This is a genomic window from Thalassospira xianhensis MCCC 1A02616 (assembly GCF_003326475.1).
Taxonomy (GTDB): Bacteria; Pseudomonadota; Alphaproteobacteria; order Rhodospirillales; family Thalassospiraceae; genus Thalassospira; species Thalassospira xianhensis.
The window spans coordinates 1-53294 of the sequence record NZ_JPWA01000034.1; the positions used below are offsets into that span (position 1 = coordinate 1).

A 53294-nucleotide genomic window follows, 5' to 3' on the forward strand; every position below is an offset into this window, starting at 1 on the left:
GGTCACCGCCGGGCCTTCCAAACACAGCAAGCATATTCCCTAACCACACAAAACATCCAACGCCGCCTCACATCATGATGCGGCGTTATCTATTTAACCCACCGGTTAAAATACACCCTGACGCGGGGTGGAGCAGCCCGGTAGCTCGTCAGGCTCATAACCTGAAGGTCGTAGGTTCAAATCCTGCCCCCGCAACCAACTTTAAAAAAGCTCGCCCTCGTGGCGGGCTTTTTTAATGTTCGTTTGCCGGGGGCTTATGGATTGGAACCCGCAACAGGCCAAGCCTGTTGCCAGGTTCTTTGCGCAGGCCAAAGGCCGGAGCTGAGCGAACGTAGGGAGCGCTAATCCTGCCCAAGTAACCACTTCTGCTATAAATGTCGGCGCCGTTTATCTTGATGGCACAATAGATTGGGCAGCTTCAACAACAAGCGGGGCAATTTCCGCTTCTGCGCGTTCGATGGTCCAGCGGATCGATGGCAGAGAACAGTGGATGGCGCCAACCGGTATTCCGTCAATGCTGCAGATCGGGGCGGCAACGTTGACTTCATCGGGTAAAACCTGCCCCTGAGTGGTGCAATATCCCTTTTCGCGTGCCATCAGGATATTGTCGAGTATGGCGCCACGATCCATCGTTGTTCTTTGAGTGTATTGCCGGGTCGGCCAATTGCTTACCGCGTCACGGATGGCCTGATCGGACTGGCGGCTCAGAATGACGCGCCCGGACGAGGCAACCAGTGCCGGCACCCGTCTGCCAATCGCCGAAGCCCCGAAATTGGTGCGGTGGTTGGGCATGCGCACGACATAAATAATATCGGTTCCGATTGGCTCGGCCATGTTGATGGTTTGTGATGTCTGGCGGCTCAGGTCGATCAGGCGCGGCATTGCCAACTGTGCCAGATAATCGGCCCATAGATAACTGTACGCCATTTCCAGATATTTGACGGCTGGCCGAAACCGGCGGGTTTCAGGATTTTTTTCCAGATAGCCAAGCTCGTATAGCGTGTTGGCGTATCGTTGGGCTGCACTCTTTTCAAGACCGGTAACCTTTACAAGGTCGGCCAGGCCAAGTTCTGTTTTATCTTCGGAAAAAGCTTCAAGTATCCGCATGCCCTTTTCAAGGGATGTGACAAAAAGGGTGTCCTGCTGCCGGGCTTTGGCATCCGTCATGGTTACATTTCCTCGTTTTTTTTAATGGCAAACGTGCTGGTTGACATGCTGCTTCCAGTTGCCTTATCGTAGTTATATACAGTACGCTGTATTACAATATAATACAAGGTGTTTTAAATACATCTAATGTGTCTTGCCGCAAATATTGCGAAGCGGGGCATTCATATCAGGAGGCTATAATGAAACAGATCCTTAAGGGGGCTGGAATCTTTGCCCTCGCCATGGCCGCTGCTGGAACAGCCGCTGCCAACAAAGCTGACGATACCCTCAATGTTGCGTTCTCCAAAGAACTTGAGAATGTCGACAGTTATTTCAACTCTGCGCGTGAAGGCGTCATCCTGCAACGCTCGATCTGGGATGGACTGGTTTACCGCGATCCTTATACCGGCGAGTATCAGGGCAATCTGGCGACAGACTGGAAATGGGTTGATGACAAAACCCTTGAATTCAATCTTCGCCAGGGCATTACCTTCCACAATGGCGAGCCTTTTGATGCTGACGATGTGGTCGCGACCGTGAACTGGGTTGCGGATGAAAAGAACGGGGTGAAAACCCAGCGCAACGTCAACTGGATGGAAAGTGCTGAAAAGCTTGACCAGTTCAAGGTCCGCATTCATCTGAAAGCACCATTCCCCGCAGCAATCGAATATCTTGCCGGGCCGGTATCGATTTACCCCAACGAATATTACGCCGAAGCCGGTCCGACCGGCATGGGACTTAATCCGGTAGGGACCGGTCCTTACAAGGTTGTTTCGGTCGAGCCGGGCAAGCGTTTCGTGCTGGAGAAGTACGAAAATTATCACAAGGACAGCCCGAAGGGGCAGGCCAATATCGGTCGTCTGGATATCCGCACCATTCCCGATTTCAACACGCAGGCGGCCGAACTGTTCAGTGGCGGTCTGGACTGGATCTGGCAGGTGCCGCCAGATCAGGCCGAAAGCCTTGGCGCGATGGGTGAATTTACCGTCGCTAACGAAAGCACCATGCGCATCGGTTATCTGCAATTTGATGCCGCTGGACGCAGTGGTGAAGATAATCCGTTCACCAACAAGCTTATCCGTCAGGCAATTTCGCATGCCATTGACCGCGAAGCCATTGTTGCATCGATGCTTAAGGGTAAATCGCGCGTCGTCAATTCGGCCTGCTTCCCGTCGCAGTTTGGCTGCGCACAGGACGTCGCTGTCTATGACTATGATCCTGAAAAAGCCAAACAGCTTCTTGCCGAAGCCGGTTATCCGGATGGACTTGAAATTGACTTCTATGCCTATCGTGATCGCGAATATGCCGAAGCGATGCTTGGCTATCTCGAAGCGGTCGGCATCAAAAGCAATTTCAAGCTTTTGCAATATTCGGCACTGCGTGAACTGAGCATGAAGGGCGAGGTGCCGATGTCATTCCAGACATGGGGTTCCTATTCGATCAACGATGCGTCGGCGATCGTCAGCCAGTATTTCAAGCTTGGCAGTCTTGATAGTGCGCAAGACGAGCAGGTCAAGGAATGGCTGGATGTTGCCGACAGTTCCGTGGATTCCGACGAGCGCAAGGAATACTACGCCAAAGCCCTGAAGCGTATTGCGGAAGAAGCCTATTGGTTGCCGTTGTTCTCCTATAACTCGAACTACGTGTTCACCAAGGATCTGGAATATGCACCGACCACGGATGCTATTCCGCGCTTCTTCCAGATGAACTGGAAATAATCCTCCGGATCAGGGGTTCAGAACGGTGTTGGTATATACGTTAAAAAGGCTTGGCCTGGCCTTGCTGGTGACGCTTGCCGTCTCCATGCTTAGCTTCGCGCTTCTCTATCTTTCGGGGGATCCTGCGGCGGCTATTGCTGGTGAAACGGCAAATGCCGAGGATATCGAAGCTGTAAGGGTTTATTACGGTTTTGATCGACCATGGGTCGTTCAGTATGGCGAATGGATGTTCAATGCGATCAGGGGGGATTTCGGCACAAGCTATTACTTCAAGCTGCCGGTATCGCAATTGGTTGCCGAACGTCTGTCCGTCACGATGTTGCTTGGCGTCTGCGGAATCTCCTTTGCGCTTCTGACGGCTGTGCCTTTGGGTGTTGCCGCCGCCGTTCGCCCCAACAGCATTATTGACCGGATTGCCCTGTTCCTTTCGGTCATGGGGCAGGCCATGCCTAGTTTCTGGTTTGGCCTGGTCCTGATTGTCCTGTTCAGTATCAAGCTTCGCCTTCTGCCGCCTTCCGGTTCGGACAGCTGGCAAAACTTTGTGATGCCGACCATTGTTCTGGGCTATTACGCGATGCCGGCCATCATGCGCCTGACCCGGGCCGGGATGCTTGACGTGCTCGGTGCGGATTATGTCCGCACCGCACGCGCCAAGGGGGCGGGTGAATTCAGGGTCATGTTCAAGCATGCCCTTCGCAATGCCATCATCCCGGTTGTCAGTCTGGCCGCCGTTCAGATGGGCTTCATGCTGGGTGGATCGATTGTCGTTGAATCGATCTTTGCCCTGCATGGCGCGGGCTATCTGGCATGGGAATCCATTGGTCGTAACGATCTGCCAACCGTGCAGGCCCTGATTCTGGTGTTTTCGATGTTCTATATCGTCTTCACCTTCCTGTCGGATTTGTTGAATGCGTGGCTTGATCCGCGCATGAGGGTAGGCTGACATGACCAACACGACCGAAACCATCAACACAGTGGCGCCCAAGGTTGAAGCTGAAGTCCTGAGCGGCCCGACACCACGCCAGATTTTGCTGACCAAAATCCTTGGTCACAAGGGGCTGATGTTTGGGGCCATCGTGCTTCTGACCATTTTCCTGATGGCGCTCTTTGCACCACTTCTGGCGCCTTATGATCCGTATCAGCAGGATTTGATGCATCGGATGATCCCGCCCGTCTGGGATGCCAAGGGCAGTTGGGAAAACATTCTTGGCACCGATCATCTGGGGCGGGATTATCTTTCACGGTTGCTTTATGGCGCACGCATTTCATTGGCCATCGGGGCGATTGCGGCCCTGATTTCCGGCATTATCGGCACCAGCATGGGGGTTGCGGCCGGTTATTTCGGTGGCCGTGTCGATGCCTGTGTCACCTTTCTGATCAATGTGCGTCTTGCCATGCCTGTGGTTCTTGTGGCGCTGGCGGTGGTGGCGCTGTTTGGCGGATCACTTCAGGTGGTGATCACGGTTCTTGGCCTTTTGCTTTGGGATCGGTTCGCGGTCGTGATGCGATCTGCCACGCTGCAATTGCGATCGATGGAATATGTTACGGCAGCCAAGGCCATCGGCTGTTCGACCAAACGCATCCTGTTTAGCGAAATCATGCCCAATATCGCCAACAGCCTGATCGTGATTGTGACGCTTGAAATGGCGCATGCCATTTTGCTTGAGGCCGCCCTATCGTTCCTCGGCCTCGGGGTGCAGCCGCCAACACCGTCCTGGGGCTTGATGGTGTCGGAAGGCAAACAGATGCTTCTGTTCCAGCCATGGATGATTGCCATCCCCGGTGTCGCGCTTTTCATCCTTGTTCTGGCGATCAATTTGCTGGGCGACGGTCTTCGTGACGTTTCCGCACCTGAAAACCGCAACTAGGGGCATCAGCATGGAAAACATTCTTTCTGTTCGCGGCCTCACGGTCGATATCCCGCTGGCGGCCGGAACGCTGCATGCCGTGCGCGGCATTGATTTTGATGTGAAGCGGGGGGAAACCCTTTGTGTGGTGGGCGAGTCCGGTAGTGGAAAATCCCTGACATCGCTTGCGATCATGGGGCTTCTGCCCAAGCAGGCGCAACGTTCGGCGCAGGTTCTGGATTTTGAAGGTGTCGATCTGCAAACCGCGTCCAATCGGGATATGCGCAAACTGCGCGGCAACCGGATTTCGATGATCTTTCAGGAGCCGATGACCTCGCTTAATCCGGCATACACGATTGGCGATCAACTGACGGAAGCCCTTTTGCTTCATCGCAAGGTCCCCAAGCCGGTTGCACGTGATCGTGCCATCGAACTTCTGGAAAAGGTCGGGATCACGGCGGCGGCAAACCGCATGAAACAATATCCCCATCAGCTTTCCGGTGGTTTGCGTCAACGCGTGATGATTGCCATGGCCCTGATGGGCGAACCCGATCTGATCATTGCGGATGAACCGACAACCGCCCTTGATGTCACCATCCAGGCCCAGATATTGCGTCTGCTGAAGGATCTTCAGCGTGAACTGAACATGGCGATGATCCTGATTACCCACGATCTGGGCGTGGTGGCCCGCATCGCGGACAAGGTTGCCATCATGTATGCCGGTGAAATGGTCGAAGCAGGGAGTGCCGCCGAAGTCTTTACCGCGCCAAAGCATCCTTATACCCGCGGGTTGCTTAATTGCATTCCGGTGCCGGGCAAAACCGCGGTTGGTGAACATCTGGGCTCGATCCCCGGTATTGTGCCGTCTCTTATCGGTGATGTGGCCGGCTGTGCTTTCCGAAGCCGCTGTGACGAGGCAACCGCGCAATGTGCGACCGATATACCGGCCCGGATTTCACCCGCCGGGCATCTTTATCGCTGTGTTCACGATTATGACATGAACCAGCCGAAATCGGGGGAAGCATGATGTCCGTTCCGGTTCTTGAACTTGAGAATGTTTCCAAGATTTTTTCGATCAAGCAGGGCATCTTTGGCAAACGCAAGGATCTTCGCGCGGTTGATGAACTGACGCTGAAACTGCAAAAGGGTGAGGTCCTTGGCCTTGTCGGGGAATCCGGCTGTGGTAAAAGTACCCTTGCGCGTATTTTGCTGGGACTGGAAACGCCGACACAGGGCCGGGTTCTGGTCGATGGCGAAGACATTACCACCCATGACAGATCCTATCTGGCGCGGCGTATCCAGCCGATTTTCCAGGACCCTTATTCATCGCTGAACCCGCGCAAGACCATCGGCGATATCATCTCGTTACCTTTGCGTGTGCACAAGGTCGGCGATCCGCGTGACTGGGACAAACAGACCGCCGATATTCTTGATGTTGTCGGTTTGCCCAAACGGGTTTTGCGCAGTTATCCAAGCCAGCTTTCAGGAGGCCAACGTCAACGTGTGGCGATTGCGCGCGCCCTGATCATGCGACCGGAAATCGTGATCTGCGATGAACCGACTTCGGCCCTTGATGTGTCGGTACAGTCGCAAATCCTTAATCTGCTGTCGGATTTGCGCAATGAATTCGGGCTGACCTATCTGTTCATCAGTCATAACCTCGCGGTGGTCGAACATCTCGCAACAAGGGTGGCGGTCATGTATCTGGGCCGCATCGTCGAGGAAGCAGACGCGTCTTCGCTGTTTGCCGGTCCGGATCATCCTTATACCAATGCGTTGCTGGAATCCGTTCTGACGCCGGACCCGTCCCTTGGTGTTCCCGATACGCAATTGGGGGCCGTATTCCCCAATCCGATCAACCCGCCCAGTGGATGTCATTTCCATCCGCGCTGCCCGCGCGCGATTGATATCTGTTCGACCAAGGCCCCGGTCGCGACCCTTCGTCAGGGCAAGCGGGTTGAATGTCATCTGGTCGAAGGGGCGGTTCAATGATCCGCGACAATTTTTCCAACATGCAGTCGATCCGTAAAAACGTCGTCACCGTCGAAAATGGTGGGGTGGTCGCAGCCCAGCATAAGCTAGGCGCCCAGGTCGGGGCTGACATTCTTGCCGCCGGTGGCGATGCCATCGATGCCGCGATTGCCACATCCTTTGCCATGGGGGTTGTCGAACCCTGGATGAGTGGCCCGGCCGGTGGCGGTGCCATGATGATCTATCGCGCCGATGAAGACCGGACCTATTGCATTACCTTCGGGATGCGTTCCCCCGCCGGGCTTGATGTTGCGGATTATCCGTTATCGGGCGAAGGCGTTGCAGGCGACCTGTTCCCATGGGCGCGGGTCGTCGGGGATTGTAACCAGATTGGCGCAACCGCGATTGCAGTACCCGGGACCGTTGCCGGTATGGGTCTTGCCTTTGACCGTTTTGGCACGATGCCGTGGGGAGATCTTGTATCGCCTGCGGCAAAGCTTGCATCCGATGGGTTATCGGTTGATTGGTATGCCGCTCTCATCATCGCGGCCAGTACCCGCGAACTTGCCAAAAACCCCACCGCGGCAGAGACCTTTCTGGAAGACGGGCAGTGGCCGACTATTGCCGGATGGACGGCCCTTTCGGACAAGCGGATCAATCTTGACCGGATGGCGGCCACCCTGCAACGCATTGCCGATAAAGGTGCACGTGAGTTTTACGAAGGTGATCTTGCGGCGGGGATCGTTGCCGATGTCAGGGCTGCCGGGGGATGTTTGTCGCTTGATGACATGAAGTCCTATCAGGCTGTTTTGTCCGATCCGCTGACAACATCCTATCGCGGGGGAATGGTCTATACGCCGCCTGCGATGACGGCGGGTGAAAACCTTGCGGAATGTCTGGAAATCCTGTCGCATCAGAATTTTGAGGGGACGTCGCCGGGGGCGGATGCCTATGGGGCGTATGTCGATGCGCTTAAGGCGACTTATAAACGCCGCTTGCGCGATATGGGGGACGTTGATGACAGTCGCGCCCCTGCCTGCACCACGCATTTCAGTGTGACGGACCGACATGGCAACATGGTCGCGGTGACCCAGACATTGCTGTCCATTTTCGGATCCAAGGTCGTGCTGCCCGGAAGCGGGCTTTTGATGAATAACGGGATCCTGTGGTTCGACCCCGAACCGGGACGGCCAAACTCGTTAGCACCCAACAAACGGTGTTTGATGAATGTCTGCCCGGCAATCGGGCGGCACAAGGACCGGCGTTTTGCCATCGGGGCATCGGGCGGGCGCAAGATTTTGCCAGCCATTCTGCAACTGACATCCTGCCTGATGGATTTCGATATGACCCTCGAAGATGCCTTTCATCAGGCGCGGGTTGATTTCAGCGGCGGCGATACGGTGATTATCGATCAAAGCCTTTCGCCCGACATCATTGCGGCTCTGGGCGAAGGGCATCGTTGCGTGACCACGCGCCGCACTGCTTTCCCCTATGCCTTTGCCTGCCCGGCGGGGGTTCTTCGGCAGGGAAACATCAATCAGGGCATGACCGAAATCATGTCGCCCTGGGGCGATGCGGTGGCGGAAAACCGGGATGTTTCGTGAAACACAAAATGCTCCGTCGTTCCTTTGGGAATTGGATGGCTTATCGGAAAGAACAAGGATCAATCAATGTCAACGCGTGCTGATGCTATCGAAAATGTAACCCGGTATTTTGAAAATGGGCAGTTTATCGACGAACTGCGTCGAATGGTCGAACAGAAAACCGAAAGCCAGAAGCCCGATAATCTCGAGGCGCTGTATGGCTATCTTACCGATGTGATTGTTCCGATGGTGCGCGATATGGGATTTGAAACCCGCATCATTGATAATCCCAAACCCGGTTTCGGACCGTTCCTGTTTGCCGAACGCCGCGAAGGCGACGATTTGCCGACCGTCCTGACATATGGGCATGGCGATGTGATCCTCGCACAGGAAGGCGAATGGCGCGAAGGCCTTGAGCCTTTCAAGCTGGTGATTGAAGGTGATCGGGTTTACGGGCGCGGTACGGCGGATAACAAAGTGCAGCATTGCATCAATCTGGCGGCCCTGCGGTCGGTCATTCAGACACGTGGTGCATTGGGCTTTAACTGCAAGGTCATTATTGAGATGGGCGAAGAGGCGGGGTCGCCCGGCCTTGCCGAACTGTTTACCAATTATCGCGATCTTTTTGCCGCCGATGTCCTGATTGCATCGGATGGCCCGCGCCTGAGTGCAGACCGCCCGACGATGTTCATGGGGTCACGCGGGGCGATTAATTTTGCCCTGTCGCTTAAATATCGCGAAGGCGGGCATCATTCCGGGAACTGGGGCGGTTTGCTGAAAGACCCGATGATTGTTCTTTCGCATGCGATTGCATCCATCGTTGATCGTCGCGGACAAATACAGGTACCGGAATGGCGTCCTGACAGCCTGAGTGACGAAGTCCGGGAAGCCCTAAAGGATTGCGCAATCACCCAACCCGAAACCGGGCCGACAATCAACCCTGACTGGGGCGAGGAAAGCCTGTCACTGGCGGAAAAGGTTTATGGCTGGAACAGCTTTGCGGTCCTTGCGGCAAAGGCCGGAAACCCGGAAAAACCGGTCAATGCCATCGCGCCTGAAGCCATTGCGCATTGCCAGTTGCGTTATGTGGTCGGAACGGATGCGGATGACATTCTGCCGGCTTTGCGCCGCCACCTTGACAAACATGGCTTTACGGATGTTGAAATCATTCCCTCGGCGAAGGGGTTCTTCCGGGCAACCCGGCTTGACCCGTCCCATCCGTGGGTTACGCGTGTACGTGATTCAATCGTCAAGACCACCGGAACCAAACCGGCAATCCTGCCCAATCTTGGCGGGTCGCTGCCCAATGATACATTTGCCTATATCCTTGATTTACCGACAGTCTGGGTGCCGCACTCCTATGCGTCATGCTCTCAGCACGCTCCCAACGAACATATCCTGCAAAGCCTCAGTCGGCAGGCCCTGCAAATGATGGCCGGAGTGTTCTGGGATATCGGCGACAGGGCTTGAACCCGATCATGATGGGGGCAAGAGAAATGTCCACCGCAACCCGCAGGCCTGATCCAACGGAATGGGCGCTTGAGCGCGGCTGCTGGGAATTGCCAGTAGTTTAATGAGGGAGTCGAAACCTCCCGTCGGCTCCTGAATGATGAAAGCCGGAATAGCAGAATTGCTGTTCCGGCTTTCTTACGCCGGTGTGATTTTTGGGTGCAAAATTAAAATGAGAAAGATTATCATTATGATTTGCAATGATCGGGAGGGTTGTGTACGTTTCGGCGGTTTCTAAATTTCATTGCAGAGGGGGCTCTTGTGATTAAACCCGGTTTAACTTCGCTTTTTGCGATCAGTTGTTCTTTTTTGTTCGCGCATCAGGCTTTTGCGCAGACACAAACCGAGCAACAAAAAGTCGAAAGTGAAGAGTCGATTGAAGAGCAACAATCGGCAGATGAAACAACGACCGCACCGCTTGTCATTTCTTCCAGTCGAACCAATTCCGATGTGAAATCATCACCACAGAAGATCACGGTCATCACCAAAGAGGAAATTGAACAGCAGCTTGCAATTACGACGGATTCTTCCAAAGCGCTTGCCAATTTGCTTCCTGCCTACACGCCTGCACGCGAGAAACTGACCGGAAGTGGCGAAACCTTTCGCGGTCGTACGCCGCTTTTCATGATTGACGGGGTACCTCAATCCAACCCGCTTCGTCCGACAGGGCGGTCAGCACATACAATTGATCTGGCGATGGTTGAGCGAATTGAGGTCATTCATGGTGCCAATGCCATCCATGGTCTGGGAGCCACAGGCGGCATCATCAACTATGTGACCAAGCGTCCAGAAGCCGGTAGCTTCAATCAGCATATGAATGTCCAGACGACATTGCCGACGACCGGCATCAGTAACGAAACGGATAACTACAAGCTTGGTTATGGTTTCAATGGCGGCTTTGAGGATTTTGATTACCTTGTTTCCACCACTATTGAAGATCAGGGGCTGTATCTTGACGCGAATGGCGATCCGGTCGGGGTGGATAACACGCAGGGGGATCTTATGGATTCCCGCACTTACGATTTCCTGAGCAAAGGAACCTACTGGATCGATGATGACCAGTCGATTGGCGCGGAATTCAACTATTTCCGTTCAGAAGGCAAACAGAACTATGTCAGTGTGACGGGGGATCGCGACAACGGTATTCCGACGACTTCTGAAAAAGGGACGCCGGTTGGCAAGGCACCGAGAAACCAAGTCTATACGACTAGCCTGGACTATGAGAATAAAGACTTTCTGGATATGGACCTGAAAGTCCAAGCTTATTATCAGGATTTTGAAGGGCGGTTCGGCGCAACAACATCCAATAGTTTCAGAGACCCAGCGCTTGCACCTACCGGACTTGATCAGTCCCAGGCAGATTCGACCAAAGTGGGCAGCAAGGTAACTTTGGTTAAAGATGGCCTGCTTGATGATCGCCTGAAATTGACAACAGGCTTCGATATTCTGAGCGATACCACCGACCAGAAACTGGTTCTGACGGATCGCAGTTGGGTCCCTGAAACAACCTATTTCAACTATGCGCCCTTCCTTCAGGCCGCGTTTGAGGTTCTCGACGGACTTACTTTCCATTCCGGTGTCCGATATGAAGTTGCGGAACTTGATGTTCCGACCTTCCAGACGGTTGCGGATGCCAATAGCGTAACCGTGGATGGCGGGACGCCGTCATTCGAGGAAACGCTTGTCAACTTTGGGATCACATATAGCCCGGTGGAGAGTGTTTCGCTGTTCGGGAATTATTCCGAAGGGTTTGGGATGCCCGATGTTGGCCGCGTTCTGCGTGGCATTAATGATCCGGGACAGGATGTTGATACATTCCTCAATCTGGAGCCGATTGTAACCGACAATATCGAAGTTGGCGTTCGCTACGATGACACGGTCTGGGATGCAGAATTCAGTGTTTATGAGTCAAACGCCGATCTCGGCTCACGACTTCAACAGGTGGGAGATGATTTCTTTGTCGAGCGGCAGAAAACCAGAATTCGGGGGCTCGAAGCTTCCGCTGGTTACTGGCTGAACAAGGAGAATAAGGTTGGTATCGGCTATGCCTATAGCCAGGGTAAGTATGACAGCGATGAGAACGGAACGCTGGATGCCGAACTGGACGGTCTGAATGTGGCACCGAACCGTTTGATTGCAACATGGGGCAGTACGTGGAGTGATAATTTCTCGACGTTCCTGCAAGTGCAGCACAACTTTTCCAAAAACTTCGACGATCCGGAAAAAGAGTTTTCCGGCTATACGATTACTGACCTTGCAGCCACCTACAAACTGCCCACGGGCAAGGTCAATATGGCTATAGAAAACCTCTTCAATGAAGACTACTTCACCTATTACTCGCAGAGTGCCTTGGTAAATCCAGATCGGTATTTCAAAGGCCGCGGGCGTACTGTCACAGTCGGTTATTCTGTAGATTTCTAGGCTGTCTGATCGAAACAAAAGCGTTTGAAAATTCCCTGTGATTATCTGGTCACAGGGAATTTTCACGGATACAGGTTTCTATTTGCGGCTTGCAGACAGTTTTGCGAGAAGTTCCAGCCGTTTTCGTTCATCCTGTTGCTGCTTCTCCAGAACAGGGTCAATCAGCCTTGCGGACTGATCCGGGGAGAGGATGAAAAGGCCGTCTTCATCGCCGATCACCATATCGCCCGGGTGAATTTCCTGACCGTCTATTACGGCAAGGGTGTTGATTTTTCCGCCCAAGTCACTTTTTTGCGTGGTGACAGAACTCTTGCCTTTGGCAAAAACCGGGAAAGCCATGTCTTGCAGAGCCCGGATATCCGTTACGCAGGCATCCGTTACAATACCGGCGACACCCTTGATCATGGCGGCAATGGTACGCAGTTCCCCCCAGCAGGCATATTCCGCGTGGTCTGGCATCGAGATGACAAGGACGTCGCCGGGGCGACTATTGATTAATGCATGATAGAGGGCGCTGCCGTCTGTCCCGTGCAAGGTTACCGTCACCACATGTCCAAGTAGCCTGCAGCATTGGGTTTGGGCTTTGATATTTCGAATATATCCTTCTGTGGTCAGGTGACCGATGGAGGATGTATCCACAGCGCGATACCGTTCAACAAGATCCTGAGGAATGTTCCGGCAAGACGGATTTAGTTCGAGCATTTGCTTTTCTTTCCGGGAGATAAAAGAAGGGGGCAGGTCGAGCAATACTCTTGCGGCGGGGTGAGATAATAATAGCAGCAGGTTCGGCGATAGCGGATTTCGCGTTCTCCGACGGCTGTCTTATCGAAATAGAAACGTTGGAGAGGATTGTCTTTGCAGCCAAAGAGGCTACCCGCTGCTTCGGTTGTGAGATAGGTGAAGTCTTCCCGAATTTGCCGAGCAGTGTCCATGTCACCGATGGACATAAGGCGACGTTCATAAAGAGAATAAACCCTCACAGCGGTATTTTCCCATAAAATGGAAAGGGTTACGCCGGAGGCTTCATGCAGGGCCTGCCACAGACGGGCGAGATTGGTGGAAAAAAGTCTGCGGCATACATCTTCTCGCCAGGTTTCTCTGGCCCCCGGGGGAGGCGGGGAGGCATCCAGATTGTAAAGATACATCGAAGACTGCCATCGCTTTGAATCGTGGCTGTAATCAATCACACAGTTTTCCAGAGACAAATCCAGCCCGCGATTATAGAGGCTCATGGGATAGAGGGTCGCTGCCGTGGTGAGGAAGGCAATACGTTTGCTGAGCAGTGATGCGGTGATCTTGCGCGACCGGGAGCCAAGCAAACGGCCTGCTTCGTTCAATATGTCGCGGCAGATATCCTTATCGAGTATCTCCGGCCCGGGCACCGAAAGCCCGGGTAGACCCGTGCTTGCCGATTTGAGGCCACATAAGGCGCGTAATTCTTCTGTCCACCGGTCGTCAAGGGCATGCATGGAATTCCTCCGGCCTTGACGTACTGCGTCCGTGGGGAATGCAGATCGGTGTACCATTGAGCGGGTCGAAAATGATCCGGCATTCGAGATCGAACACTGCACGGATCATGTCTTCTGTGACGATATCGCCCGGCTTGCCCTGATCATATATCCGGCCGTCTTTCAAAGTGACAAGATGATCGGCATAACGGCAAGCTAGATACAGATCGTGCAGGACCATAACAATGGTTTTGTTCGCATTCTTGTTCTGTTCGTGCAGCAGTTCCAGAATATCGATCTGATGGGAAAGATCGAGATAGGTCGTGGGTTCATCCAACAGAATGATATCGGTGTCTTGCGCCAGCGTTAGCGCGATCCATGCGCGTTGCTTTTGCCCCCCTGACAGTTTTTGCAACGGCCTGTGGCGCAGATCGGTCAGTTCTGTTGCTTCCAGGGCACGTTCGACCATTTTTTCATCGGTGGCAGACCAGCCTTGGAACCAACTTTGATGCGGGTAACGCCCTTGTCGAACCAATTGATAAACTGTCATTTCTTCGGGGGCATCGGGACCCTGGGGAAGAATGGAAAGACGTTTGGCAATTTCAGAACCGGAAATCTGGGAAATCGTCTCGCCCGCAAGGAATATTTGTCCCGAGACAGGTTTCAAAAGGCGGGCAAGAGCGCGCAGCAGCGTTGATTTTCCGCAACCGTTGCTGCCGATCAGGACCGTGATTTTGCCCGTTGGGATAGCAAGGTCGAGTTCCTTGATGACAATGTTCTTGTCATAACCAAGTGTAAGGGCGCGGCTTTCAAGCGATAACATAAGCGTCTCTCTATCTTTGGCGGTAGAGAAGGTAAATGAAAAATGGCGTGCCGATCGCGGAGACAAATATGCCTGCAGGCAAATCCAGCGAGCCGAACAGTGTGCGTCCTGCGGTATCTGCAATCAGGACCAGAAGGCCGCCGATGCAGGCCGTCGCGGGAATTTGCAAAGTGATGGTGTTCTTCACAAGTCGGCGTGCGATATGCGGGGCCAGCAGGCCGACAAATCCGATGGCACCGGCATATGCCACTGCGGCACTGGCCAGAATAACGCAGGCCCCGAGTGCGATCAGACGAACGATTTGTACCGGTATACCCAGGCTGGTGGCCACATCATGGCCCAAGAGCAGGGTATTCAGTGTTCGCCCCAAAAAGATTAGCGGAGGTAAAGGCAGCAATACCCATGGAAGGATGTGACGGACATCAGTCCAATCCGCACCATAGACGCTGCCTGTCAACCAGATATAGGCAGAAAGGTTCGTCATTTCGGTGCTGAAAACCATTAGCAAAGTGGTCAGGGCACCGAAAGTGGCAGAAATGCCGATGCCGATCAGGATCAGCCTTGCCGGTTCTACGGTTCCGCTCCATGCCAGAAGGAAGATCGTAATGGCCGCAACCGCCGACCCGGCTGAGGCGATCAGCGGCATCCATGTCACACTGATAACGGGTGCCAGCCAACCGAAATAGATGACGACGGCAACCGAAGCACCGCCGGTGATGCCGATAATTTCGGGCGAGGCAAGCGGGTTGCGTACCAGGGTTTGCAGGATAAGACCTGAAACCCCAAGACCCGCCCCGACCAAAAGCGCCATAGCTATCCTGGGCAAACGCAGGCTTTGGATGATGAAGCCATGCGGGCTTTCATTGGCCCCGAACAATTCGTGAATGACGGTCAAGATCGGAATATCTTCCGGACCCGCTGCCGTGGCGACGATGGCGATCAGGGCTGTAAACAGCATGATCAGAACAAGGACCGGCAAGGCGGTACGATCAGGATTGTCGGTCCTGTGTCTGCCAAGCGATGTGAAAACATTATCCATAAGAGAAATTCCGCCGGGCAAGAATGACAAATAGCGGGGCACCAATAATGGCGGTCATTGCCCCGATCGGCAGTTCTTCAGGCATGATAATCTGACGCGCGATAACATCGGAAATCAGCAGCAGGACCGCACCGGCAAGACCGCTTAGCGGGATGAGCCAGCGATGATCACTGCCTGTCGAAAGCCGAACGATGTGTGGGACAATCAAACCCAGAAAGGCGATGTTTCCGACAGCAGAAACTGCACTGCCGGCAAGCACGACGACCAGTACTGCAATCAGGGTTTTCAACAGAAATGTATTCTGTCCCAGACCTTTGGCGATATCTTCTCCGGACATGAGAATGTTGATGTGCTGTCCGATGAGACAACTGACGGCAACAGCAGCCGAGATATAGGGCAGAACAGGCAGGAAGGCATCAAGCGTGCGTCCGGCAAGGGAGCCAGCCAACCAGAACAGAATACGGTCAAGGCCGTCCTGATTGATGACCAGAATGGCCTGAGTGAAAGAGATGAAAAGGGCTGTCAGGGCCGCACCACCCAAAACCAGCCTTGTCGGGGTCAATCCGCCATGCCCAAGACTGCCCAACATATAAACGATGCTTCCGGCCAGGGTTGCGCCGGCCATACCTACCCATATCAGGCCATGTCCGGCGAAAGACGGAAACAGGGTGGAAATCAGAACAATCAGAAAGATCGCACCGCTATTGATGCCCAGAATGCTTGGCGATGCCATGGGGTTTCTGGTTACGGCCTGCATCAGAACGCCAGAAATCCCAAGTGCAGCACCAACAAAACAGGCAATAACAGTACGCGGCAGTCGGCTGCTGATCACGATGACATGTTCGACGGAGTTTTCGTTAAACCGGACGAGCGCCGAAAGGGAATCCCCTAGCGATACCGGATATTGTCCCATGGTCAGACTTACACTGAAAGACAGCACGAACATCAGCGTCAGCAACAAAAGAGCTTTGAATTCCTTACTCATGTCGCGTTTGTTTTCTTGATTGTCATATATTGTCTTCACTCTGTCAGGGGCTGCACATCGTAAATTCTGAAAAGATCATCAAGGATCATGTTTGCGCCAATGATCCCGCCAGAAAGGCTCCAGACGATTTCGTCAACCTTGTAAATCTGGCCTGAGCGACTGGCTTTCAGTGTTTTCCACAAGGGATGATTGCGCCAGTTATCATAATTCTCGTCCACTGCGGGGTTTTCGGAACGCAGGAAAACGAAGAATGTATCGGCATTCACCGTTGGCAGAGCTTCCTTGCTGATAAGTTTTTTGTAAATCCAGCCATTGGTATCGGCAAATGAGGAATGCTCAAATCCAAGTTCACTCAGGATCAAACCGGAGAAGCTGTTGCGAGACAAAAGGCGGAGATGATCCGCCCGGAAATTGAGCAAGGAGACTTCGATCGGCCAGTCCATGTTGTCCCGTGATGACAGGACCTGACGGAAATGTTCTGTTCTGCGGTTCCAGTCAGCAAGAAGATCGTCTGCCGTTTGTTCCTGATTTAAGGCCAGCCCCATCAATTCAAGTGTCTGTTTGAAATCAAAGATTTCTTCCAGAAAAATGACAGGTGCGATGGCTGACAATTGTTGATAGAGCGTTTCGTGGCGGAATTTCGAGGCGATAATCAGGTCGGGTTTGAGCGCGACAAGACGTTCCAGGTTCGGTTGGGTTTCCAGCCCGACAATGTCGGTGTTCTTCAGCGCATCTCGGAGATAAGGATAAACGGGTTTGTTGACCCATGATTCAACGACGCCGACCGGAATAACCCCGAGTGCGACGGCCGTATCGGTTGCGCCCTGAAAAAGGGTGACGATCCTTTGGGGGGTGCCGGTTATCTTTGTTTCCCCCATGGAATGGTGGATGACGCGCGTTGTTTCAACGCTTTCCTGCTGTGCCAGAGCGGGTTGAAAAACAAGACAGCAGAAAACCGCCAAACCCGTCGCGATAAAAAGCGACGGGTTGGAGAAATACGTCTTTATCTTCCGGGGCTGCTTTGGCACTGCAAGACGGTAGATGGCGTTCCAGATGAAAGTAAATCCGGACAATTTGGTCATAACCTCGTCTCTCGTTCTTTCTTAAGGGTCAATATTCTGAAACGGGTTCTGCACCTTGCCTTTGCCCCAGGGCATGCTTCCCGGTCCGCCAGCGCGGGCAATGATTGGCCGAACAAGCTGCTTATAGGGCCAATATGGCGTATCGAACAGTTGTTCTGCAATCATTGTGCGATCTTCCTTGTCGAAACTCGCATTATCGAGCGCGTGGATAATCGCGCCTTTCATCTGTTTCCAGAATTCTGAAGCTTCGATGTCATAGATATTCGCAAGGGTTTCCGCGATGGCCCGCAGATTAACCTGTATGCCAAGCGTTTGCAGATAGAACAGAAGGTCTTCGGCGCGATCATGGTAAAGGGTGTTGGCATAGCCCTTTTTGATACGGTACTCGGGATCTGACAGGCCGTTGCGTTCCAGCCAGGGAACAAAAATGCGCAATGAGTCATGATCACGTAGCAACAATCCGTGCGCCTGACCATCCTTCCAGACCATCACTGCATTTTGCCCGTGAATTTCAGCCAGCATACCAATTTTGAACATACGGAAATTGATATCGAAGAAGGTCTCGCAGACTTCCCGGAAGAGAGTCAGGATGTTGTTTTCTGTCCTCGCCATATCGCGGTAATTCAGCCATTCGTCAAAGAAATGTACCCTGCTTCCGGGCAGCGGAGTTCCCAATGCTGCCATAGGGATCAGACGATACTGATCGTCTTCCAGAATTTCCGGATAGGTACGAACCATGGCAGACAAATGGCGGGGGCGTTCGTCAAACAGGCTTGTGCCTTCGGGGAAGTAAGCCCACCAACTGGTTTCGTCACAGACAAAAACGCGGCTTTCAAGTGCCGGATCAAGCTGCAAACCTTTACGTAGCAGGGCCTCGCTGAGGTTGCCGTTGATCATTTTGACCGCAGGCAGGTATCTGGAAGCTGCCAAAGAGAATATATGCATGGGCAGTTTCAGATAGTTTCGGTTCGGAGAAAGCGGGGCCATGGATCGCAGGGACGATGTGGCTTTTACCCTGTAACCCTGAAAATCCAGGATGTGGCAGGTGCCGTCCTGAAGTTCCTGGTCATAATGCGGCCTGATATAGTGATCAAGCTGCCAGGGATGAACAGGCAGGGCAATGTGGCTTTGAGACAGCCCTTTTTTCTCCATCTCTTTCTGGAGCGCGATGTTGCAATCAGGGGTAAGCAAGGAGTCAGCAATAGATTTGCTGCTGTTTTCAACACCTTCGCCCAGCATCAGGCTATCTGCCTTTATCGCAATCCAAACAAGGGAGATGTCCTTGTCGAATTCGGCCATGAACTCGGCATATTCCTCGTTTGACAATCCCATTTTTGCCTTGGCAACAGGATGATAGGGGCGATCACGCAGGGATGCCCATTGCTCCATGATCTGGAAAAAGTCCTGCGGGGTTTTTGAGAGAAGCCGGTTGGTATCGATCTGATATGATAATGACAGCGCCATCTGTTCTGTGCTGGTTTTTACCATTTCCGTAAAAACAGCGATCCCTTCGCGGCTGTCGGGGCTTTCGTCGATCAGTTTGCGACACACCAGATCAAGGAATGACAAGCATTCCAGATGATAAAATCCGTCTGCCGACTTACCAACCAGACGGCTGTTGCGCATGAGCTGGAAGGGATAAAGGACAGCTTTTTCAACGGCTGCGTAAACGCACAGGCCGTCAGGCGTTGTCCAGCGCCAGAGCATGCCGGAAGCGGGGGCCCTATCCAGACCAAGATATTGCAGAAGTTCGCCGGTTTCTTGTGTCTCTGGCAGATCGGAAAAGGCAATCAGATCGGATTTCTGGTGCTCAAAATATTCTTCTGCATGGAGGCCCTCAAAAAGGTCCTGGCAAATCAATCGATCTGCCTTGGTACGCTTGTCATTTATCGCGTTCATGGTGATTCTCCGCCCCTGCTTTTGTGGTCTGAAGCTTGTTTTGCAATGCGCGAAAGGCGATGCCCCGTTCTTCACCCAGAACGAATGTATGAACGCCTTTACGGATCCATTTTTCGTGTTCGTCGGGTTCGCGCGGTATGGCGCAGTACGGGATCGCAGCCCGGCTGCATTCACGTTGAAGATTATCCAGGCATTCCTGTATTTCCGGGTTTTTGATCTGCCAGGGCATCCCCATGGACTGGCTGAGGTCAGCTGCTCCTTCAAGGATCATGTCGAGCCCGTCGACGGCCAGAATGTCATGGATGTTCTCGAGCCCGGCCCTGCTCTCGATCATGGCAACGACCATGATCTCGCGATTGGCAAAGGTCATGTAATCAGCCAGGCTGCTTTTGCCGAAAGCACCGGGGCGACCGCCATTCAGGCTCCGTTTGCCATCGGGGTGATAGCGGGCCGCGCTAACGGCGGTTTTCACATCTTCTGCGCGTTCAACCATTGGAACCACTATGCCCTTGGCCCCGGCGTCAAGCACACGCAGGATCCCTTTCGGGTCCGTGTCGCCCACCCGTACCAAAACGGTGATCTGCAGGGCATCACCGGCACGGATCATGTTTTCAAGGGTTTCCGGATTGACCAGTACATGTTCGGTATCGATGATCACGAAATCGAAATCCGCCTCGGCTATCATTTCTATGGCAGTGGGCGAGGGGATTGAACAGAACAGGCCATAGGCGGGCTGCCCGGCCCGGATTGCCTTTTTCAATTGGTTTTCGGTCAGCATGGCGATGGCCTGTATGCGTAAAGGGGATTGGCGACATCCATGAAACGTGGTTCGCTGTCCCCAAACAGGCGGCGTTTGGTCAATTCTTCGACCTGAATGGTCGGAGCAAAGACGTCAAAGCATTGATAGCGTTCTGCGTGTTGGGGATTTTGTTCCTGATATTCCCGGATGACACTGGCGGTTGTTTCCCAGAACCATTGTTCTGCCAATCCATAATTGGCATCGAGGAAAATGCCGATCTCGGCGAGGCAGATGAAGAAAAATGCATCACAGGTGAAATCGCGAACGGCATTCAGGTCGTCAGTGATAATGAAGGAGTTCCTGTTCAGTCGCAGATGGCTGGCAGGTGCGGCATGCAGTTTCGGGGCCTTGTCGGGATGGGCAAGTGTATCCGGGCAATAGCGCACGCCATCGTGAAAATCCTTCAGGGCGATACGCACCGGCCAGCCGTCCTTGTGAATCAGAACAATATTCTGCCCATGGGATTCAAGTCCGACACCCTCTGCCAGTAACAAATGGATTATGGGACGAACGGCAACCCGGATTAGCTGGGCGCTCCATTCCTCTCGGCCGTGGGTTTGTATCCAGTCATCAATGATCGGTTTGCCATTGCGTTGTATGTGCGTAAGCCCGTTAAACGGTATGGCTGCCTCACCGGGGCGCAAATATTTCGCTATGCTTTCCCGCCAGACACTGCCTAAACCGCCATAGGCGATGGTGCGTCGGTGTTCGGGCAGGGTTTCGTAATCAAAGCTGACACCAAGGAATTCGCGCAGGATGACAAAATCCATTTCCCTGGCGCTTTTGTCATTGTCGATCAGATCTTGCAGCCAGTCGGTAATGACGGGGCCGTTTCTGACCGTGTGATTGGCCAGAATTCGGGTGCTTGATGTATTGGTAAGGTGCATTGCCACCTTGAGATAGGGGCGATCGGGGGCACTGATATTGGCCAATGTCCGAATGGATTGCTGTGCGTGATAGGCATCACTGCCGCGGCCAAGATAAATCAGAATACCGTCGCGTATTTCCCGGTGGAAGGTGGTGACAAGCTTTTTGTCCCACTGCCACGGATGGACCGGCAAAAGCCGGACATCGTCGAACGTCAGTTGGTTGTCATACAGAACAGTTCCGAAATGTTCAAAATCGGACGGGGCAAGCTGTTGCTGAATAACAGAGGCATATTCGTAACTGCCCGAAAGGCCGATATCGGCATGATCTTTCCGTATCGCTAGCCAGACAAGGTGAATGTCCTGACGGAATTCCGGTCCGTAGGCGGCATTGTCGGCCAGTGAAAAGCCAATCCGCGACTTGTAGCATGCATGATAGGAATGGGCGTCCATGATAAGCCCTTCCAGGGTATTGTAGTCATGCCTGAATGCCGATAAATCAGCCTGAACGGGCTGGCTCAGGGACTGAACATCCTTGATAAGGGTTTGTTCCAGTTCCTCGATAAATTGCGTCAGATTGACGGTGCCGGGAATGTGGCAAAGAACCTCGTCAATAAAGCCCGTCAGGCTGGCATCGGTGGTCTGTTGCGCGTCGGCAGACTGACGTCTGGCAATGCCGGACAATTTGATTTGCCCGAAGCTTTCCCTGCGCTGACCCTCAAACAGGTAGCCGACAGTTGCACCGCTGCGTGTCTGCCCTTCGATCAGAAAGAGGGTGCCGTTATCGGTTTCCTGCGTTTGGACAGGAACGATTTTCTCGAAAATCAGCGTTTGCACCAGTTGTTTGAGAACCCGCTGCTCGACACTGGCAAAGCAGTCCCGATTTTGTCTGCTGATCCAGGAATAGACGGTAGTGTCGCGGGTTTCTCTTTCTTGGGGAAAGGGGAGAGTGTTGACATTCATGGGCTCGTTTCCCGTTTGCAGTATTCATTTAAGGATGATCAGAGGTCAGGCCTGGGGGAGACTGGTGCCTGGACGAGCACCTTTGACGGCAGGCGACATGCCAAAGGTAGAAGACCTGCAATCAGTAGACCCGTTGCCAAAAAAACCTGACTGATGGCCGCCATTTCTTCCCGTGCGGCAGGGGCATGTGTCTGGCGGTGCCATTCAAGATAGGCGGATGCGATGACAATTCCGGCGGAAGACAGGATCCGTCTGGAAATGTTATTCATCGCAGCACCCTGCGTAAGGCGATTTTCCGGGATGGCATTAAGGCCTGCGGTCGTAACCGGCATGTAGGAAAGTCCAAGTCCGATGCCGCGCAGGACCATCAGGGCGAATATCCCCCACAAGGGAGTGTTCGCATCGCTTGCGCCCAGCAAAAATGCCGCAATGCAGGTGATGACAAGGCCGGTTGTGACGGTCAGCCTGGGGCCGTGCCAGTCAAGCCAGCGACCGCCAATATTGACAAAGATGCTGCCGGAAACGGCCGTGCACAGAAGTGCGGCTCCTGTCCATACGGGGCCATATCCCATCACGGTCTGAAGCTGCAACGGGATCAGGATGAGCGTTACGAACATACCGACCGATTGTATGGTCGTGATCACAATGCTGATCCGATAGCAGGGATAGGTGAACAGGCCGAGGTCAAGCAGGGGAGTCGGGCTTTTGCGTTCCGTTCTGATGAAGTAGGCAAATGCAAATACAGCAAGTATTGGCAGACCCCACATAGCCCAAACAGGAAGTATTTCTTCTGACAGAAGGTTCAGCCACATCATCGTCACGGCAATGGCCAGCGTGGCAGACAGAAACCCCCTGGTGTCAAAAGGCTGCCTGTCATTCGCATCCTGTCGGCCTTTCGGTAGGCCAATGAGAGCAACAACAAAGGCGCTTAATCCGAACGGGATGTTCATGATGAACAGGACCTGCCAGCTTGCCAGTTCCAGTGCCACCCCGCCGACAAAGGGCCCGACAGCCGGGGCCAGCATGACGGCAGTGCCCCAGATCCCGGTGATCCTGCCGCGTTTTTCTTTCTCATAGACGGAAAATATCAGGGGCAGCGACAGGGGGATCATCAATCCCCCTGCAATACCCTGAACTATTCGTGCCGCAATCACCCAGTTGATACCGGGGGCAAGCGCGCCAAGAGATGAGCCGCAAATGAACAGGCCAAGTCCGATCAAATACAGGCGCCGTTTGCCGTACCGGTTGCTCAGATAACCGGTAAGCGGCATCGTCAATCCCATCGCCATCATAAAGCCCGCAACGATCCAGCTTGCAAGCAGAGGGCCGGTGTCGAAAGTCTTCATGAATTCCGGCACGGCGGGGTTAAGCGCGCTGTTGTTCAGGCTGACCGTCAGGGTTCCCAGCAGCACCGATACCATCACCACCCGGGGAGGCAGGTTTTCAATCTTATTCTGCAACGTTAAGTGTCCGTTGTGCGCAGTTTTCGGCGATTGCGTCGCTGAAGATGCCGATGACTTCAAGCATTTCGGCAGTGCTGATGATCAGAGGCGGCAGGAACCGCAGAACGGCAGAATGGCGACCTCCGACCTCAAGGATAAGGCCGCGATCAAAGCAGGATTTTTGAACGGACCGGGCCAGCGACGGGTCTGCTTTCGGATAGCCCTGGGTGTCTGATGTGCGATCCTCGATCATCTCCACGCCCAGCATCAGGCCGCGCCCGCGGACATCGCCAATTTGCGGGAAGGCTGTCTGAAGGTTGCGAAGGGCGGTTTCAAGTTGCTGGCCGATACGCGCAGCATGCCCGGCAAGATCGTTTTCGCGAATGAAGCGCAACGTGTTTCTGCCTGCGGCCATGGCAAGCTGATTGCCGCGGAAGGTTCCGATATGTGCGCCGGACTGCCATTTATCGTATTTCTTGTGATAGGCGATGACAGATAATGGCAAACCGCCGCCGACAGCCTTGGACATCACAACGATATCGGGTGTGATGCCGGAATGCTCGAAGGCGAAGAGTTTTCCAGTGCGCCCGAAGCCGGTCTGAACCTCGTCAATGATCAGAAGAACGTCGTGTTCCAATGTGAGCTGGCGCAATTCTTTTAGCCAGTCATCCGGGGCAGGGATGGCACCACCTTCCCCCTGAACAGCTTCCAGAATAATGGCGGCCGGTTTGGTGACGCCGCTTTCCGGGTCGCTCAGGACAGAGCGGATGAAATTGAGACCGGCTTTTTCGCCAGCCTTTCCGCCGAGCCCGAAGGGGCAGCGATAATCATAGGGGTAAGGCATGAAATGGACATTTGGCACCAACCCTTCCAGTGCTCCCTTCTGGTGCAGGTTGCCGCTCAGGCTCATGGTTGCGTGGGTGCTGCCATGATATCCTCCCTGGAAAGACAGGATAGTACTGCGACCCGTCGCAATTTTTGCCAGCTTGATCGCCGCCTCGACACCGTCCGCCCCGGTCGGCCCGCAGAAATGTACGCGCGCATCGCGTGAGAAGTTTGCGGGCAGGCAAACGAGCAGTTCGTCAATGAACGCTTCTTTCGTGGCAGTTGTGATATCCAGGGTATGCAGCGGCACGTTGGCATCGATCATTTCCCGGATGGCATCGGTGACAACGGTATGATTATGCCCGAGTGCCAGCGTTCCTGCGCCGGCAAGACAGTCGATATATTCCTTGCCATCCATATCCGTTACGGTCAGCCCCTTTGCATGCCGGATGGCAAGAGGGAACCTTCGGGGATAGGTGCGTGCACCAGATTCACGGTTTGCCTGCTGCTGCAACAGATCGCTGTTGCGAACTTCTATTGCCGTGTAATCCCTCTGTGAGTTGACGGTTCCTGTCGCCTCTGATTGCGGCTCAGCCGGGATGAAATCGACAAGGGGTTTTGGGTGACACAGAAAATCGACATGCGAAATGTTAAAGCCATAGGCACCGGCCATTGGCAGAACCAGCAGACTGCCGACCTTTACGTTTTCCAGTTCCCGGTCCCGGCTTAGCACGTCCTTGGGCGTGCATAATTGCCCGGCAATGTCGAATATGCCAGACTGAGCAGCCCCATTTCCCGTGCGCGACAAGGCATCGGGGAAGTGAAGAACAGGATGATTATGGTTCTGGGCAGCGGGCAGTCTGAATTGATGGGTTCCGCCGCGGCATACAAGGAAACGACGGGCGTGGCTTTCCTTGATATCGAGAACCTCAATTCCGTAATAGCCGCAAAAGGCGGTGATGAACCGCCCCGGTTCCAGCCGGATTTGGGGCGGGTTTTCGGTTTTGCGCAAGCTGTCTTCAAGATGCCGGCAGAAGCCGGTCCAGTCGAATTGCCGGGCTTCGGTGTAATTGACGCCGATACCGCCACCGACATTGAGATGCGTCAGGGTGCCGGGATCGCGTGCCAGAGATTTCCATTCGGGCCATTTTTCCAGATAGAAATCGATCAGGGTCTGATGACGCCGGCTGTCTGTCTGATGAGACATCGCATGAATGTGGAACCCTTTCAGTCGAAGGTTCGGGCAGTTTTCCGCCAGTGCGATTACTTCGGGCAGTCTGGCTTCTTCGATGCCAAACGGGGTTGCGGTTCCGGCCATTGACAGCTTTGTCTGCATGTTTTCGGGCAAGGCCGGATTGATGCGGATCAGGATGTTCTGGGTTTTGCCGAGTTTGCGGGCGGCAGCATCCAGCAGGCCGAGTTCATGCATGCTTTCGACATGAATGAATTCCACGCCCTTTCTGATCGCGGATTCCATATCCGATATGAGTTTGCCCGGTCCGGAAAAGACGAAAGGCTTTGTCAGGCTGCAATTTGCGATACGGGCAATTTCCCCGCCCGAGGAAATTTCAAACCCGTCGACCAGTGGCGCAACGGTTTCGAGAATTTCCGTTTCGCTGTTGGCTTTGATGGCATAGTAAAGTTCCACCCCTTCGGGCAGTACCGACATGACCTGATTGACTTGGTTTTTCAGTGCCTCCAGGTCATAGACAAAGGCGGCAAGAGGATCGGGTGTATCTTTGGCCAGCGCTTTGAAACGGCTCAGCACGGCATCGCTGACGGTCCCGGACATATCTGTATTATTCATGCTCGCATTCCTCGCTGTGCCACGGTGCTTTCAATGTGACGTAACCGGCATTGCGATCTGCCTGGGCGGCCAGTCGCACTTTGAAGTTGGTTTTGCAGGCCACTTCGCCGCTGGTGATCAACTGATCAATCTCGGGGGTCGGGCCGGGAAGGTCGCGGGAAATCTGCTGAAGTTCGTGACGGACCTGCTGCCACATCATGTTTGCAAGTCCGGGGCTGTTTTCGCTTAGGGCCAGAATGGCCTCGCTCAGATTATTGACAAAAAGGCAGTAGCTGATGCGCCGCCATCCGGCCTGTCGGCTGTATTCCATGGATTGGCGGACAGCGGGGTGAACGGTTGCGTCAATATGCGCGATCCCCTTGTCCGAGGTCAGCTTGACCCCCTCGTAATCACGTAGAAGCAGTCTGGCTACATGTCCATCCTGATGGACGATGACCGTATTTTGCAGATGCGGCTCCATGACGATGCCGTGATTGTAGAACAGGAACAGAACCGGCTTCAGGAGTGCTTTCAGATAGCTTTTGAACCATTCGAGTTTGGCGCGGTCGTTCTGGTCAAGCTTCCAGCGGGCAAAGTAACGGGCGCAATTGGATTGCAGGTCAAGATCGCGGGCAAACAGGGTGGCGGCGATCACGCATTGTTCGGCACCTTCGGTCTTGCAGAAGTTCCGGCGCAGGATTGCCCCGGTCTGTTCCCGAAACCAGATGTCATCTTCGGGATCGGCACCTTTGGGGCTCCAGCTAATGGTGGCGGGTTCTTCGATAAGGTTGAGGTCCCCTGTGGATGACGGGGCGGTGTGGGTCAGTTCGCGAAGAAGACGGTTGATCCTGATCGTGCTTTCGAGTTCGTACCACGCATTTTTGCGAACGCAGTTTGTAATGCGGATATTCAAGGAACCCTTGATGAAATAGTCGTGCCCTTCGATATACATCGTCCGGATCGAGGCGGTGGGGCGGGCATGAAACCCTGTTTCACCAAGATCGCGGATCATGCCTGTCCGTAAAAGGTGCTTGACGCGTGGGTCTCCAAGAAAAAGCCTGGCCTGCACCGGATGCAGGGAAATCCGTGCATATCCCGGCGGGCAGTTGTGCTGATCGGCGATGCCGTCCAGAACGGCCGAAGGGCTGGCTTCATCGGTTCGGATATTCAGCCCTGATGACGGGACCTCAAGCACATGCATCCGTACCTTTGGGGAAAATTCCGGGGAGTAACGGGCAACCGGTGCGTTATCGGGCCAAAGCCGTGCTTTCGGGGCCGGGTGGGACGGATGACCGAACCATAAATTCTGTTCGCTCGCGATATAGTCGCGGAAGGGATCGGGTTTTACGGTTTCGGCATGCAGGGCGATTTCTTCGCTTAGTGTGATGCTGGACTGGATCTGCTTTAACAGCTCGCCATTGACCGGTGTCTCTGGCGCGGCACAGCTTGACAGAAGGCGGGCGGCAAGCAGTTCCGGATCAAGCTGTTTCCATCGCCCGCCGGGCAGTTTGCCGTAGATATGCGACAGATAATACTGACTTCCCATGCCTGATTTCCGGTCAACAAGCACAAAGAACTCGGACTGATCGGGCATGAAAACATGCATCGGAACAATGTGACCGGAAGCATGCGTAATCTCGACCGGAAGACGATCACGATCTTTGGGCCATTGATAGCGGATCAGCCCCTGGGGCAGGGCAAATTCCTTGACCAGACAATTGAAAAGCGCGTGCGCAGGTGCCGATTGTGCCAGCGTTGAGGGTCTTGCGCCGGATTTTGACAGGGGCGGTTGCGGATTTTGTGCTTCTTCTTTTGGGATCGTGTTTCCAGCCATGGTCTATGTCCTTGTTTCTATTTTTTTTAATAGAAATTCGTAGCCTGTTGTCGTTGGCCAGGGGCATGTCCCTGCTTGATCTTCTTCTGCAAGCTGCAGTGACGTCTGATACTTTACGTTGTTCTGATGTTCTGCGGCTCACTCATTGCGGGCACGTTATTAATATTGATAATGATTGTCAATTGCGAAATGAGGGCGGGGAAAATTTTCACAAAACCGATATTTTCGCAGATGAAGAAGCGCCTGCCGGGAAGGGCAGAGGAGGGGAGCTGGCCTGAAACCGGCAGGCCTCTCCGGCGCGGACTGCGTGATGCCGCATCCTCCTTCTTATTCGATTTTTTTGAGAAAGTTCTTGATTTGTTCTTTTGTTTATGGCATAAGAGAAAAATCAACGGGAGAAATGCACCCGGACCAAAACCCGCAAAGCCAGATGCGCTTTGCGGGTTTTTGCGTTTGGGGCCAGACCAGAGAGGTCATCAGGGTGCAGGGACAAAGACACAGACAGGGATGGGGATGCAGACCGGCGGCAAAGAAACAGGCAGGGCGGCGGGGTAATCCGCAGGATATGGGGCGGCGGATGGCGGAGCCATTACGGCGGCAATCTGCACGAGGATTAAGAGGACTAACCCGATCATTTGTCATGACGGGAGAGGTGCGTCTTGTTGAGGAGGGATAAGTTAAATCTGCCGGGAGCGGCAGCGATGGCAGCAGCGGGCAGCAGTGAGCTATGGCCCGACGATGGTGGACCAATGGGACCCGTGCGCCCGAAGTTTGTCCGGGCTTAAGTCGTGGCGGGGAAGTCCGGTTTTGGGTGGGGTAATGGCCATCGGTTTTTCAACCTCCAGGAGCTAGAACGGCAAGTGCGGGCATCAATTGTAATTGTAGCCTCCTCACCTTTTTGCCAGAATATTGTCTGGTTTAATACAACCTCTGGGGTTGTGGTGGGGAAGGTAAATGGTTGACGACATCGAAAAACCCGAGATGCCAAAGGGTGGGGGCAAGAAAGCAAAAGTAGCCAGAGGCGCGTTACAGGCTGTTGGCGGAGCGGTGCCCTTAGTTGGTGGGTTGGTGTCGGCGGTAGCTGGTGCATGGTCAGAACATGAGCAAGAGCAGGTAAATCGCTTCTTTGACCATTGGATTAGGATGCTACATGACGAGTTAAAAGAGAAAGAGGAAACGATCATCGAGATTATGGCTCGGCTTGACATGCAAGACGAGGAGGTAATCAAACGCGTCGAAAGTCCAGAATATCAGTCGCTATTGAAAAAAGCATTCCGAGATTGGGCCGGTGCTGAGAGCAACGATAAAAGAGTTCTCATTCGGAATATTCTGACAAACGCGGCACAAACTTCCATCTCAAGTGATGACGTAATCAAAATGTATTTGGATTGGCTGGAAAAATATTCGTTGATGCATTTTCAAGTGATTTCAGCGATCTATAGTCAGCCTGGTATAACGCGTGGTGGTATGTGGAGAAGCATCGGGAAAGGAGATGTTCGAGAAGACTCTGCGGACGCGGACTTGTTTAAGCTATTAATTCGAGACTTAAGCACGGGCGGTATAATTCGACAGCACCGCGAAACCGACTACTACGGTAATTCTATAGCAAAAAGGCCTCAACGAAGGCCAAAAGGAAATGGCCCCAAGCCCGCAGTTTCTGCGTTTGATGATGTTGAAGAATATGAGCTTACAGACCTCGGCAAACAGTTTGTCCACTACGCGATGACAGAGCAAACAGTTAAGATTGACTTTGATCAAAGTGACTGACGCCAACTGTGTCGATCTTCGTCGCTAACTTGATGCCTGCCATGTGGTGCTCGGATTAGGGTAGGGGAAATTGATCAAAATCGTCAGTCCGGGCTGCGACACCACATCCTCCCTCCATGCGCAATGGTACTCTCCATTCGTCGTATTCGTTCAGTCCATATCCTCCGGGTTTTGCTAGTCTTCGTGATTGCAATCATAGGATGGTTTTTGTCCTCCGTTTTCCGGGCAGGAGCCTGCTGATTGGAATGGAAGGCCGGGAAGTAATTCCGGCGTCATATAATCGGAGGAGGAAGCAGATGAGCAGCAACAGAGGTGTGGTGTATGTCGGGCCCGGCAAGGTCGAGGTCAGGAATATTGCCGATCCGGTGATGGCATCGCCCAATGGCCGGAAGCTTGACCATGCCGTCATTCTGAAAGTGATCAGTACCAACATTTGCGGATCGGACCAGCATATGGTGCGCGGCCGCACGACCGCAGAGCCGGGGTTGGTTCTGGGGCATGAAATTACCGGCGAGATCATCGAGAAGGGCAGCGACGTCGAGCAGCTTGAGATCGGCGATATCGTATCGGTCCCGTTCAATGTTGCCTGCGGGCGGTGCCGGTGCTGCAAGTCGCAGGATACCGGTGTGTGCCTGACGGTGAACCCGGCGCGTGCGGGTGGGGCCTATGGCTATGTCGATATGGGCGGCTGGATCGGCGGGCAGGCGCGTTATGTCATGGTGCCGTATGCCGATTTCAACCTTTTGAAATTCCCCGACCGTGAGCAGGCGATGGATAAAATCCGTGACCTGACGATGCTGTCCGACATTCTGCCGACCGGGTTCCACGGTGCGGTGCAGGCCGGTGTTGGTGTCGGGTCCATCGTTTATGTTGCCGGTGCCGGGCCGGTCGGGATGGCAGCCGCCGCGTCGGCACGTATCCTGGGGGCCGCCGTTGTGATGGTCGGTGATTTCAACAAGGAACGTCTGGCGCATGCATCGAAGATGGGCTTTGAGGCGGTCGATCTGTCGCAAAGTGACCGTCTGGGCGAAATGATTGCCGAAATCACCGGAAACCCGGAAGTAGACAGCGCCATCGATGCGGTCGGGTTTGAAGCCCGCGGGCATACGGGTGGCGAACAGCCGGCGATTGTGTTGAACCAGATGATGGAAATCACGCGCGCGGCCGGTTCCATCGGCATTCCGGGGCTTTATGTGACCGAAGATCCCGGTGCGGTCGATGATGCGGCCAAGCAGGGCAGTCTGTCGCTTCGGTTCGGGCTTGGCTGGGCCAAGGCGCAGTCGTTCCATACCGGGCAGACGCCGGTGATCAAATATAACCGGCAACTGATGCAGGCGATCCTGCATGACCGCCTGAAGATCGCCGATATCGTCAATGCGCAGGTGATCTCGCTTGATGATGCGGCGAAGGGTTATGAAAGCTTTGATCAGGGGGCGGCCAAGAAATTCGTGCTTGATCCGCATGATGTTCTGGCGAAGGCGAGCTAGTCGCGAGGCTTGGACTTAACCCGAGCCAGAAACGAAAAACGGGAGCCAGCAGTGGCTCCCGTTCTTTTTTATCCGCGATGTTGATTGTTAGCTGCGCGGTTTGAGGTTTTCCGGGTCGTAAAGCGGCTTGTAACCGATGCCGACGACTTCGACCGGGTAAATCTCGTCAAAATAGGAGACGGTCAGTTTGCGGCCTTCCTGGCAATAATCCCACGGCAGATAGGCGAGTGCTATGTTTTTGCCGATGCTGGGGCCAAACGCGATGGAGGTCGTGTAGGAGCGACGGCCAAGTTCATCAATCAGGGTTTTGCCGGTGTCCGGGTCCATGACCGGCAGATTGCCGACCGGGTAGCGCGCCACCCCATTGGCATCCTTGTTGTCGGTCATGACAAGGGTGCAGAGCATGGCCGGTTGATGATCGCGTTCGCGATATTCGACATGCTTTGCCTTGCCACGGAAATCGGCCTCTTTGACCTTTGGGCGGGCAAGGGCGGCTTCGATCAGGTTATATTGCGTATGCAGATCGGCGTTTTGCAGGCGCAGTGATTTTTCCAGACGGCGCGAGTTGGCGTAGGTTTCAACACCAACCGCCATCACGCCAATACCGCGCAGCGCATCCCAGACGGCAAGACCGTCTTCGTAGCGCATATGAAGCTCCCACCCCTGTTCGCCGACATAGGAAATGCGAAACGCGGTGACGGTTTTGCCCGCAATGCTGATCTGGCGGATGGCGGCAAACGGGAAGTTTTCGATATCGAGTTCTTCGGGGGCGGCAACAACCTTTTTAAGGTTTTCACGGGCGTTCGGGCCCCAGATACCAATCGTGGTGAATTTTTCGGTGACGTCGGTAATGGTGACGTCCCAGCCCTTGTCCTGTGCCATGCGGCGCATATAGATCAGGTCACGCGGGCCGGCATCCGCCCCATTGACCAGACGGCAGCGGTCGGCCATGCGGAAAACGGTAAAGTCGGCACGCACCATGCCCTCGTCATCAAGCATGTGGGTATAGATACCCTTGCCGATATTGGCATCCCCGCCGATTTTGGCGGCACAGAGCCATTCCATGAGTTCGACATGATCCGGGCCTTCGATATCGGTCATGTGGAAGTGCGACAGGTTGATGATGCCGCAATCGTCACTCATGGCGAGCTGTTCGGCGTTGGAAACGCGCCAGAAATGGCGGGTATCCCATTCATTTTCACGCACCGGCACCCGGTCGGCGTATTTTTCCAGCAGATGTTCGTTGGCGGCGTAACCGTGCGCGCGTTCCCAACCGCCCAGTTCCATGAAATAGCCGCCAAGTTCGACTTCGCGTTCATAGAAGGGGGAGCGGCGGATGCCGCGGGCTTTTGAAAATGGCTCGCGCGGGTGGACGGGCGGGTTATAGATCTTTTTCGCGGTTTCCCAGCAGCGGTCGTAAATGTATTTCTCGTCGAGCTGGAATTCATTGAAGCGGGCGAAATCAATCGCATGGTGATCGACATGGGTGCGGCCATGGGTCATCCAGTCGGCAATCAGTTTGCCCATGCCGGGCCCGTCCTTGATCCAGATGCCGACCGCATACCAAAGGCCGCGCAGCTTCTGGCTTTCGCCCATCGAAGGGCCGCCATCAGCCGAGGTTTGCAAAAGACCGTTGAAGGAATGGCTTTCGTTAAAGCCAAGTTCGGTCAGGATCGGGGTCAGTTCCATGGCACGTTCAAGCGGCTCGATCACGTCTTCGAGTTCAAGATCGCGCTGGGACGGGGACAGGCGGGCCTGATCCTTTTCAAGGATTTCGCGCGGATGGACCAGACGCGGGTTTTCTTCGTAGTAGTAGCCCCATTCGATCTGGCCGCCCTCGGTGCTTTTGGGATCGCCGGTATCGCGCATATAGGCGGAATTCCCCTGATCGCGCAGAAGCGGCATGCCGATTTCAACACCGGTTCCGGCAAATTCGTTATAGGGCCCAAAGAAGGTCAGCGGATGGTCAACCGGCATCACCGGCAGGTCTTCGCCGGCCATTTCGGCAATCAGGCGGCCCCAAAGCCCGGCACAGACGACGACATAATCGGCATGGATCGTGCCGCGTTCGGTTTTGACCCCGATGATGCGGCCATTTTCGGTGATCAGTTCAAGGGCGGAGGTGTTGGCAAAGATTTTGAGCTTGTCACTTGCGACACCCTGATCGATCAGCTTGCCGGCGACGGTTTGCGAGCGCGGGATGACAAGGCCAGCATCCGGGTCCCACATCGCACCCTGAATCTGGTCTTCTTCGAGAAGGGGGAATTTTTCCTTGGCCTCGGACGCGCTGATGATTTTGACATTGGTGCCAAACGCCTTGCCGGAATCAACGCGGCGTTTGAGTTCGGCCATGCGGGCATCATCGCCAACGCGGGCAACCTCGATCCCGCCGATGCGGGCGTAATGGCCCATCTTTTCGTAGAAATCGATGGAATACATCGTTGTCCAGCAGGACAGCAGATCATGGCTTGTCGCAAAGCAGAAATCCGACGCATGCGCGGTCGAGCCGATATCGGTCGGGATGCCGGATTTGTCGATGCCGACAATATCGTCCCAGCCATTTTCGATCAGATGGTGGGATACCGATGCACCCACAATACCGCCGACGCCGACGATAACGACTTTTGCCCTGTTCGGAAATGCGGCCATTTCTCTCTTTCCTTCTTATTGCGATGGTTATCTTGTGTCGGCGGAGGCGGAATTCTGGCGGTATTATTGGGTGAAAACCACGGTACGGTTTTTGTTCAGCATCACGCGGCCTTCGAGGTGATATTTGACGCCACGGGCCAGAACGCGGGCTTCGATATCGCGCCCGGTGGCTACGAAATCATCGGCCGACATGGCGTGGCTGACGCGTTCTGTTTCCTGTTCGATGATCGGGCCTTCGTCGAGGTCTGGCGTGACATAGTGCGCGGTCGCCCCGATCAGTTTCACCCCGCGTTCATAGGCCTGATGATAGGGTTTAGCGCCTTTGAAGGACGGCAGGAACGAGTGGTGAATATTGATGATCATGCCATAAAACTGGCTTGAAAGATCGTTGGTCAGGACCTGCATATAGCGGGCAAGGACGACCAGTTCGGATTTGGTTTCCTTGATCAGATCGGCAAGTTTGGCTTCCTGTTCGATCTTGTTTTCCTTGTTCACCGGCCAGTAATGGAAGGGGATGCCTTCCTGATCGGCGATTTTGCGCGCGTCTTCGTGGTTCGAGACGATGGCGGCGACTTCGGCATCAAGCCAGCCGACCTTGATCTGATACAGCAGATGCAGCATCGCGTGATCGAATTTGGAGACCATGATGATGATCTTGGGACGGCGGGACAGATCATCGATCTTGAGCTTCATATTGAAACGGTCAACCGCCGGGTTCAGCATCAGTTCGATTTCGGCCTTGCTGACATTTTCCGGCGTGCTGGTGGCGATGCGCAAAAAGAACTGGTTGGTCTGACGGTCCCAGAACTGGTTGGATTCAATGATATTCGCCCCGCGCGATGCCAGGGCAGAGGCGACGGTTGCGACAATGCCCGGCTGGTCGTCACAGGCGATACGCAGGGTATAGGAATGTTCGCTCACTGGATGTGCTCCGTTTCAAAGGGGTGTTTGGCGTGTCAGAGCTGACGCTCCAGTTCGGGAAGAATGTCGAACAGATCACCCACAATGCCATAATCCGCGACCTGGAAGATCGGTGCATCTTCGTCGGTATTGATCGCCACGATGATTTTGGAATCCTTCATGCCCGCAAGGTGCTGAATGGCGCCCGAAATGCCACATGCGATGTAAAGATCGGGGGCGACCACCTTGCCGGTCTGTCCGACCTGCAAATCATTTGACGCATAACCGGCATCCACGGCGGCACGGGATGCGCCGATGGCAGCACCAAGTTTATCGGCAACCGGTGTCATGACTTCCTGGAACCTTTCGGCGGAACCAAGGGCACGGCCGCCCGATACGATGATCTTGGCGGAACCGAGTTCCGGGCGATCATTTTTCGACAGGATGTTTTCAAGGAAGGTTGAAAGACCGGTGCCATCCGATCCGGCATCGATGGTTTTGATCGGGGCCGGGGCGTTGTCGCCAGTGGCGGCGGCGAAGCTTGTGGTGCGGATCGTAAGGATCCTTGTCGCATCGGTCGTCTGCACGGTTTCAATCGCATTTCCGGCATAGATCGGGCGTTTGAAGGTATCGGGCGATACGACTTCGATCACGTCGGAAACCTGCATGACATCGAGAAGGGCGGCGACACGGGGCAATACGTTTTTGCCCGTGGTGGTGGCTGGCGCGAGGATGGTGTCGTAATCGCCTGAAAGATTGACGATCAGGGCGGCGGTCGGTTCGGCAAGACGGTGTTCAAGGGTGTCGCCTTCGGCAAGGATCACATTGCGCACGCCCGAGAGTTTTGCCGCCGCATCGGCCACCGAACCGGCATTTTTACCGGCGATCAGAATGTCGATATCGCCACCGATCAGGGATGCGGCGCTGAGCGCTTTGGCGGTCTGATCGGACAGGGATTGATTGTCATGTTCTGCAAAAAGAAGAATGGCCATTTTTATCTCCGCCCGGTTTAGATGACGCCTGCTTCGGCTTTAAGCTTTTCAATCAGATCGGTTACACCCGCGACCTTGATCCCGGCGGTGCGACCGGCGGGTTCTTCGACCCGGATCACGCGCAGACGCGGGGAAACGGTGACGCCGAAATCATCGGGCGTTCTGGTTTCCAGCGGCTTTTTCTTGGCCTTCATGATGTTGGGAAGCGACGCATAGCGCGGCTCGTTCAGGCGAAGATCGGCAGTCACAATGGCGGGCAGGGTGACTTCGATGGCCTGAAGGCCGCCATCAACCTCGCGGGTGACTTTGGCGGTGGTATCGCCAAGATCAAGTTCGGAGGCAAAGGTTGCCTGCGACCAGCCGAGCAGGGCGGAAAGCATCTGCCCGGTCTGATTGGCGTCATCGTCAATCGCCTGTTTGCCAAGGATGACGAGGTTTGGATTTTCGTCCGCGACAACGCCTTTGAGCAGTTTGGCGACAGATAGCGGTTCGATGGGGCCATCGACCGTAATCAGGATGGCGCGATCCGCCCCCATGGCCAATGCCGTGCGCAGGGTTTCCTGCGCCTGTGCCGGGCCGATGGAAACGGCGACGACTTCGTTCGCCTTGCCGGCCTCTTTCAGGCGCACGGCTTCCTCGACGGCAATTTCATCGAACGGGTTCATCGACATTTTGACATTGGCAAGATCAACGCCAGTGCCGTCTGCCTTGACGCGGATTTTGACGTTGTAATCGACAACCCGCTTTACAGGTACGAGAACCTTCATCTTTGTCCTTCCTGATATCATCCCGGTTCCGGGTCTTTGCCCGCTTTATCGGGTGCCGCGAAATCGCATTATTGGTATTGTTAAAAAATAGCTTGGTGAATTTTTGCGCCGGAAAATAGAATGTTTGCGTCAAAGCGGGATTATCGCTACGACAAAGACAGCAACCTTGTCCGTATCGGAGGGTCTAGGGCCATGTATTCCGGATCTCAGAACGCTAATGCGGGGCGTCTTGCGAACGCTTCTGGTGCGGGCAAGTCGGGCCAGGAAAAGCCGCGTCTTTCGGTCGGGTTCATTCTGGCGAAGCGTTTTACGTTGTGTGCCTTTGCCAATTTTGTCGATGTGCTCAGACTGGCGGCTGATGAAGGGGATCGTAGCCGACCGATCCTGTGCAACTGGACGGTTGTTTCCGACACCATGGACCCGGTGCCATCAAGCAGCGGCATTATCGTTCAGCCCAAGGAACGGTTGGGCGACCCACGGCGGTTCAATTATATCGTTGTCGTCGGCGGGCTTATGGAAGAAACGCCCAATCTTGGATCGGCCTATCACAAGTTTTTGCACGAGGCGGCGGAGGCCGGTATTCCGCTTGTCGGGATATGCACGGGCGCGTTCCTGTTGCACCGGGCCGGGTTGCTTGACGGGTATCGCTGTTGCGTTAGCTGGTTCCATCATTCCGATTTCATCGAACAGTTCGAAGGACTTGATCCGGTTGCCGATCAGATTTTTGTCGTCGACCGGGATCGGTTGACCTGTTCGGGCGGGGTCAGTTCGGCGCATCTGGCAGCCCATCTGGTGGACAAGCATGTCGGGCGGGCACAGGCCAGCAAAAGCCTGCATATCATGATCATTGATGATGCGTTGCAGGCGGAAAAGCCGCAGCCGGGTATTCCGCTTGATCTGAAAACGCAGGACCCGATCGTGCAGCGGGCGTTGCTGATCATGCAGCAGAATATCGACACGCCGATTTCGGTTCAGGAAATCGCGCGCCGGATGGGCAACAGCAAGCGCCAGATTGAACGCCATTTCAGGCTTTCGCTTGATACATCGCCACAGGTGGCGTTCCTCAATATCCGGCTTGATATGGCCCATCACCTGATGGAGAAAAGCCAGAAGTCGGTGGCACAGGTGGCGGTGGATTGCGGATTTTGTGATTCTTCGCATCTCAGCCGGATGTTCCGGCGCCGCTATGGCTGCACGCCACAGGAATTGCGCCGCCCGGTAACGGATGCGGTATCTGATCCGGTGCCGGTTCTGGAAGACGCGTAACTCTGCCTTCATGTCGAAGCTAACATGAAAACGCCGCCCGAAGATTATCCCTTCGGGCGGCGTTTTTCAATGGTCAAAGACGGTTATCAGCGCGGTTCGCTGGCAAGTCCGCGCCAGATGGCAACGCACATCACAAGCAGAACCACGGTAAATGGCAGACCCGTTGAAATCACCATCGATTGCAGTGATTTCAGACCACCCGCCGAAAGCAGCAGGACGATTGCGACCAGGCCTTCGAACACGCACCAGAAGACGCGCTGCGGCAGGGGGGCATCGACCTTGCCACCGGCTGCAATCGTATCAATGACCAGCGACCCGGAATCCGAGGACGTGACAAAGAAAACAATCACAAGCACGATCCCGATAAAGGACGTGATCGATGCCAGCGGCAGGGCATCAAGCATGGTGAAGAGCTGCACGGGAAGGTCGGCTTCCTGAACCGCGGTGTAGCCGTCGCGAACGACCTGGCTGATGGCGGAACCGCCAAAGATCGACATCCAGAGCACGCAGACCAGCGACGGGATCAGCAGAACGCTGATGATGAATTCACGCACGGTACGGCCACGGCTGACACGGGCGATGAACATGCCGACAAACGGTGACCAGGAAATCCACCATGCCCAGTAGAACGATGTCCAGCCCTGCATGAAGTTGACATCGTCGCGGCCGACCGGGCTTGAAAGTGCCGGAAGGTATTGAAGATATGCGCCAAGGAAGTCAAAGACATCGGTCACCAGAAGCAGGGTCGGCCCGGCGACAAGCACGAACATGAGCAGCAGGAAGGCAATCCCCATATTGATTTCGGATAACAGCTTGACGCCTGATTCAAGGCCGCGAACGACCGAGAAAAGGGCGATCGAGGTGATGCCGACAATCAGGATAACCTGCCATGTAGTATCAATCGGCATCCCGAACAGCTTGTTAAAGCCGGAGTTTGCCTGAACCGCACCAAGACCAAGCGAGGTGGCAAGACCGAAAAGGGTCGCAAAAACAGCAAGAATATCAATGATGTGCCCCGGCCATCCCCAGACGCGTTCACCGAAGATCGGATAGAAGGCGGAACGGATGGTCAGCGGCAGACCCTTGTTATAGCTAAACAGGGCAAGGCTGAGGGCGACGATGGCATAGATTGCCCACGGGTGAAGGGCCCAGTGGAAAATCGAGGCCGCCATGCCCAGACGAATGGCTTCTTCCTGACTGGCGGCGGCACCAAGCGGTGCCCAGTCGCTGCGGATGCCATCCGCACCGACAGCAGTGCCACCCAGCGATGATGAAAAGTGGCTTAGCGGTTCGGAAACACCATAGAACATAAGCCCGATCCCCATGCCCGCGGCGAACAGCATGGAGAACCAGCTTAGATAGCTGAAATCAGGTGTTGCGTCCTTTCCGCCAAGCCGGACCTTGCCATAGGGGCTAACGACGACGACAAGGCAAAGGATCACGAAAATATCGGCAGCGCCGATGAAGAACCAGTCGAAGCCCTGGGTTACTTCGGAAAACAACAGGCTGAAAACAGAGTTCGCCTGATCTGGCATCAACAGTGTGTAGGCAACGAACGCGATAACGGTCAGGGCCGAGACGGCAAAGACGGGGTTGTGAATGTCGAACCCGATGGGGCCGAGCTTGCCCTCTATATTATCCTGACCGAGATTGTAGTCTGTATCGATTTGGCCTTCTGGCGGCGTTTCTTCCGCCGCTGTTTTTACGTCACTCATGAAGCATTCTCCTGTTATGAACCTGCGAAAAAATTCCGTCAGGAGAGATCCTTTTGCTGGACCCTTCTTGTGATTTTGAATCAAAGGTGCCACGCACGCCAAAAGGCGAGCTCGTTCAGAACAGTCTTAACGTGCGGGGCGTAAGGCAGAGGTCTAGAGTTCGACCTCGATGTCCGACAAAGGTGTCGAACAACAAATCAGGACTTTGCCCTGATCTATTTCGCGCTGGCGGATACCGCCACCGTGCTGCATATCGACTTCACCGGAAATCAGTTTTGACTTGCAGGTGCCGCAGATGCCGCGCTGGCAGGAGGACATTGGCAATATCCCCGCCTCGCGGGCCGCTGACAGAACCGTCATGCCCGGACCACATTCGACAACGTGGCCGGTTTTGGTGAAGCTCACCCGGAAAGTCTGGCCGCTTATTTCCGGGGCTGCGACAGGATCTTCATCAAATGTTCCGGCGGTTTCCGCGCCGAAGTCGAAGCTTTCCTCGTAATATTTCTCCATGTCGAAACCGGTATCGCGCAACATGTTGCGGACACCTTCCATGAAGGGGGCCGGGCCGCAGCAGAACACCTTGCGGTCCTTGAAATCGGGCAGCATCAACGACAGCATCTGAATGTTGAAGCGGCCGGTATAGCCGGTCCAACTGTGATGGGCGGCGGCGGTGCTGCAGGTGAAGGCAATTCGAAGGCCTGGGTTCTGGGCGGCGAGAAGCGAGAGTTCATCGCGGAAAATGATGTCCGCCGGGGTGCGTGCCGCGTGTACGAAACACAGATCGGACGGTTCGGACAGATCACAGGCGGTGCGGGTCATCGACATCATCGGGGTGATGCCGCTGCCAGCCGAGATGAACAGAAGCTTTTCCTCGCCGGTGGCATCGGTGGTGAATTCACCGAACGGGCCGGAGACATTCACTTCCTTGCCCGGCATCATATAGTCATGCAGCCAGTTCGACCCCGGACCGCCGGGCACACGTTTGACCGTGATTTCGATCCGGTAGGGGCGGGCAGCCGACCCCGAAATCGTGTAACTGCGCGTGACCATGCCTTCGACGGGCAGTTCAAACGTCATGTACTGGCCCGGATAGAAGCGGAATGCGCGCGGTTCGCGGGCCGAAAAGACGAATGTTTTTACGTCATGGGTTTCCTGTCGCACCTGCCGGCAGACCAGAACGTCATCCTGTTCCGGGTCCCAAAGCGGGATGCGGGTGGCCTCGGTAAAGTTTTCATCGTCGCCGGACGGGGCGGCTTGGCCGGTGGCCGGTGGATTGGTCTGCGTCATCATTTGGTGGCCGCCCCGGATTTGCCTTTGGCCAGATGCTGTTTCATCCGTGCGATATACCAGTCACAGAAGGCTTCGACATGCGGTTCGGTAAAGCTTGAATAGGGGCCGGGTTCGTAGGATGGCTGTTCACTGCCAAGCTGGGCAAGACGGACCAGATCGGCGTCCTGCTGGTTGGTCATTTTCCAGACCTGGGTCAGGTTATCGAGATTGTAATCTTCGCCTTCGATGGCATCCTTGTGGACAAGCCAGGTTGTGCGCACCAGCGTGCGGTCGGCTGAAAGCGGCAGGACCGAGAAGGTGACGATATGGTCACTCATGAAATGGTGCCATGAATTCGGATGCGTCCAGAAGCTGAGTCCGCCAAGCTTCGGATCGGTGAATTTGCCAAGCAGCTTTTTGGAGGCGACCTTGGTGTCTAGCGTCTGGGATTCTCCTTCCCACATCAGAGGCAGGCGCATAGTGCGGAAGCCGGTGACATCGGAAAGGTGATCTTCTTCTGCGGATGGCAGGCCGCAGGATTCCCAGCGTTTATGGTCGTTTTCAACCGCGTTGGTATATTTCTTGACGTCTTCGGACCGGCGTTCGTCCATTTCATCAGGGGAAAAGCCAAAGCCGAATTCGGAAAGCGGTACGGTCAATTGCGGATGGTTGGCTTCGCAGTGATAGCATTCGCGGTTGTTTTCCATCGTCAGCTTCCAGTTGCCTTCCTCGATCAGGTCGGAGGTGAAGGCAACCTTGCAATTGGCGATGTCGTGCGGCGCGATATAGGGCGTCATCACGCGGGCCATTTCATCGATATCTTTGGGCGCTTCATCGGCAAGGCAGATGAAAATCAGCCCGGCGATGGAACGGATATGGACGGCCTTTAGCCCGTGGCAGCTTTTATCGAAGCCAGCGCCCATATGTTCGGCCAGAATCAGGTCGCCGTCTTCGTTATAGGTCCAGCCGTGATAACGGCACACGATATTGCCGATGGTGGTGGCCCGTTCGTCGATCAGCTTTGCCCCGCGGTGGCGGCACACATTGTGAAAGGCACGGATTTCCATATCGTCGCCGCGCAGAAGCAGGATGGAGGCGCGACCAACCTCGACCGTGATGCAGTCGCCGGGTTCGGGCAGTTCCGGTTCGACCGCGACGAAAATCCAGTGCTGATTGAAGATCGCCTCGACATCAAGCTTGAGGATTTCCGGGGCGTTATAAAATGGCGCTTCGAGGCTTTTGCCTTTTTCGCGGCGCGACACGAGATCTTGTATGTCAGAAGAAAAGCGCATGATCAGATACCTCGGCGTCTAAGCGGTACCACGAAGAGAGGACTTTGTCGGTCCTTGCGGAATTATAGGATGATGGACCTCTGTCGGGTGCAAGGAAACAAGATGCTGCGACTTTCATCGGGCTTCTTGCGCGATTGCCAGCCGGTTTCGGGCTTTGGTCACGGAAGCAGCCAGAGGAAAGAAAATCGCACGGCATTCGGTCCCGTGGGCACATCCCGGCATAACCCGCACTGTCAATTACAGGGGGGGTGATACGGGCAAGACAGGTCCCTGCATGAGGGTTGCCAGTCTCGTGCATGGCACGGGTTATCAATTGCACCCAAAGTCTCCCTCTTTTCATGCGGCAGGTAACCTGCTCTTCATTCGCCCTTGATCGACAACGAGCGATTAAAAAGATTTCAAAATCTATTGCGAATTGGAAGGCAGTTGGCAGGAACCTTGAGGCAATCACACAGTAAAATTGCGACGCAGGACTGTAACATTGGCAAAGAGCTTCGTATGAAGGGCCCAACCGGCCGGGGTAGCATGCCCAAGGGGCCGTGCAGCCCCATCGTCAGAGAAACCCGATCCATCGCCCCGCGAGAAGGGCAGAGGGCCAGATCAGTAGCGATAATGCGGCCATGATACGGGTTGGGCGCGTTATCCTGCCGGTCGTGATGGCATGGCGCCAGCCAGGTGCGACATGCTGTATCACGATGGTGGCGATACCCAGTGCGACAAGCAGCATCTTCCATCGGAAAGCCGTGTTGTCGAGATACTCGACCGCGTTGACCGACCAGAGTGCCGGACCGGTCAGAAGAACAAGCAAAAAACCGCATCCTGCCGCACGTGACAGGAACGGTCCGATCACCCGGATATCGGGCCTGCGAATGATCCCGACAAGTCGCAAATCCAGCGGAACGATTGCACCGATCAGCAATGAAAGCCCGAGAATATGCGCGGCATTGACCAGCATATAAAGCGGCCCCGGGCTACGTAATGTGGTGGCAAGGGTGCTTGCCTCCAGCCAGGTCGCAAGTTCCTGCAAACGTCAGTTTCCCTGAATGCGTTCGGGATACAGATCGTAATTCTGGCCGTCGATGATGATGCGGACGGCTTTCATATGTGCTTCTGCCGGGTCCTTGTTCCGGTTTCCGATCACGGTAATCGCATCACCGGGCTGCGCAGTGTCGCCGGTGAAGCCTGATCGTGCTGTCTGATTGGGGTTTCCCAGATCAACCTGCCAGACTGTGCCTTCGGCGTCGGTGACTGTCAGCGAGGGATGGGGCGGGTTCATCGAAATGCTTTCGATTGTGCCTTCAAGGGTCATCTGGGTGCTTTCGGCCCATGACCAGCCGTGATGGGCGAAGGCGGGCAGGGACGGGGTGATCAGTATGACCGTCACGGCAAGCATGAAAGCCTTGCAGATACGCGTGGGCATGTTTCTGTATCTCCTGTCTGGATTGAGCATATGCCGACCCCTCAAACCCAGAGAGAATGACATAATTTTCTCGCCTTATGATTTCACAAGCGTGTGAGACTTCAATTCCGGCGCAAGAGATGGTGAGATAAGTGCGGTGGATTTCCTGTTACCCCGTCGGCGATTGATCCGGATGACGATTGACCGGGTCCTGTTCAAATTGTATGAGGATATAACGCCGATAACAATAATATGAGGATCAATGTGGCCGTATCTCCGTCTTTGCATTCCCCGTCATCGCAGTCTGCACATCCGGCATGGATTGCGGTGGATTGGGGGACGTCGAACGTTCGCGCATGGGCGATGGATGATGGCAGCAGCATCCTTGATCAGGCTTCAAGCCCGCTTGGCATGAATGCCATTGCCGCCGATGATGCGCTTAGTTTCGAGGGTGTGTTGATTGGCCTGATTGATCGGTGGTTGCCGCGTGACGCAACTGTGCGGGTCCAGGTTGTTATCTGCGGCATGGCCGGGGCAAAGCAGGGGTGGCTTGAAGCGCCTTATTGTTCCGTGCCGGTGCGCCCTGATGAATTGGCATCGGGGGCTGTTCGGCCCGATATTTCCGATCCGCGGATTGACGTTGCGATCTTGCCGGGCCTTAAACAGGTTGATGATCCCGATGTGATGCGCGGCGAGGAAACCCAGCTTGTCGGCTTTATGGCGGCCCACCCGGCATTTGATGGCTGGGTCTGTTTGCCCGGCACCCATTCGAAATGGGCGCGGGTTTCCGGCGGTGCGATCCGCGGATTTAAAACCTATATGACGGGCGAGGTCTTTGCCCTGCTGTCAAAGCAATCGATCCTGCGGCATTCGATGGATGACCGGTGGGATGATGCCGTGTTCGAGCAAGCCGTGCGCGAGGCGGCAAGTGCGCCAACCGGCTTCCTGCACAGGTTATTTACCGTGCGTGCCAGCGGATTGGTCGGCAATGCCGATGCCGCAAGCCAGCCGGGGGCTTCCGTCCTTTCCGGTGCGGTCATCGGATCGGAAATTGCCGATGTGGTTCGTGATCTTGGCAGGGATAGCCAGATTGCCCAGATTGCATTGATCGGCGATGGCAAACTGGCGGGACTATATCGCAAGGCACTGGCAGCCCATGGGTTTGATGCCGACGCGGTGGATGGCGAGGCGATCACGATCGCTGGTCTGGCAAGTGCCTATCGCGTAATAAATATATCGTAACAGTATCTTTTTTCAGGTTTTGCAGGTGTAAAATGGCATATCCGACTTCGGTCAATTCGCAGATCACGGACGCGGCAGCCCCCGTGTCGCATCGCCGGTTGATTGCCATCCTGCGCGGTGTGAAACCCGACGAGGCGGCATCAATGGCGCGTGCCCTTGTCGATGCCGGGATCACGATGATCGAAGTGCCGCTGAATTCGCCAGAACCGCTTGAAAGCATTGGGGCGATGAAGACAGAAGTTGGTGATGCGGCCCTGATTGGTGCCGGTACGGTCTTGACCCAGGATGACGTCGAACGGGTCAAGGCGGCACGGGGCGAGTTCATCGTGTCGCCCAATTGCGATAGCACGGTCATCGCCAAAACCAGGGAACTTGGCATGGGATCATGGCCCGGTGTTCTGACACCGAGCGAATGTTTTGCCGCGATCAGGGCCGGTGCAAGCGGGCTTAAAATCTTTCCGGCCAGCATCATCGGTGCGGAGGGCATCAAGGCAATGCGCGCCGTATTGCCAAAAGACATGCCCGTCTATGCGGTTGGCGGGGTCGGGCCGGATGATTTTGCGACCTATGCCAAGGCGGGGTGTGATGGCTTTGGTCTTGGTTCGGGGATCTATAAGCCCGGCATGACGGCGGATGAAGTTTCGAAAGCGGCCAAAGCGTATGTTGCGGCCCATGATGCGGTTTTTCGCGACTAATGCCTTCCGGATTGTGGAAGCCTGTTTGACCGGGGCGTCATTGCCGGTCTAAATTCCTGCCATTGCAAGAACTCCAGAATGGGAGGATCCATTGGATCTGGGAATCAAGGGCCGCAAGGCGATTGTCTGCGCGTCATCAAAGGGACTTGGGCGTGGTTGCGCAATCAAACTGGCCGAGGCCGGTGTTGATCTGACGCTGAATGCGCGCTCCGAAGGGCCGTTAAACGAAACGGCGGAATATATCCGCGATACGTTTGGTGTGAAAGTCACGACGGTTGCGTGTGACATCACCACCGAAGAGGGCCGCAACAAGGTTCTGGCGGCCGAAGGCATGCCCGATATTCTGGTCAATAATGCCGGTGGTCCGCCGCCCGGTATCTGGTCCGACTGGGGACAGAAGGAATGGGAGGCCGCGGTTCAGTCCAACATGCTGACCCCGATCCTGCTGGCGACCGCGGTTTTGCCGGGCATGATTTCGCGCAAATGGGGCCGGATCGTAAATATCACATCGGGTTCGGTCAAATCGCCGATCCCGCATCTGGGGCTTTCGAATGCCGCACGGGCCGGGTTGACCGGCTTTGTGGCCGGGACCGCACGCCAGGTGGCCAAGGATGGCGTGATCATGAATAACCTGCTGCCGGGGCAGCATGATACTGATCGTATCAATGCATTGATGACCAATCGGGCGAAGAACGAGGATATCAGCCTTGAAGAGGCGCGTGCCAAAACGCAGGCGGGTCTTCCGACCGGGCGTTTTGGTGATCCGATTGATTTTGGGGCGACCTGTGCGTTCATGTGCAGCGAACACGCAAAATTCATGGTCGGTCAAAACATTCTGCTCGACGGTGGGGCCTTCAACTCCACCATGGGCTGATATGTCGTCTTTCGCTACAGGGCGGTCTGCAACGAAATCCAGCATATCACCAAATGCCCGGCGCAAAGGGTGGTGCTAGCATGGCGTCATTTACCTTTGTCTATGTGTTGCGCGAGCGGGAGGTTTCCCGCCCGCGCACTTATGTCGGCTGGTCAACCGATGTCGAGGCCCGGCTTGCCACGCATAACAGCGGCAAGGGAGCCAAGACGACACGCGGGCGGCAATGGGAGCTTGTTTATGTCGAACGGTTTCGCACCTTTGGCGAGGCGATGAGCCGCGAATGGCATTTAAAGCGTGACCGGAAATTGCGCAAAATGCTGGCAGGGGGCGTGTGATAAACAAATCAGGGCTTGAATATTTGCGCGCAGTCGCAGATATCTGGGCCAACAGTTTCAAACCATCAGGACGACATCATGCCGGTAGAACGCAAAAATCCGCTGAAGCTCAATAACCTGCAGCTGCGCACGCTTGTGTTGGCGCAGATTATCGCCAAGGACCCGAATTCGGGTTCGATTGACGAGGCCACCGGTGATGCGACCCTGCTGCGCATTCCGCATGCCCATGGCGATCATGTCCATGTCGGCAAGTTCGTTGTTGCCGCGCGCGATGCAAGCGGCTTTGCCAACCCGGCGGTCTGGGTTGCACTGGCGCGCAAGGGACTGGTGCGTGAAGGTTACCCGGCCAGCATCGTCCTGACCCGCGAGGGCATGGAATACAATACCGGCCTTGCCGAGAATTTTGTCGAAGAGTCAGATCACTGATCTGTCACTCCGGACCAACGAAAAGCCCCGATCCGTCGGGGCTTTTTTTTTATTCCAGAATGAACTGCCCGTTTTTGATTTTCACGAAATAGGCATTGCGTTTTCCGTCGCCGAACTGATCAAACATCAGTTCCTGATGCAGGCCCTGTTGCGGTGGCAGGGTTGCAAGGGCATCGGAAAGCGGTTGATCGGGTGTCCGGGTTTCAAGGGCTGCGACCAAAACGGTCATCGCATCATAGGCCAGGACACTGGTGTAGCCGGGCTGTTCGTTGAACTTATTTCGGTAATCGGCGACAAATTTCTGATAGCGCGGATTGGTGGCATAACGATCATAGGTTTGCAGCAGTTCCATGCCTTCGACAGCGTCCCCGCCAAGGGTGATCAGTTGTTCGGTGCCGGCCCATTCGGCGGTCGAAAGCGGTATATCTTGATCTGTTTTGCGGATTTCCTTTGCCAGTTCGGCACTGTCGACACCGTTGGCAACAAAGATGATCGCATCCGGCTTATCGGCCAGAAGTTGCCGGGCGACATCCGGTTTGGTGGTATCGGCGGTATTGAACCAGACTTTCGAGACAACCCGACCGCCAAGCTTGTCAAAGGTCAGCAGGAATTCACGGTACCAGCTTTCGGTGAAGGCTTCGTTTTCACCGTCCAGGGCAAGGGAAATGCGCATGCGCCCCTTGTCGATATTACGTCTGGCATAGGCATCGGCATTTTCCCGCGTGGTTGAATTCATGCGGAAAAAGTTATCGCGAAGGCCGGTGAATTCTGCGGCGGAGGCGGTCGGTGAAATGGTCACGATATCAAGTTCGTTGACCACCGGCAGCATTGCCATGCCGACCGAGCTTATGATTGGTCCGATAATGGCGGTCACGCCAAGTTCCTTGAATTCGCGAACCGCAGCCTTTGCCGTTTCGGGATTTTTCTGATCGTCGCGTGCGATGATTTCAAGTTTGCGACCGCGAATGCCGCCTTGTTCGTTTACCTGTTCGACGGCAAGCTCAAGCGCATGAAGTGCCGCAATTCCGGTATCGGCACCGTCACCGGAAATACCGGCAATGAAACCGATTTTGATCGGGCCGCTGTTATCGCAGCCAAACAGCATCATGGCCGCAGCGGCGATGGTGCAAAGACGGATGGAAAATCTGGGCCCCTTTACCGGTCTTGATGCGTGATCTTCTTGCTTTTTCATATTTTGCCGAACCGGTTGAGAAGGAGCATTCTGTTGCGTCGTCGCAGGTTTCGATATGGCGCGGACCGATCACGACTTCAAGTTTCCCCAAAGCGGGATAGTTACCTTATCCGAAATCCCGTCGCGCCTGCATCACGCGACCGATTGTGGTCAGGATGCATAACGCGCCAAAAATAGCAGCAATATGATTAAACCATTGCGGGAAAATGCATATTAGCACAAGGACCAAGATGGTTTCGCTGCCTTCTGTGATGCCGGTCAGGTAATAGAAGCTTTTTTTGCCCTGCTTTTCGTGGTTGCGGCCGGTTTTGGCCGCGATGATCGCATAGGCCAGAAAACTTGATCCGGTGCCGACAAAACAGAAAATCAGGAACGCCGCCATCAGGGCATGTTCCGGCCGCCCGATGGCAAAGGCCAGAATGATGCCAGCATAAAACAGGAAATCGGCGACGATATCGTAGTAACCGCCAAGGTCGCTTTCCTGTGATTTTGATCCGGCGTGGCGGGAGCGTGGTTGAGTATGGCGGGCAACAGCACCGTCAAGACCATCCATGATACGGCTTAGCAAAATCAGGCCAAGGGCGATGTGATCGAGCCGGAAGGCGAGTGCAGCGGCGGCCAGGAGACCAAAGACAAAACCAAGGCCGGTCACCATGTTGGGCGTGATGCCGCTTCCCGATAGGCGGCGTGCGACGGCATTGAGCGGTTTGTCGATCAGGGGGCGCAGGCGGGCATCAAACATTTTGGTTTCCGGTTAAATCATTGCAGGCGCATCATAATCCTATCACGGTCTTTGAGGAAATCACGCACACGCGATGATGCCGGTTTGAAATTGTCCGATTGACGGGGCGTTGAAAACGGGATTGGCTGTTGGTTGGAAAAATCTTTGATCCCTTATCGGTGCATGTCATGTCCGTTTCAGATGCCCGGCCTGTTTCCCCCTTTGCCGCAAATGGCATTCGACATGACGTGCGCGATATTGGCGCGTCGCTGATCCGCGAGGTTGCCCATCTTGGCATGGGGCGTGAAAACATCGTGCCGCTATGGTTTGGCGAACCCGATCAGCCAACCCCGGAATTTATCCGCAAGGCGGCGATTGCGGCCCTTGAGGCGGGGGATACTTTTTATCAGCCCAATCGGGGCATCACGCCGCTTCGCGATGCGCTGGCGGTGTATGGCAATCGTCTTTATGGCACGTCACTGGACCGTGAAAACATCACCGTGACAGTATCGGGGTTAAATGCCCTGATGATTGCGATGCAGTCGATCCTTAGGGCGGGCGACAGGATGGTGACCACCGCCCCGATCTGGCCCAATATCGTTGCGATACCACAGGTTCTGGAGGCGGTGGTGACAACCGTACCGTTGCGCGCAGGCGATAACGGCTGGCAGCTTGATATCGATGAATTCATCGCGGCCTGTGGTCCGGGTACGCGCGCGATCCTGATCAATTCGCCGAATAATCCGACCGGCTGGGTGATGCCCGCGGAGGATCAGAAAAAGCTGGTCGAGTTTGCCACGGAACGGGGCATCTGGCTGATCGCAGACGAGGTTTATGCACGTCTGATCTATGACGGATCGGATGTGGCACCGTCGTTCGTTCCCTATGTCAGCGACGATACGCGGATCATGGTGATCAACAGTTTTTCCAAAAGCTGGGCGATGACGGGCTGGCGGCTGGGCTGGATCACAGCCCCCAAGGGGGTTGGGGCTGAGCTTGAAAAGCTGATGGAATTCAACGTGTCGTGCCCGGCAGGGTTTGTTCAGCAGGCGGGCATTGTGGCGCTTGAGCAGGGCGAGGATTTCGTTGCGAGTTCGCGCGCCAGATACAGCCTTGCGCGCGCAGCAATCATCGAACGGTTGCGCGACATGAACCGCATCCAACTTCCCGAAGCAGACGGCGCGTTTTATGCATTTTTCCGGGTTGATGGGGTTGAGGATACGCTTTCCTTTGCCAAGGAGCTTTTGCTGTCCGAGGGTATCGGCCTTGCGCCCGGCGAGGCATTTGGTGCCGAGGGAGCAGGTCATATCCGCGCCTGTTACGCAGTAGCGGAAGACCGCATTCACAAGGCGATGGACGGGCTGACGCGTTTTTTAATGCGTTAGCATTCAATCCTGCCCGAGCGACATATGGCCGATGGAATAGATTGTCGCACTGCCGACTGTTTCCGGGGTGGGCAGATCAAACCACAGGCGAAAATCAACCCGTGTCCAGCATGTCGGATCAAAACCGGTGACAATACCGGCCAGATTGTTTTGCACGGGAGGCGTCGATTTTCCGATGACAGTGCGAAGTGATTCAAGATTGGTGCCGGGCGCGATTGCCGATGTCATGCGGCTGGCGAAGCGGGCATTTTTGAAATCTGCCGCCAGATCGCAATTCCAGACGATCCAGGTTTTGGCCGATGGGCGACCAAAGGATTGGGTGAGACCAGTAAAGCCGGGGCCGCATAGAAAGTTGCTGATGCCTTGCGGATCGTTCCAGACGTAGAACGGCGCATAGAGGTTTTCCTGATTGCCTGTCGCGCTATCTGATTTTCGTGCCGAGAGGTAGGCTTTGAATTTCAGATGCGCGAAGCCGTCCAGCATCGGGCCTTTTTCTGCGATACGGCGATCAATGATGGTCATGTCGTAATCGGCAGGCAGGGTGAAACTATATTGCATGGCGATCATGATGCGTGTTCCTTGAGGGTAACCGGTTCAAACCAGTGGACGGATGCGCCGTCCGCGATTGCCTGAATGCTGAGATAGCTGAAAGCCATGTCATCGGTGGCACCGTGCCAGTGACGTTCATGAGGGGCGAACCAGATGCTGTCGCCGGGATGAAGATCGACGATTTCGCCGCCCTCAGCACAGGCACGCCCCTTTCCCGAGAGCACATAAAGTAGTTGCCCGCGCGGATGGCTGTGCCAGTGGGTAATGATGCCGGGGCCGACAATTGCGCGCATGGCGGTATTTTCGCCGTCAACGGAACTTTGCAAAAGGGGTTCTACCTTAAACGGGCCGGTCGAAATGCCGTCTGGTGCAGTGACGATATCGGTGTTGGCACGTCGAATTGTCATATGTTCGGGCGTGCGATGGTGCTGTTCGCCCAGCGGATTTTCTTTGGGCATTTTGACCTCTGTTCCGTTCGGGATTTCAAACCGTGATGGTCAGGACTGGGCGATATCGGTCGCCATTACGCCATTCCCGAATGACCAGTCCTCGTACGCGGTGGTGGTGATCACGATCATGACGTCGGCGGGGCGTATATCGGCTTTTTCCACCAATAAGTCGGTCAGGCGTTTGTAGAAATTCCGTTTTGTTGCCGTGTCGCGCGGCTTGCCTGCGGTAATGGCAAACAGGATGAAATCGTCGCTGCGCGGGCCGGAAAGGTAATTGTGGTCAAAGTCGAGTTCGGTGGCGTCATGCTGATGAAAAACCTGAAACCGGTCATCTTTGGGGACGAGAAAGGTTTCCGTCAGGGCCTGATGCAGCGCATCGGAAACGGTGCGCAGATAGTCGGCTGATTTGCCTTTGCGAAGCGAGATACGGGTAAAGGGCATGATAGGCCTCTTTCGATCATGGTGTGGAAGGACTTGACGTGTTCCTTATCGCAGCGCAATTTGGTCCTGAAAATCAGATTATTTTGAGCCAATAGTCCCAAAAAACAGGATTGATAGATGCGCCGCGTAAATTTTGATCTTGATGTATTACGCAGTTTCGTGACGGGCATGGACCTTGGCAGTTATGCGCGTGCGGCGGAACGTCTGGGCCGTTCGACATCGGCGGTTAGCGCGCAGATGAAAAAGCTTGAAGAACAGGCGGGCACAGCGATCTTTCGCAAATCCGGACGTAATCTGGCGTTGACGGATGCCGGACAAACCATGCTGTCTTATGCGCGCCGTTTGCTTGATCTGAATGACGAGGCGGCAACCGCCCTGCATGGTGCGGACCTTGAAGGTTGGGTGAGGCTGGGTTTGCAGGAAGATTTTGGTGAAGCGCTTTTGCCCGCCATTTTGGGGCAGTTTGCCCGCGCCCATCCCAAGGTGCGGATCGAGGCACGGGTTGGCCGTAATGCCGATCTGATCGAGCGGATCGAAAAGGGTCAGATTGATCTGGCGCTGACATGGGGGCAGCCGGGGATGGATAGGGCATCCGCACCCTATATTACACGCATTGCCGAAGTCCCGATGTGCTGGATCACGGCAGCGCGGTCAGACAGGGGCGATTTTTTGACCCCGGATGATGTAGGGGCGCGGCAGATGAATTTGGGCGATGATCCGCTGCCACTTGTCGCGTTCGAGCCGCCCTGTCTGTTGCGCGATTGCGCGACAACAGCACTTGATCGGGCCGGGGTGGCGTGGCGGATGGCGTTCGTCAGTCCCAGTCTTGGCGGGCTTTGGGCGGCAACGGCCGCCGGGCTTGGCGTCATGGTGCGGACACCGATTGGTTTGCCGGGCAACCTTCGCGTCTTTGATGGCGGACTTCCGGCCCTGCCGTCGCTTGATCTTAACCTTTTGGGTTCTGAGAGCGAGCCAAGCGATATCGTTCGGCGGCTGGCTGATATCCTGATGGCATCGGTGCGTGATGCGATGCCGGGGTATCTTGAACGGTTACATGCGGCCTAATTGCGATACAGACAGGTGATATTGCTGCCTTGTCGGGCGAAAAAGGCTGCCTGATGTTTCAGGCGTTCGCGGGCGTCGTCATCCATGTTTCCGCCATCGCCGCTATCAAGTTCGATCACGGTGGCGTCGCGGCGGGCAAGGCCCAGAATGTCAGGCGCGATGCCGGGCATATGGAAAATGATGTCGGATGTTTCAATCGCGCGCGCGATACCGTGGGCAAGGTCAAAGGCATTGTCGGCCGCAACATCCGCATGCAGGATCTGGCCACCCGGAACGGTGGCGGAGCTGCCTTGGGGGACGAAGCGGGTCAGGGCGGCGTCAAGGTCCTGCGGGGTGCTTTGCGTCAGGTGGGTATCTTGCAATCCGTTCTGGAAAAAATGTGTCCAGAACCGCTGTCGGGCGACACCGTCCGGCAGGTGGGCGGCAACGCG

The 53294-nt window shown here is 55.0% G+C and carries 46 protein-coding genes, 1 tRNA gene and 1 pseudogene; 20 read left to right on the forward strand and 28 right to left on the reverse strand.

What is annotated here, in order from left to right; translation table 11 throughout:
* Positions 1-121 precede the first annotated feature (121 nt).
* A tRNA-Met gene (locus TH5_RS20375) sits at positions 122-198 on the forward strand.
* Positions 199-387: 189 nt separating this feature from the next.
* Here the strand turns inward: TH5_RS20375 and TH5_RS20380 are convergent.
* Positions 388-1167 (reverse strand): IclR family transcriptional regulator, encoded by a 780-nt coding sequence (locus TH5_RS20380; protein WP_062953457.1) that lies wholly within the window; start codon positions 1165-1167, stop codon positions 388-390.
* Positions 1168-1346: 179 nt separating this feature from the next.
* Between TH5_RS20380 and TH5_RS20385 the strand changes: the two genes are divergently transcribed.
* The 8 genes from TH5_RS20385 to TH5_RS20420 all read left to right on the forward strand — a co-directional run bounded on the left by TH5_RS20385 (position 1347) and on the right by TH5_RS20420 (position 12195).
* Complete coding sequence (locus tag TH5_RS20385) at positions 1347-2864, forward strand: ABC transporter substrate-binding protein (RefSeq protein WP_114123412.1); 1518 nt, start codon at positions 1347-1349, stop codon at positions 2862-2864.
* 25 nt (positions 2865-2889) lie between these two features.
* Positions 2890-3807: an ABC transporter permease gene (locus TH5_RS20390; RefSeq protein WP_114123413.1), complete on the forward strand. Its 918-nt coding sequence runs from the start codon at positions 2890-2892 to the stop codon at positions 3805-3807.
* 1 nt (position 3808) lies between these two features.
* Positions 3809-4732: an ABC transporter permease gene (locus TH5_RS20395; RefSeq protein WP_062953460.1), complete on the forward strand. Its 924-nt coding sequence runs from the start codon at positions 3809-3811 to the stop codon at positions 4730-4732.
* Between the two features lie 10 nt (positions 4733-4742).
* Positions 4743-5738, forward strand: coding sequence for an ABC transporter ATP-binding protein (locus TH5_RS20400; RefSeq protein WP_114123414.1), 996 nt, complete (start codon positions 4743-4745; stop codon positions 5736-5738).
* A complete protein-coding gene (locus TH5_RS20405) occupies positions 5738-6703 on the forward strand; it encodes an ABC transporter ATP-binding protein (protein WP_114123442.1) in 966 nt (321 codons plus the stop codon). Before TH5_RS20400 ends, TH5_RS20405 begins: the two co-directional genes overlap by 1 nt.
* Complete coding sequence (locus TH5_RS20410; protein ID WP_114123415.1) at positions 6700-8286, forward strand: gamma-glutamyltransferase; 1587 nt, start codon at positions 6700-6702, stop codon at positions 8284-8286. The genes TH5_RS20405 and TH5_RS20410 overlap by 4 nt, the downstream gene beginning before the upstream one ends.
* Positions 8287-8352: 66 nt before the next feature.
* The gene (locus tag TH5_RS20415) at positions 8353-9735 is read left to right on the forward strand and encodes a M20 family metallopeptidase (RefSeq protein ID WP_114123416.1); all 1383 of its coding nucleotides are present in this window, start codon (positions 8353-8355) and stop codon (positions 9733-9735) included.
* A gap of 300 nt (positions 9736-10035) precedes the next feature.
* Complete coding sequence (locus tag TH5_RS20420; RefSeq protein WP_208638497.1) at positions 10036-12195, forward strand: TonB-dependent receptor; 2160 nt, start codon at positions 10036-10038, stop codon at positions 12193-12195.
* A gap of 78 nt (positions 12196-12273) precedes the next feature.
* Here the strand turns inward: TH5_RS20420 and TH5_RS20425 are convergent, their stop codons facing one another.
* The 12 genes from TH5_RS20425 to TH5_RS20480 are packed head-to-tail and all read right to left on the reverse strand — an operon-like array spanning position 12274 to position 27986.
* Complete coding sequence (locus TH5_RS20425) at positions 12274-12942, reverse strand: RraA family protein (protein ID WP_147250139.1); 669 nt, start codon at positions 12940-12942, stop codon at positions 12274-12276.
* Positions 12885-13664, reverse strand: coding sequence for an IucA/IucC family C-terminal-domain containing protein (locus TH5_RS20430; protein WP_167443606.1), 780 nt, complete (start codon positions 13662-13664; stop codon positions 12885-12887). Before TH5_RS20430 ends, TH5_RS20425 begins: the two co-directional genes overlap by 58 nt.
* On the reverse strand, positions 13651-14466 hold the full coding sequence (locus tag TH5_RS20435) for an ABC transporter ATP-binding protein (RefSeq protein ID WP_114123418.1): 816 nt from the start codon (positions 14464-14466) through the stop codon (positions 13651-13653). Before TH5_RS20435 ends, TH5_RS20430 begins: the two co-directional genes overlap by 14 nt.
* Before the next feature lie 10 nt (positions 14467-14476).
* On the reverse strand, positions 14477-15505 hold the full coding sequence (locus TH5_RS20440) for a FecCD family ABC transporter permease (protein WP_114123419.1): 1029 nt from the start codon (positions 15503-15505) through the stop codon (positions 14477-14479).
* On the reverse strand, positions 15498-16490 hold the full coding sequence (locus tag TH5_RS20445; RefSeq protein WP_114123445.1) for a FecCD family ABC transporter permease: 993 nt from the start codon (positions 16488-16490) through the stop codon (positions 15498-15500). Before TH5_RS20445 ends, TH5_RS20440 begins: the two co-directional genes overlap by 8 nt.
* Before the next feature lie 35 nt (positions 16491-16525).
* Positions 16526-17572 (reverse strand): ABC transporter substrate-binding protein, encoded by a 1047-nt coding sequence (locus TH5_RS20450; protein WP_208638498.1) that lies wholly within the window; start codon positions 17570-17572, stop codon positions 16526-16528.
* 21 nt (positions 17573-17593) lie between these two features.
* Positions 17594-19471: an IucA/IucC family protein gene (locus tag TH5_RS20455; RefSeq protein ID WP_114123420.1), complete on the reverse strand. Its 1878-nt coding sequence runs from the start codon at positions 19469-19471 to the stop codon at positions 17594-17596.
* On the reverse strand, positions 19455-20249 hold the full coding sequence (locus TH5_RS20460) for an HpcH/HpaI aldolase family protein (RefSeq protein ID WP_114123421.1): 795 nt from the start codon (positions 20247-20249) through the stop codon (positions 19455-19457). Before TH5_RS20460 ends, TH5_RS20455 begins: the two co-directional genes overlap by 17 nt.
* Complete coding sequence (locus TH5_RS20465; protein ID WP_114123422.1) at positions 20243-22099, reverse strand: IucA/IucC family protein; 1857 nt, start codon at positions 22097-22099, stop codon at positions 20243-20245. The genes TH5_RS20460 and TH5_RS20465 overlap by 7 nt, the downstream gene beginning before the upstream one ends.
* A gap of 38 nt (positions 22100-22137) precedes the next feature.
* Complete coding sequence (locus TH5_RS20470) at positions 22138-23559, reverse strand: DHA2 family efflux MFS transporter permease subunit (RefSeq protein WP_208638499.1); 1422 nt, start codon at positions 23557-23559, stop codon at positions 22138-22140.
* On the reverse strand, positions 23549-26173 hold the full coding sequence (locus tag TH5_RS26160) for a diaminobutyrate--2-oxoglutarate transaminase (protein WP_114123423.1): 2625 nt from the start codon (positions 26171-26173) through the stop codon (positions 23549-23551). The genes TH5_RS20470 and TH5_RS26160 overlap by 11 nt, the downstream gene beginning before the upstream one ends.
* Positions 26166-27986 carry an IucA/IucC family protein gene (locus TH5_RS20480; protein ID WP_114123424.1) on the reverse strand — a complete coding sequence of 607 codons (1821 nt, stop codon included), beginning with the start codon at positions 27984-27986 and terminating at the stop codon, positions 26166-26168. The genes TH5_RS26160 and TH5_RS20480 overlap by 8 nt, the downstream gene beginning before the upstream one ends.
* A gap of 65 nt (positions 27987-28051) precedes the next feature.
* On the opposite strand from TH5_RS20480, the gene TH5_RS25370 reads away from it, so the two are divergent.
* The 3 genes from TH5_RS25370 to fdhA all read left to right on the forward strand — a co-directional run bounded on the left by TH5_RS25370 (position 28052) and on the right by fdhA (position 31240).
* The gene (locus TH5_RS25370) at positions 28052-28264 is read left to right on the forward strand and encodes a hypothetical protein (RefSeq protein ID WP_147250140.1); all 213 of its coding nucleotides are present in this window, start codon (positions 28052-28054) and stop codon (positions 28262-28264) included.
* A 676-nt stretch (positions 28265-28940) separates the two neighbouring features.
* Positions 28941-29753, forward strand: coding sequence for a hypothetical protein (locus TH5_RS20490; protein WP_114123426.1), 813 nt, complete (start codon positions 28941-28943; stop codon positions 29751-29753).
* Between the two features lie 296 nt (positions 29754-30049).
* Positions 30050-31240 carry a formaldehyde dehydrogenase, glutathione-independent gene (gene fdhA, locus TH5_RS20495; protein ID WP_114123427.1) on the forward strand — a complete coding sequence of 397 codons (1191 nt, stop codon included), beginning with the start codon at positions 30050-30052 and terminating at the stop codon, positions 31238-31240.
* An 87-nt stretch (positions 31241-31327) separates the two neighbouring features.
* On the opposite strand, the gene TH5_RS20500 is transcribed toward fdhA, so the two are convergent.
* The 4 genes from TH5_RS20500 to TH5_RS20515 form a co-directional block, all read right to left on the reverse strand.
* Entirely contained in the window at positions 31328-33889 is a 2562-nt protein-coding gene (locus tag TH5_RS20500; RefSeq protein ID WP_114123428.1) for a GcvT family protein, read from the reverse strand.
* A gap of 63 nt (positions 33890-33952) precedes the next feature.
* Positions 33953-34810, reverse strand: coding sequence for a formyltetrahydrofolate deformylase (purU, locus tag TH5_RS20505; RefSeq protein WP_007091355.1), 858 nt, complete (start codon positions 34808-34810; stop codon positions 33953-33955).
* Between the two features lie 35 nt (positions 34811-34845).
* A complete protein-coding gene (locus TH5_RS20510) occupies positions 34846-35781 on the reverse strand; it encodes an electron transfer flavoprotein subunit alpha/FixB family protein (protein WP_114123429.1) in 936 nt (311 codons plus the stop codon).
* 17 nt (positions 35782-35798) lie between these two features.
* The gene (locus TH5_RS20515) at positions 35799-36548 is read right to left on the reverse strand and encodes an electron transfer flavoprotein subunit beta/FixA family protein (protein ID WP_114123430.1); all 750 of its coding nucleotides are present in this window, start codon (positions 36546-36548) and stop codon (positions 35799-35801) included.
* A 120-nt stretch (positions 36549-36668) separates the two neighbouring features.
* Here TH5_RS20515 and TH5_RS20520 point away from each other — a divergent pair, with 120 nt between their 5' ends.
* Positions 36669-37814 (forward strand): GlxA family transcriptional regulator, encoded by a 1146-nt coding sequence (locus tag TH5_RS20520; RefSeq protein WP_244204989.1) that lies wholly within the window; start codon positions 36669-36671, stop codon positions 37812-37814.
* Positions 37815-37900: 86 nt separating this feature from the next.
* On the opposite strand, the gene TH5_RS20525 is transcribed toward TH5_RS20520, so the two are convergent.
* The 5 genes from TH5_RS20525 to TH5_RS20545 form a co-directional block, all read right to left on the reverse strand.
* Positions 37901-39529, reverse strand: coding sequence for a BCCT family transporter (locus TH5_RS20525; protein ID WP_114123431.1), 1629 nt, complete (start codon positions 39527-39529; stop codon positions 37901-37903).
* Between the two features lie 153 nt (positions 39530-39682).
* The gene (locus tag TH5_RS20530) at positions 39683-40819 is read right to left on the reverse strand and encodes an FAD-binding oxidoreductase (RefSeq protein ID WP_208638500.1); all 1137 of its coding nucleotides are present in this window, start codon (positions 40817-40819) and stop codon (positions 39683-39685) included.
* Positions 40816-42090, reverse strand: a complete 1275-nt coding sequence (locus TH5_RS20535) for an aromatic ring-hydroxylating oxygenase subunit alpha (protein WP_114123432.1) — start codon at positions 42088-42090, stop codon at positions 40816-40818. Before TH5_RS20535 ends, TH5_RS20530 begins: the two co-directional genes overlap by 4 nt.
* 553 nt (positions 42091-42643) lie before the next feature.
* On the reverse strand, positions 42644-43117 hold the full coding sequence (locus TH5_RS20540) for a DUF6644 family protein (RefSeq protein ID WP_114123433.1): 474 nt from the start codon (positions 43115-43117) through the stop codon (positions 42644-42646).
* 3 nt (positions 43118-43120) lie between these two features.
* Entirely contained in the window at positions 43121-43510 is a 390-nt protein-coding gene (locus TH5_RS20545) for a DUF6152 family protein (protein ID WP_231858261.1), read from the reverse strand.
* A 243-nt stretch (positions 43511-43753) separates the two neighbouring features.
* Here TH5_RS20545 and TH5_RS20550 point away from each other — a divergent pair, with 243 nt between their 5' ends.
* The 5 genes from TH5_RS20550 to TH5_RS20570 all read left to right on the forward strand — a co-directional run bounded on the left by TH5_RS20550 (position 43754) and on the right by TH5_RS20570 (position 47061).
* The gene (locus tag TH5_RS20550; RefSeq protein WP_244204990.1) at positions 43754-44731 is read left to right on the forward strand and encodes a 2-dehydro-3-deoxygalactonokinase; all 978 of its coding nucleotides are present in this window, start codon (positions 43754-43756) and stop codon (positions 44729-44731) included.
* A gap of 32 nt (positions 44732-44763) precedes the next feature.
* Positions 44764-45426, forward strand: coding sequence for a 2-dehydro-3-deoxy-6-phosphogalactonate aldolase (locus tag TH5_RS20555; RefSeq protein WP_114123435.1), 663 nt, complete (start codon positions 44764-44766; stop codon positions 45424-45426).
* Between the two features lie 91 nt (positions 45427-45517).
* Positions 45518-46300, forward strand: coding sequence for an SDR family oxidoreductase (locus TH5_RS20560; RefSeq protein WP_114123436.1), 783 nt, complete (start codon positions 45518-45520; stop codon positions 46298-46300).
* An 80-nt stretch (positions 46301-46380) separates the two neighbouring features.
* Complete coding sequence (locus tag TH5_RS20565) at positions 46381-46635, forward strand: GIY-YIG nuclease family protein (RefSeq protein WP_114123450.1); 255 nt, start codon at positions 46381-46383, stop codon at positions 46633-46635.
* Positions 46636-46713: 78 nt separating this feature from the next.
* The gene (locus TH5_RS20570; protein WP_062959597.1) at positions 46714-47061 is read left to right on the forward strand and encodes a hypothetical protein; all 348 of its coding nucleotides are present in this window, start codon (positions 46714-46716) and stop codon (positions 47059-47061) included.
* Between the two features lie 49 nt (positions 47062-47110).
* Here the strand turns inward: TH5_RS20570 and TH5_RS20575 are convergent, their stop codons facing one another.
* Together TH5_RS20575 and TH5_RS20580 are read right to left on the reverse strand one after the other, a co-directional pair.
* The gene (locus TH5_RS20575) at positions 47111-48253 is read right to left on the reverse strand and encodes an ABC transporter substrate-binding protein (protein ID WP_114123437.1); all 1143 of its coding nucleotides are present in this window, start codon (positions 48251-48253) and stop codon (positions 47111-47113) included.
* A gap of 106 nt (positions 48254-48359) precedes the next feature.
* Positions 48360-48995: a CDP-alcohol phosphatidyltransferase family protein gene (locus TH5_RS20580; RefSeq protein WP_114123438.1), complete on the reverse strand. Its 636-nt coding sequence runs from the start codon at positions 48993-48995 to the stop codon at positions 48360-48362.
* A gap of 167 nt (positions 48996-49162) precedes the next feature.
* Here TH5_RS20580 and TH5_RS20585 point away from each other — a divergent pair, with 167 nt between their 5' ends.
* The gene (locus TH5_RS20585) at positions 49163-50359 is read left to right on the forward strand and encodes a pyridoxal phosphate-dependent aminotransferase (protein WP_114123451.1); all 1197 of its coding nucleotides are present in this window, start codon (positions 49163-49165) and stop codon (positions 50357-50359) included.
* Positions 50360-50362: 3 nt separating this feature from the next.
* Here TH5_RS20585 and TH5_RS20590 read toward each other — a convergent pair whose 3' ends face one another.
* The 3 genes from TH5_RS20590 to TH5_RS20600 are packed head-to-tail and all read right to left on the reverse strand — an operon-like array spanning position 50363 to position 51798.
* Positions 50363-50926 (reverse strand): DUF4865 family protein, encoded by a 564-nt coding sequence (locus TH5_RS20590; protein ID WP_114123439.1) that lies wholly within the window; start codon positions 50924-50926, stop codon positions 50363-50365.
* Complete coding sequence (locus TH5_RS20595; RefSeq protein ID WP_208638501.1) at positions 50923-51366, reverse strand: cupin domain-containing protein; 444 nt, start codon at positions 51364-51366, stop codon at positions 50923-50925. Before TH5_RS20595 ends, TH5_RS20590 begins: the two co-directional genes overlap by 4 nt.
* A 39-nt stretch (positions 51367-51405) precedes the next feature.
* Positions 51406-51798 carry a tautomerase family protein gene (locus TH5_RS20600; RefSeq protein ID WP_114123440.1) on the reverse strand — a complete coding sequence of 131 codons (393 nt, stop codon included), beginning with the start codon at positions 51796-51798 and terminating at the stop codon, positions 51406-51408.
* 117 nt (positions 51799-51915) lie between these two features.
* Between TH5_RS20600 and TH5_RS20605 the strand changes: the two genes are divergently transcribed.
* Positions 51916-52863 (forward strand): LysR substrate-binding domain-containing protein, encoded by a 948-nt coding sequence (locus tag TH5_RS20605; protein WP_114123441.1) that lies wholly within the window; start codon positions 51916-51918, stop codon positions 52861-52863.
* Here the strand turns inward: TH5_RS20605 and TH5_RS20610 are convergent.
* Positions 52860-53294: pseudogene (locus TH5_RS20610) on the reverse strand (precorrin-2 dehydrogenase/sirohydrochlorin ferrochelatase family protein); the annotation flags it as partial. The gene TH5_RS20605 and the pseudogene TH5_RS20610 sit on opposite strands and share 4 nt — an antisense overlap.

Bases quoted from the DNA above. Each gene is read 5' to 3' on its own strand.
- TH5_RS20585 (WP_114123451.1), top strand. From the start codon at position 49,163: ATGTCCGTTTCAGATGCCCGGCCTGTTTCCCCCTTTGCCGCAAATGGC.
- TH5_RS20460 (WP_114123421.1), bottom strand. From the start codon at position 20,249: ATGCTGACCGAAAACCAATTGAAAAAGGCAATCCGGGCCGGGCAGCCC.
- TH5_RS20440 (WP_114123419.1), bottom strand. From the start codon at position 15,505: ATGGATAATGTTTTCACATCGCTTGGCAGACACAGGACCGACAATCCT.
- TH5_RS20405 (WP_114123442.1), top strand. From the start codon at position 5,738: ATGTCCGTTCCGGTTCTTGAACTTGAGAATGTTTCCAAGATTTTTTCG.
- TH5_RS20490 (WP_114123426.1), top strand. From the start codon at position 28,941: ATGGTTGACGACATCGAAAAACCCGAGATGCCAAAGGGTGGGGGCAAG.
- TH5_RS20565 (WP_114123450.1), top strand. From the start codon at position 46,381: ATGGCGTCATTTACCTTTGTCTATGTGTTGCGCGAGCGGGAGGTTTCC.
- TH5_RS20500 (WP_114123428.1), bottom strand. From the start codon at position 33,889: ATGGCCGCATTTCCGAACAGGGCAAAAGTCGTTATCGTCGGCGTCGGC.
- TH5_RS20555 (WP_114123435.1), top strand. From the start codon at position 44,764: ATGGCATATCCGACTTCGGTCAATTCGCAGATCACGGACGCGGCAGCC.
- TH5_RS20545 (WP_231858261.1), bottom strand. From the start codon at position 43,510: ATGCCCACGCGTATCTGCAAGGCTTTCATGCTTGCCGTGACGGTCATA.
- TH5_RS20575 (WP_114123437.1), bottom strand. From the start codon at position 48,253: ATGAAAAAGCAAGAAGATCACGCATCAAGACCGGTAAAGGGGCCCAGA.
- TH5_RS20520 (WP_244204989.1), top strand. From the start codon at position 36,669: ATGTTTGCGTCAAAGCGGGATTATCGCTACGACAAAGACAGCAACCTT.
- TH5_RS20510 (WP_114123429.1), bottom strand. From the start codon at position 35,781: ATGGCCATTCTTCTTTTTGCAGAACATGACAATCAATCCCTGTCCGAT.
- TH5_RS26160 (WP_114123423.1), bottom strand. From the start codon at position 26,173: ATGAATAATACAGATATGTCCGGGACCGTCAGCGATGCCGTGCTGAGC.
- TH5_RS20570 (WP_062959597.1), top strand. From the start codon at position 46,714: ATGCCGGTAGAACGCAAAAATCCGCTGAAGCTCAATAACCTGCAGCTG.
- fdhA (WP_114123427.1), top strand. From the start codon at position 30,050: ATGAGCAGCAACAGAGGTGTGGTGTATGTCGGGCCCGGCAAGGTCGAG.
- TH5_RS20455 (WP_114123420.1), bottom strand. From the start codon at position 19,471: ATGAACGCGATAAATGACAAGCGTACCAAGGCAGATCGATTGATTTGC.
- TH5_RS20380 (WP_062953457.1), bottom strand. From the start codon at position 1,167: ATGACGGATGCCAAAGCCCGGCAGCAGGACACCCTTTTTGTCACATCC.
- TH5_RS20525 (WP_114123431.1), bottom strand. From the start codon at position 39,529: ATGAGTGACGTAAAAACAGCGGCGGAAGAAACGCCGCCAGAAGGCCAA.
- TH5_RS20385 (WP_114123412.1), top strand. From the start codon at position 1,347: ATGAAACAGATCCTTAAGGGGGCTGGAATCTTTGCCCTCGCCATGGCC.
- TH5_RS20515 (WP_114123430.1), bottom strand. From the start codon at position 36,548: ATGAAGGTTCTCGTACCTGTAAAGCGGGTTGTCGATTACAACGTCAAA.
- TH5_RS20435 (WP_114123418.1), bottom strand. From the start codon at position 14,466: ATGTTATCGCTTGAAAGCCGCGCCCTTACACTTGGTTATGACAAGAAC.
- TH5_RS20450 (WP_208638498.1), bottom strand. From the start codon at position 17,572: ATGACCAAATTGTCCGGATTTACTTTCATCTGGAACGCCATCTACCGT.
- TH5_RS20595 (WP_208638501.1), bottom strand. From the start codon at position 51,366: ATGCCCAAAGAAAATCCGCTGGGCGAACAGCACCATCGCACGCCCGAA.
- TH5_RS20530 (WP_208638500.1), bottom strand. From the start codon at position 40,819: ATGATGACGCAGACCAATCCACCGGCCACCGGCCAAGCCGCCCCGTCC.
- TH5_RS20590 (WP_114123439.1), bottom strand. From the start codon at position 50,926: ATGATCGCCATGCAATATAGTTTCACCCTGCCTGCCGATTACGACATG.
- TH5_RS20400 (WP_114123414.1), top strand. From the start codon at position 4,743: ATGGAAAACATTCTTTCTGTTCGCGGCCTCACGGTCGATATCCCGCTG.
- TH5_RS20430 (WP_167443606.1), bottom strand. From the start codon at position 13,664: ATGCATGCCCTTGACGACCGGTGGACAGAAGAATTACGCGCCTTATGT.
- TH5_RS25370 (WP_147250140.1), top strand. From the start codon at position 28,052: ATGTCCCTGCTTGATCTTCTTCTGCAAGCTGCAGTGACGTCTGATACT.
- TH5_RS20580 (WP_114123438.1), bottom strand. From the start codon at position 48,995: ATGTTTGATGCCCGCCTGCGCCCCCTGATCGACAAACCGCTCAATGCC.
- TH5_RS20395 (WP_062953460.1), top strand. From the start codon at position 3,809: ATGACCAACACGACCGAAACCATCAACACAGTGGCGCCCAAGGTTGAA.
- TH5_RS20600 (WP_114123440.1), bottom strand. From the start codon at position 51,798: ATGCCCTTTACCCGTATCTCGCTTCGCAAAGGCAAATCAGCCGACTAT.
- TH5_RS20445 (WP_114123445.1), bottom strand. From the start codon at position 16,490: ATGAGTAAGGAATTCAAAGCTCTTTTGTTGCTGACGCTGATGTTCGTG.
- TH5_RS20535 (WP_114123432.1), bottom strand. From the start codon at position 42,090: ATGCGCTTTTCTTCTGACATACAAGATCTCGTGTCGCGCCGCGAAAAA.
- TH5_RS20410 (WP_114123415.1), top strand. From the start codon at position 6,700: ATGATCCGCGACAATTTTTCCAACATGCAGTCGATCCGTAAAAACGTC.
- TH5_RS20415 (WP_114123416.1), top strand. From the start codon at position 8,353: ATGTCAACGCGTGCTGATGCTATCGAAAATGTAACCCGGTATTTTGAA.
- TH5_RS20465 (WP_114123422.1), bottom strand. From the start codon at position 22,099: ATGAATGTCAACACTCTCCCCTTTCCCCAAGAAAGAGAAACCCGCGAC.
- TH5_RS20605 (WP_114123441.1), top strand. From the start codon at position 51,916: ATGCGCCGCGTAAATTTTGATCTTGATGTATTACGCAGTTTCGTGACG.
- TH5_RS20480 (WP_114123424.1), bottom strand. From the start codon at position 27,986: ATGGCTGGAAACACGATCCCAAAAGAAGAAGCACAAAATCCGCAACCG.